Genomic DNA, 57,230 nt, shown 5'->3' on the forward strand with positions numbered 1-57,230 from the left:
GCGCTTGGCAGGCTAATAGCTGCTGTCGCCGATCACTTACGATTAACCCTATTACGGCAACTTTTAATTAAAGTAGAGACATGCCCGTTTACCGCATTAATTAAAATTACGATGGATCGTTGTGTGATCCACATTCGTGGCGTCTATGTTTTCGGAGGACCGATTAGCAAGGTTGCTGAAATCGGACGATGGGAAACTTGGCATTGCAAGGCACTGCATCATTATATCGTTTGGAGATATTGCCTCTAACGTCGCTGCGCTTTTTTGCGGCGGTCTATGTGGTCATTTTTCATTATTGGACGTCATATCATCTCAGTGACACCAGGCCGTTGATTGTCGAACTGGGGCATACCGGTGTTACGTTCTTCTTTCTTCTGTCGGGCTTCATTCTGTCTTACAGCTATAATGACGGTGGCCGCTTTCCGAAGGATGGGCACGTCAAATTCTATCTTGCGAGGTTTGCCCGCATATATCCGGTCTACATCGCCACTATTGTCGTGATGTTTCCGGCACTTTTTCTTCTGAGAAATAGTGGCGTCGCCGATCAGGTCTATCGGGAGATTTGGGCGGTTACCGCACCTTTCGCGCTGCATGCCTGGATTCCGGGCGCGGCTTGTTCATTGAATTGCCCCAATTGGTCCATCTCCACCGAAGCGTTTTTTTATCTTCTTTTCCCGCTGTTTTTCGAGCCCGTTTACAGACGGCCTGTTCTCGTGATTGTGCTGGCCTTTGCCATAATGGCGATAACATGGTTCACGCAGATCGAAAGCTGGCTTGACACAGGACGCTCGCTTGAAGCGATGAGGACAGTCACTTTTGCTTCCGATCCAGCCGGTGACTTACAGATGCAGCTATTCTCTTATTTTCCGCTAACGCGTTTTCCGGAATTCCTGATCGGCATAGGCCTTTATGGGCTTTGGAAGCAGGGCGCGGATCAAATCGCTGCACGACAGCTTTATCTTGTCGCCGGTGTCGGTGCGTTGCTTATATTGGCGACCGCACATTGGGTGCCGGAAAATGTTCTACGAACAGGCTGGAGTGTAATCTGCTTTGCTCCACTTGTTCTGGCCGCGGCCAACACGCGTTCTGGATTTCTGTCTAGGCCGGATATTGTCTGGCTCGGAAAGATCTCATTTGCACTCTATCTGGTGCATTCACCGGTCGATTCATATCTGCGAACGGTTGACCGTATGGCGCTGGGCTCGAGATTGTCAGAGATGCCATTCCTATTTTGCAGCATTGCGATCGTGATCGCGCTGATTTCAGCTGCGCTGCTGTTTCATTGTGTCGAGGAGCCTGCAAGAAGGATCATTCTTGCGTCGGTCAAACGCAGCAGAACAACTTGTTAGTAGCGGCGAAATGCCAAGGGCCTGTGATTTCCGAGGGGTTAGGAAAACGGTCCTCTCCTAGCGCGGGGCAACCACGCGAATATGGGTAAGCACCGGCCGAGGCGTTGCATCCCCGCGTCGCAAGCACGCGGCGGAAATGTTCGGCCAGTCCTGCTGGGCGCAATCGGCGCTCGCGAGCGTCAGTCTGTCGCCGCGTGTGAGGGCAGCCGGTTCGCTGGCTTCCACCTGCGGAGCGAAAGTCGGCAGCGAGATCAACACAACGCCGGCAAATGCGGCCAAGGCTGCTGCAGCACCCAGAATTTTCGGTGGATCGGCCAGTTTCGCGTCCAGCATCATGTCCCATCTCCCGCGCCCTCGGACGCTTCCGGAGAAGACGCGGCTGAGCCGGATTGGTTCGTGGCAATTGGGGGCGGGGCGCAGAAAAATAATCGGTAACCGTATGGGAACCGGCTCGCTTGCGGCCCTCCGCCGGGCGGGGTAGGAGGAAGAATGGCTCGTGTCGCACTTTATCCGGGGTCGTTCGATCCCGTCACCAATGGCCACGTCGACGTGGTGCGCCAGGCCTGCAGCCTGGTCGACCGGCTGATCGTGGCGATCGGCGTACATCCCGGCAAGGCGCCGTTGTTCTCCATCGAGGAGCGCCGCGCCATGATCGTGGAGGTGTTCGCCCCGCTCGCAGCCTCGACGGGCTGCGCCATCGAATGCGTGACCTTCGACAATTTGACCGTCACGGCGGCCCAGAAAGCCGGTGCTTCGATCCTGATCCGGGGGCTGCGCGACGGCACCGATCTGGATTACGAGATGCAGATTGCCGGCATGAACCAGACCCTGGTGCCGGACGTGCAGACGATTTTTATTCCGGCCTCCGCCACAGTTCGCCCGATCACCGCCACGCTTGTGCGCCAGATTGCGAGTATGGGCGGCGATGTATCGGCTTTCGTCCCGAAAGCGGTCGCGGCCCGTCTCAAGGCGAAATTCCCGTACTAACCTTCGCGTGGCGGCGCGCTTCCCGACCAGCGCAACCTGCTCGCGACCTGCATTAAACCTTTTCCCAACGCCAACGGAGTTTTCATGATCAGACTGCTTGCCGTCCTCGGTGCCCTGATGCTGGCGGCGCCGGCCTTTGCCCAGAAGCTGCCCGCGAACCTCGACAAGGCCAACGCCATCGTCATCGACACCACCAAGGGTCGCGTCGTGGTGCAACTGCGTACCGATCTTGCGCCGGGCCATGCCGAGCGCATCAAGCAGCTCGCCCGCGACGGCTACTACAACAACGTACCGTTCCATCGTGTCATTGAGGGCTTCATGGCGCAGACCGGCGACGGCAAGAACTTCAACGGCACCGGCGGCTCGAAATATCCGAACCTGAAGGCGGAATTCTCCAACGTGCCGTTTACGCGCGGCGTCGTCGGCATGGCACGCTCAAGCGATCCGAATTCGGCGAACTCGCAGTTCTTCATTATGTTCAACGACTACCCGTCGTTGAACGGCAAATACACCGTGATCGGTCAGGTCGTGTCGGGCATGGACGTCGTGGACAAGCTCAAGCGTGGCGAGCCGGTGCAGGACCCCGACAAGATGGTCAAGGTGCAGGTCGCCTCCGACATCAAGTAATCGCTGCACCGCCTTGCGGCATTTTCATTCGTTCAAGAAGGAAAGAAAAATCATGGCAGACAACGACAACACTCTCATTCTGGAAACCACGCAGGGCGAGGTGACCATCGAAATGCTTCCCGACCTTGCGCCCGGCCATGTCGCGCGCATCAAGGAACTGGTGCGTGAAGGTTTCTACGACGGCATCGTCTTTCACCGCGTGATCGATGGCTTTATGGCACAGACCGGCTGCCCGCACGGCACGGGCACCGGCGGCTCGGGCAAGAAGCTGAAGGCCGAATTCAATGCCGAGCCGCATGTGCGCGGTACGGTGTCGATGGCGCGCGCCGCCAACCCGGATTCCGGCGACAGCCAGTTCTTCATCTGTTTCGAGGACGCCCGCTTCCTAGACAACCAGTACACTGTCTGGGGCAAGGTGATCTCCGGCATGGAAAACGTCGACAAGATCAAGCGCGGTGAGCCGGTGCAGAACCCCGACAAGATCGTCAAGGCGCATATGGCAGCCGACGCCGCGTAACCGCCATCCAGCAGCTTTGCATTACTTCATGCCCGGCCTTGCGCCGGGCATGATTGTTTGGGTGACCCTCAACATAGAAGTTGCCCGGCCGGGGCTGGAGGGTCATAACGGGCCATCATGCGTACCGATTTGTTCGATTTTGATCTCCCTCCAGAGAGCATTGCCCTGCGTCCCGTCGAGCCCCGCGAGAGCGCCCGGCTTCTGGTGGTGCGGCCCCGCGTCGGCCTCGAGGATTATACGGTGCGCGACCTGCCGGATCTGTTGCGCGCCGGCGACCAGCTTGTCGTCAACGACACCAAGGTGATCGCAGCGCAATTGTCGGGACGCAGGATCGGCGGGGCGACCGAGCCGCGCATCGATGTAACGCTCATCAAACGCGTCGACGGCTCGCGCTGGCAGGCACTGGTGCGGCCCGCGCGCAAGCTTGCGGAGGGCGATGTCGTTCGCTTCGGCAATGAGGGACGGGTGTGTCTGCTTGGCACTCTCGATGCGACCGTGGAGGCCAAGGGCGAGGCTGGCGAAATCACGCTGGCGTTCGCGTTTCATGGCCCGGTGCTCGATCAGGCCATCGCCGATCTCGGCGCGCCGCCACTGCCGCCCTATATCGCCTCGCGCCGCGCGCCTGACGAAAAGGATGTCGGCGACTATCAGACAATGTTCGCCAAACACGAAGGCGCGGTTGCGGCCCCGACGGCCGGGCTGCATTTCACGCCCGCACTCGAGGCCGCGCTCGCATCGCGCGGCATTGGTGTGCAGCGTCTGACGTTGCATGTCGGGGCGGGCACGTTCCTGCCGGTGAAGGCCGATGATACCGAAGACCACAAGATGCATTCCGAGTGGGGCAGCATCTCGGCGGAAACGGCGGATGTTCTCAACAATGCGCGCGCCAAGGGCGGTCGCATCGTTGCGGTCGGCTCGACCGCAATGCGACTTCTGGAAAGTGCTGCAGATGAGAATGGCACCATCCAGCCTTTCACCGGTGAGACGGCGATCTTCATCACGCCGGGCTATCGGTTTCGTGCGGTCGATGTGATGATGACGAACTTCCATCTGCCGCGCTCAACCTTGTTCATGCTGGTTTCGGCCTTTTCGGGGCTGGAGACGATGCGCGCGTCCTATGCGCATGCCATCGAAAAAGGTTATCGATTCTATTCCTACGGTGATGCCTGCTTGCTGTTCGCCGACAAAGGCCACGCTGCATGAGCGTCGCTAATCACTTCAAGCTGCTTGGCCGCGACGGCGAAGCGCGCACCGGCGTGCTAACGACGCCGCACGGTGAGGTACGTACCCCAGCCTTCATGCCGGTCGGCACCGCGGGCGCGATGAAGGGCATCCACTGGCGCGACATCCGCGAGACCGGTGCCGACATCGTGCTCGGCAACACCTATCATCTGATGCTGCGCCCGACGGCGGAGCGCATCGCGGCGCTTGGCGGCTTGCAGACATTCACCGGCTGGAAAGGGCCGATGCTCACCGATTCCGGCGGCTTTCAGGTGATGTCGCTGTCGAAGCTACGCAAGGTTACGGAGCAGGGCGTCCGCTTCAAGTCGCACATCGACGGCGCGGTGCTCGATCTTACGCCGGAACGCGCCATCGAAGTGCAGCGTCTGTTCGGTTCGGATATCGCGATGCAGCTCGACGAGTGCGTGCGGTTGCCCGCGCCGCGTGGCGAGGTCGAGCGCGCGATGCAACTGTCGCTGCGCTGGGCGGAGCGCTGCAAGCGCGCTTTCGAGACTGCGCCGCCGGGCCACATGCTGTTCGGTATCGTGCAGGGCGGCGATGTTGCCGAACTACGGCGGCGGAGTGCGGCTGCGCTCGGCGAAATCGGTTTTCACGGTTATGCGGTAGGCGGACTCGCGGTTGGTGAGCCGCAAGAGGTGATGCTGGCGATGATCGAGGAGGCCGCGCCGCTGCTGCCGCAGGATCGCCCGCGCTACCTGATGGGTGTCGGTACGCCGGACGACATGATCGAAGCGGTCGCACGCGGCATCGACATGTTCGATTGCGTTCTGCCGACACGGAACGGTCGCCATGGCCACGCCTTCACGCGCCGCGGCGTCATCAACCTGCGCAACGCCCGCCATGCCGACGATCCGCGTCCGCTGGACGAGGAAAGCCCGTGGCTGCCCGCGCGCAGCTATTCGCGCGCCTATCTGCATCATCTGGTGAAAGCGGGCGAGGCGCTTGGTGCGATGCTGTTGTCCGAGATCAACATCGCCTATTTTCAGACACTGATGAGCGACATCCGCGATGCGATCGCAGCCGGTACCTTCGCGGATTTTCGTGCTGTAACGAAAGCGGGCTGGGCGGCGGGCGATCTGCCACCGCGTTAGAAATCAGCCTGCTTGGGGGCGTCCGGACAATCCTTCAGCGTATGCTTGGTCACGAAGCCGTGGCCGCAAGTATCGCAGGTCCACAGGTAGCTCACGACATTGTCGGAGAAGGCCGAGGCTTCGGCGGCGACCATCGTGTCGGCGCAGATCGCGCAGATCATACGCTCGGCTCCGCGCTGAAACGAGAACGGCGCGAGCGTCGGGCGGATTTCAGCAGTAGCCGTCATCGGGACCTCCCTCTGGTTAGCGTCGTTGATCGGCGGTACTACTAAAGCCTACACCCGTACTTTGAAGAAGGCGCAACACAAATGCGTTTGTTTTGCGATTTGTTCTATCGCAATGCACACATCCGCGTGTTCGGGTCTTTGCGTAACGGAGAAAAGACAGATTAAATGATTGCCTGTTTTTGAATTCCATTTCGCCAGGAGCGCGCCATGAATTCGTCGCCGGACAAGACCGTTTCCAAGTGCCATGTCGGGCGGGGCGGCATTTACGATAGCATCGTCGATGCAGCGGGTTGCACGCCGATCGTGCGGCTGCGGCGGTTGCCGGAACAGCAAGGTGTCTCCGCCACGATTTTAGCCAAACTTGAATATTTCAACCCAGCCGCCAGCGTGAAGGACCGCATTGGCGCTGCGATGGTAAAGGCCATGGAAGAGGCCGGAGCCATCAACAAGGACACGGTGCTGATCGAGCCGACCTCCGGCAACACCGGCATCGCGCTTGCTTTTGTCGCTGCCTCGCGCGGCTATCGCCTCAAACTCGTGATGCCGGATTCAATGTCGGTTGAGCGGCGCAAGATGCTCGCCTTCCTCGGTGCTGAGATCGTACTTACGCCGGCGGCGCAGGGGATGAAGGGGGCGATTGCGACCGCCGAGGAACTGGTGCGCACCACGCCGAACGCCGTAATGCCGCAGCAGTTCAAGAACCCGGCCAACCCGAGCGTGCACCGCCGCACGACGGCGGAGGAGATCTGGAACGACACCGCGGGCAACCTCGATATTTTCGTGGCGGGTGTCGGCACCGGCGGCACGATCACCGGCGTCGGTCAGGTGCTGAAGCCGAGGAAGCCGTCGCTGCAGATCGTCGCGGTCGAGCCGGAGGAAAGCCCGGTGCTGTCCGGTGGCAAGCATTCACCCCACAAAATTCAGGGGCTCGGCGCGGGCTTCGTGCCGGATATCCTCGACCGCTCGGTGATCGATGAGGTCGTGACGGTGAACAGCACTAAGGCGATCGAGATGTCGCGATCTCTCGCACGCATGGAGGGGATCGCGGGCGGCATCTCCTCAGGCGCTGCGGTCGCGGCAGCGCTCGAGCTCGGCAAGAGGCCGGAAAATGCCAGCAAGACGATTCTCACGGTGATTCCGTCTTTTGCCGAGCGTTATCTCTCGACGGTGCTGTTCGAGGATATCTGACGAGTAGCCCTTTGGGCGATATCACTGTGGTTCTGCTGGTTTGCGGTGTTTAAGCACCGCGAATTGGTCGGGGCGGGGCCTTTTGAGCGGTCGTCCCGTCGCTGGCATCAGCCATTGGGCTAAAATGCATGCGAAGTAGATGTTTACCGTTTTAGCCTAACATACACTTTCATCGCGCCTGAGATTCGGGCCGTGCGTTCTTGTGTCTTCGCATTTTCATCACCGTCGAATCTGTTGATGGGATCTGATCCGAGATGACAAATCCGCAGCCGCTTCATGCGCAAACCTTAGCCGCGCCGGAGCGCGCGCAGACATCGACCATCTCGGAAAGGCTGGTCGATGAACTTGGAAATGGTCTTGGCAATCTCGGCGTCGAACTCGCGGATGTGCTGGGCAACCTGCACGATGTCGCAAGCCGCGTCTCGCGGCAGTCCGAACAGTTTGGCCATTTGCAGCAGACCGCCGACACCATGGTCACGGCCAACCGCAACATCGACGGCGCGGCGCGCACGGTGCAATCGTTCACGGCCAACGCGGCTGCTGAAATCACGGAATCGCGCGAGGTCGTCACCTCAGCGGTTGAAAATATTACCGGGCTTGTCAGCGCCGTCAGCCGGATCGAAGGCAGGCTTGCGGCGATCAGTCAGGTTCTGTCGCAGGTCGGCAAGGTGTCGGGCACCATTGAGACCATCGCCAAGCAGACCAATCTTCTCGCGCTCAACGCCACGATCGAGGCGGCGCGTGCGGGTGATGCCGGACGGGGCTTTGCGGTCGTTGCCAGCGAAGTGAAGAACCTTGCTGAAGCGACGCGGCAGGCGACCTTGCAGATCGGCCAGACTGTGCACAACCTCGACGGCGAGGTCGGTCGCCTGATCGAGGACAGCGAGGTTGCGACCCGTTACGCCAAGGATGCGGGTGAGGGCGCCAATCATATTCAAGGTACGATCAATCGCGTCCATGAGGGATTTGCGACCGTCGAGCGCGACATCACAGCGATTGCGACGGCCGCCACCGCCAACATGCAGCACTGCGACGTAGTGCTCGCCGAACTGGGCGATCTTGCCAAGGGTGTGGACCTGTCGTCCAGCGACCTCAAGCATGCTGACGATCGTGTCGAAGGGTTGCTTGGCGCCTCCGAGACGCTCATCAAGGCGATCGCCGAGAGCGGCGTCGAGACTTCGGACACGCCTTTCATTGAGGCGGCAGTCGAGACGGCGGAGAAAGTCAGCCGGGCATTCGAGGCCGCGATCGCGTGCGGCGAGATTACCGAGCAACAATTTTTCGATCAGACCTATCGGGAAATCGAGGGTAGTAACCCCACGCAATATCTTTCCGCCTATGTAGAGCTGACGGACCGGATCCTGCCACCGATCCAGGATCCCGTTCAGAAAATGGATTCACGCGTGATGTTTAGCGTTTCATTCGCGCGCGATGGGTATCTGCCGACGCACAATCCGAATTACCGGCACCCGCAGGGCGATGACCCGGTCTGGAACGCTGCCAATTGCCGGAACCGGCGAATCTTCAAGGATCGCGCGGTCGAAAAGGCTGCCGCCAGCACGGCGCCGTTCCTGTTGCAGACCTATCGCCGCGACATGGGCAACGGCCAGTTCGCGCTGCTGAAGGACGTATCGGCCCCGATCCGCATCCGGGGCCACCATTGGGGAAGCTTCCGGATCGGCTTTCGTCAGGCGTGACCGTCCCATTTCGCTGCGCCAAGCCTAGAAGATTGAACTGACTGGCAAAAAAGCCGTTGAGGGAGGTCATCAAGGAGCCTGTTTTCGGCTCTCATGGCTTGACCCGTGGGAGTGAGACCCCTACACACCGCGACGAGTGAGCGCGTAGCTCAGGTGGTAGAGCACGTGACTTTTAATCATGGGGTCGAGGGTTCGAGTCCCTCCGCGCTCACCAATTCTATCATGATATCATAGTATTGCATGATAAGTGGCCGGATATTCTCGGCCATATTTTTTTGTGTCCGTCTCATGTCCGCAAATTGCTAGCCTGTGAATCCAATTCTGACCGAGAAACGACACGCGACGTTTTCCAGATGACAAGGATTGACCGCTCAAGACGTTCACGATACGTTCCAAATGTGCTGATGCCAGTAATCAGGGGATTTACTTCGCTGGCGTTTACCGAGAGGAGCACGCTCTAACCGAGCTAAATCCGCTACCTTCGGGAGAAGGTTGATCGTGCGATGGCACGATAGGACAGGTTCCTAGGCTGGACTCTTTGAGCGGCCGGAAAATGTGGATGGCGAAGTGAGCCGGTAAATCCTGTGGGATCTAGCAGGAACGCTCAGTGCGAGCGCCGGAGAGAGAACTGAACGCCCGAAAGGGCCCCATTCAGGTCTCGATCCGTTGCGCCTTAACCGTTGCGACGAGACCTCAAAAGGAGATCATCGCAATGGCTGCAGAAGTCAGCAATCACCCTGAATCAATACTCGACGGCTATGTGCTGGAAAGCGACTTTGCAAAGAGCGCAAAAGTCCATCCAAGAACCATCGCGCGGTATCGCACAAAGCCAGATGGGCTGCCCTACCTCGAATTTGGCGGACGAATCTACATTCCTATCATCGAGGCGCGGGCATGGCTCAGCGAGCAGGTGAAGCGCCCGAATCCGCGCCGTAGAGCAGCGTGACATGGCGACCATCCTTCCGTTTCCGCTCGCAAGTCGGCGGGTGATGATTGAGAAGCAGGCGCGATATGCCGCCGAACTCAATCCTGATGCTGCTGAACGGCATATCCAGCAGCAACTCAAGGTTCAAGCTGACAGCATGCGTCGTCGCGGCGTCGATGAGGACATCATCGCCCGCGAACTTCGCTGCATGGAAACAGCCATTCGGTCGGCTTTGTGCAGGGCATCGATGGGACTAGGAGGCCGCACTTGAGCGCGCTTCCATCACTGACAGAAACGCAAAGGGTCCGGCGACAACAACGTCGCTTCATCAAAGACGGATCGGTGCCGGAAAACGCACTGATATGGCGCGGCAACCGGGCCCGCGGGAAGGCGCTGCGACTTTGGCGTTCAAGCGTCAGCAGGGCATTTTCCGCTCGTCCTCGATGCCTGAGAGTTGCATGGATGCTCGAATGGTTATTCGGCAAGAAAGGCTACGCATTTCCCACAGACGCCTTTCTCGGGAACGAGCTCGGTATGAACCAGGACCATGTTCAAGAGGCATTGAAGGATCTCGAACGGGGAGGGGCGATCATCCGCGCGAGCGTTTTCGTCCGCGACAAGCCCGAACGCCGCATCTGGCCAAACGAGTCAATCTTACCCCCTGACACAAGGGGTAAGGTTACCCCCCGCCGGCGGGCCAATGACCCCCCTGACGCAAGGGGACAGACATCTCAAGAAGGAAGCAACTTCCCAAAAACGTTTCTATCGCGGACGGTTTTGGAGGCCCGAAGGGCCGCCCAAATCAACCAGCAACGAGAGCGTCGCACCGTCGAAAGCCCTGAGGACGCGGCGTGATACGGCGGTCAATTAGCAATGCTTCGCATGAGCCCGCCTTGGCGGGCGTATGGGGTCAAGGGGGCAAGCCCCCTTGCCTTACTCTTGCTAAAACTTTCACATGAAGGAGAACGCAGTGTCGCCCGGATCAAGTGCGGCAACGGGGTTTGGGTGTCGCTTGAGTCGAGTCTATCTAGGGTAAAAAATACTTTTCATTCAGCCGAGGTACTTCATGGAAAGAAGCGCGTGGCCAAAATTTGACGCGGGGAACGCAAACCATCTTCATGCCATCGGGGTAATAGCGGTGACCTACGTTCAGTTTGAGCGAAGCGTTGAAAGTATGTTTTTGCACCATCCTGCGAACAAGCTCATACCAAATGACCTTTTGACCCGCTACTTTCTCACCCTCAATGAGGAACAACGGATTAAGGCGATCCATCAATTTTACAGCGAAGCTGAAAAAGATCAGCAGGTAGTCTACGCAGCTCACAATGTCCTTAAATTTTTCGACTGGGCTCATGATACGCGCAACAAAGTCCTTCACTCCGAACGATATCCTGCTGGCGTCGGGGCAGATGCTGACAGGTTTTATGCGACCAAACGCGCAAGCAAGAGGGATCCATCCTCAAAGTATATTACTCTTGACCTCGATACGCTCAGGTCCATTGCTGACCGCATGCGGGAGGGCATCGTCGCGTCCGCAGAAATTAACATTCATGTGAGGTATCGCGACGAAAGCCATACGACAGAGAGTAAATGGATTTTGCCTTATCTGAACTCCAGCGGCCTTAAGCTTCTGCCGATTCCGGAGCGTATCAAGCTAGCCGATTATCCTTGGGGATGAAGCCATTTCGACTTTCGTCCGCTACGGCCTCTTAGGTCGTATCGTGCGCTGATTGTTAGGCGGTGCTTCGCGAGTGAGATTTTAGCAGCTTCATTGTGTCTGACATGCACCGACTGTTGCTGACACAAGATACTTAATCATGCGCGTCATCATGACAAAACACTGAAATTATTGACGAACTAATTCGTGCTGATATCTGTGTCCGTATCGCGTCCGCGTTGGACGAGGAAACGCAACGGATTTTCGCGCGATCGATGACGTCACGAATTACTAGAGCCCGCTGTTCAATTTGTTCACATTCCGACCGGGCGCGGATTGAGATGGCGCGCATCAGCGGTGCCAGCCTCGACTGCATCGCAGCGACCTTCAACGTTCACCGTGACGCGGTGTGGCGGCATTGCACGAAGCACGTCAGCGACGAGCAGCGCTCCATGTACCTGGCCGACGTCGATCTGACGGCTCTAGCGGCCCGCGCCAATGCCGAGAACATGAGCCTGATGGACTATCTCGCTATCGTGCGCGGGACGCTCATGGCGCAGATGCAGGTCGCTGCTGGCGTCAATGACCGGTCCAGTACCGCGGCTCTGGCTGGCAAGCTGAATGAAACCTTGAAGCTGATCGGGCAGTTCACCGGCGAACTGATGAGGATCAGCCCGGCCCACATCACGAACAACTCGATCGTATTCATGAGCAGCCCGCTCTATGCGGAGCTCGAACGGATGCTGATCACCACGCTTTCCGAGCATCCAGAAGCCCTCGCAAAGGTCGTGGATGGCCTTCGGGCATTGGAGGCAAAAGCACCCGCGCCGGACATGTCAGCGATTGCTGCTCCTTTGCTGGAGCACCAGCATGCAGCCTAACGCACAGATGTTTGGCAAGTTGGCGGATGCGCTTTCGACAAGTTGGCGCGTCTTGGCCCGGCCGTCGCAGTTGCCACCTGATGGCGATTGGAACGGATGGCTGGTGATGGCCGGCCGTGGCTTTGGCAAGACCAGAACCGGCGCCGAATGGGTCAAAGAACAGGTTGAGGCTGGTACTGCCAAGCGCATTGCGCTGATCGCACCGACGAGCGCCGATGCCAGAGACACGATGGTCGAAGGCGAGAGCGGAATTCTCTCCATCTCGTCGACATGGTGTCGCCCCGACTATGAGCCGTCCAAGCGTCGTCTGACGTGGCCGAATGGCGCGGTGGCATCCACCTTCAGTTCTGAGGAAGCGGATCGCCTGCGTGGTCCCCAGTTCGATCTAGCATGGGCTGACGAGTTGGCGGTCTGGAACGAGCCGCAAGCAACGTGGGATATGCTGATGTTCGGCCTTCGTCTGGGCAAGCATCCGCGCTGGCTGGCGACGACAACGCCGAAGCCGATCAAACTTCTCAAGGAACTGCTCACGCGCGAAGGAAAGGACGTCGTTGTCACGCGAGGATCGACGTTCGAGAACGAAGCCAACTTGGCCGCTCCCTTTCTGACAGCCATCAGGAAGCGCTACGAGGGCACAAGGCTGGGTAGACAGGAATTGAATGCCGAACTGCTGTCCGACACACCCGGCGCGTTGTGGCAGCTAGACCAACTCGACAAATGCAGGGTTAAGCGCGCCCCTGAGCTTAAACGGATCGTGGTGGCGATCGATCCTGCTGTTAGCAACAACGAAGGGTCCGACGAAACCGGAATCATCGTCGCCGGCATCGATCACAACGAACACGGATATCTGCTGGAGGATTGTTCGGGCCGATACGCCCCACACGAATGGGCGGCCAAAGCCACTGCAGCTTATCGGAGATGCAGCGCAGATCGGATCATCGCTGAGAAGAACCAGGGCGGCGATATGGTCGAGAACACGCTGCGGATGATTGATCGCAGCATCCCGTGTCATTCGGCCTGCAATATTGACCCCGTAAGCCGGGGGATCGGCGTCCAAAATTGACCCCCTACCATTAGCCTGTTGCGCTGCCTGCTTCGTAACAAAGCAGGTGGTCGGAGATGCTGATCGTGGAGACGATTGCGCGGATACGGCGTGAGCACTTCATCAAGGGCAAGACGATCAAGGAGATTGCCCGGGACCTGAAGGTGTCACGGAACACGGTGCGGAAGGTGCTGAGGTCGGGAGAGACCTCATTTGAGTACGAGCGTGTTGTCCAGCCGAGGCCCAAGCTCGGAAGATGGGCAACGGAGCTCGACGTGTTGCTGGCGGCAAATGCGACCAAGGCCGCTCGCGAGCGACTGACGCTGATCCGGATCTTCGAAGAGCTGCGCGGGCGTGGATACGACGGTGGCTACGATGCCGTGCGGCGTTACGCCAGACGATGGAGTACGGACCGTGGACAATCGACGGCTGCGGCCTATGTCCCGCTGAGCTTTGCGCCTGGGGAAGCTTATCAGTTCGACTGGAGCCACGAGGTAGTTCTGCTTAATGGCGTGACGGTGATGGTGAAGGCCGCCCACGTCCGGCTGTGCCATAGCCGTATGTTGTTTGTGCGGTGCTATCCGCGTGAGACGCAGGAGATGGTGTTCGACGCTCACGATCGGGCGTTCGCGCTGTTCAAAGGCACCTGCGGGCGCGGCATCTACGATAACATGAAGACCGCGGTCGAGACGATCTTCGTCGGCAAAGGTCGTCTCTACAACCGCCGCTTCATGCAGATGTGCAGCCATTACCTCGTCGACCCGGTGGCCTGCACGCCGGCATCAGGCTGGGAGAAGGGCCAGGTCGAGAACCAGGTCGGCCTTGTCCGCGAGCGCTTCTTCACACCGCGGCTTCGGTTCAAAACTCTCGACGAGTTGAACGCCTGGCTGCTGGACAAGTGCATCGCCTACACGAAGGCACACCGTCATCCGGAACTGACCGAGCAGACGATCTGGGAGGTGTTCGAAGCCGAACGCCCAAAGCTGGTTCCCTATGCGGGCCGGTTCGACGGATTCCATGCGGTTCCGGCATCGGTCTCGAAGACCTGCCTGGTCCGCTTCGACAACAACAAGTACTCGGTCGCGGCCAGCGCCGTCGGGCGGCCGGTCGAGGTTCATGCTTACGCTGACCGCATCGTTATCCGCCAGGACGGACGTATCGTTGCCGAGCATCCGCGCGCCTTCAGTCGTGGCGAGACGACCTATGATCCTTGGCATTACGTGCCGGTGCTGGCTCGCAAACCCGGCGCCTTGCGCAACGGCGCTCCCTTCAAGGACTGGGTGCTGCCGGCTGCGATCGAGCGCATACGGCGCAAGCTTGCCGGTGCCGATGATGGCAACCGGCAGATGGTCGACATCCTCAACGCAGTTCTGACCGACGGTCTGCCCGCTGTCGAGGTGGCCTGTGCCGAGGCGATCGTCCAAGGCGTCCATTCCGCCGATGTCGTGCTCAATATCCTGGCTCGGCAACGAGAGCCCACTCCACCCGCCAACATCATGACGCCGGCTGCGCTGACGTTGTGCCATGCCCCGATCGCCGACTGTGCCCGCTACGACAATCTGAGGAGAACCATCTGATGGAACGTACTCAACTCTTCGACCTCATGGGTGAGCTCAAGCTCTATGGCATGAAGGCCGCCTTCGACGAGATCATGACGACTGCGATCAAGCGTCAGCATGAACCCCAGCGCATTGTCGGCGACCTGCTCAATGCCGAGATCAACGAGAAGCAGGCCCGCTCGATCAAGTACCAACTCACCATCGCCAAACTTCCCCTTGCGAAGGACCTTGAGGACTTCCAGTTCACGGGCACTCCCATCAACCAGACGCTGGTCAATGACCTTGCCAGCGGCGGCTTCATCGCCCAGCAGCGCAATGCCGTCCTGATCGGCGGCACCGGCACCGGCAAAACTCATCTGGCCATCGCCATCGCCAGAAGCTGCATCCGATCCGGTGCCCGCGGGCGCTTCTATAATGTGGTCGACCTCGTGAACCGCCTGGAGATCGAGACCCGAAGCGGACGGCAGGGTCGGGTCGCCGAGCATTTGACCCGGATGGACTTCATCGTCCTCGACGAACTGGGCTACCTGCCGTTCGCACAATCCGGTGGCCAATTGCTGTTCCACCTCATCAGCCGGCTCTACGAGCGCACTTCCGTCGTCGTCACCACCAATCTGGCATTTGGCGAATGGCCCAGCGTGTTCGGCGACGCGAAGATGACGACCGCGTTGCTCGACCGTCTGACTCACCATTGCGACATCGTCGAGACCGGTAACGACAGCTGGCGCTTCAAAAGCCGCGACGACGATCAAGCCACTCGCGCTCGTCTCGTCTCCGCAACCCCGGCCGGCTCCGACGACACGAGCGCTACCGCCAAACCAGCCCGATCAAAGGGGTCAAAATTGGACGCCGATCCGGGGTCAAATTTGAACGCCGATTGACATTAAGATCTGTTTTCTACCCCGCACACCGACGTCGGTCTGGCGCTCCAACACTAATTCAACGCGGATGACGCAAGTCATAGAGTTACTTGCGTTTGCGCTACCGGGCAGATCCAAGGGAAATAACTTCGGCCGACGCGCCGCTTCCATCAACGATCAATCCGACACGCTCCGTAGCAGTTCGCAGCGGATCATCGAACAAGTGGGCATAGCGAGCCGTGGTGGCCGGCTGAGTGTGCCCGAGCAACTGTCCGATGATTGGAAGCGACATGCCTGAGCTTGCCAGAATGCTCGCGTAGCTATGGCGTAGATCATGTACGCGGACTGCCTTTGGACCGATTAGCTTTGCTGCCTTACAGATTTCATCCCAAGGGCCTTTGATGCCTTCGCGTGGTCCACCGTTCACGCGACCGACAAAAACCCATTTCGGTAGTTCAGTGCCAGCTTTCTTTGCCGCAGCCTTCGCCTCCGTATGCAGGGTCGAGAGTAACTGCCGGGCAGGCGCCGAAAGCGGCACACGATGCTCGGTCTTTTGCTTGGTGGTGTGGCCCGGCTTAGTCCAGACGCCTTCCTTGAGATCGAACTGATCCCAAGTCGCGTTCAAAACCTCGCCACGACGCGCTCCGGTGAGCAGCAGTAAGCGAATTATGTTCGCGGCCTGCTTGTCCTCATGCGCATTCACGGCTGCCAGTAGGGCTTTAATCTCGTCTGGCGATAGGTAGCGGTGCCGCTTAACCTCCTGGTTACGCTCGACGCCCTTGGCTGGATTATCGGTGCGCCATTGCCAACGGATTGCAAGGTTGAACATTTTGGACAGTACGGCGAGCGCGCGATTGGCAGCGTAGGGGCCTCCATCGCGGGTGATGCTGTGGTGCAGATCGTCGATGTCGCTGAACGTGACCTCGGAAACCTTGCGGTGTTTGAATTTGGGCAGAATCCATTTGTCGATCATACCCTCGTAAAGGGCAGTGGTGCTCTCACGGTTCTTGCGCTCGGAATGCTCCTCGAGAAACTTTTTGGTCATGTCAGCGACCGTCTTAGCGTCACGGTCAGCCTCTTTTTCGGCCATGGGGTCTTCGCCCCGGTCGATCCTGCGGCGCAGTTCTTCAGCCTCCTGACGGGCTGCCGTGGTCTTCCACGTCGGATACTGGCCAATGGTGAATCGCCGCTCGCGTCCGGTACGGGTGCGGTAGTTCAAAATGAAGGATCGGGCGCCAGCCGCAGTCACGCGAACGCCGAAACCTCGCACCGCTTTTTCCCCGCCGTCATAAGTGACGCGGTTGCCTTTATCCGGGGAAGGGAGGTCTTTCACGATGCTATCTGTCAGTTTCTTCGACATCTCGTGTCCGCCTTGTGTCCGCACAAAGAAAGGCATTCGGTGTCACTGACTGTCTAACCGATGTTATGATTTGTCAAACACGGTCCTTTTAGGATCAACGTGTTATGCGCGGACACAGCGCTTTTCCAATAATTTCATATGGATGGCTGAAACGCCAAAAACCGACTTTTAATCATGGGGTCGAGGGTTCGAGTCCCTCCGCGCTCACCATTGATTTGGTTTAACAAATTCCATTTTTAAGAGCTTAGATGTAGCTCAAAGTTTGCCGTGGGGTAACGTCCCGGGTAACAGAATCGCTTGTCGCGCTCGTGAAGTTCCGCGATGGCCTATAAATCTGCGAAAGAGTTGGCCGACAGCTTGGCCCGGTGCCGCAAGCGCGCCGCGGTGGACGATGGCTATGTCCGGGAGACCGTCACGCTGCCGCGCGAGGAGGCGAGGGCGAGAGCCCGCCTGTGGCTCGATCGCTGGCCGGCTGCGGCCTACATGTCCGAGGTCGAGTGGTGGCAAGAATTGCCCGGCGATCGGATCCAATTTCGGATGTGGAGATCGCATTCTGCCGATTGAGTACGCTGAGGAATACATCCTCGGATTCGACATCTCACATGAGAACGAAAATTATCTTCGCCATTGCGGCCATACCGCTTCTTTCATTCGTGCCGATGCATGAACGAGGCGTGCTTGGTGTCGCGCATGGTTGAATAGATCAGTAGCGAAAGGAAAATGACGCCGGAAAGATAGAAGTAAAACCAGCTCTCATGTCCAATGCTTTTGCACCAAAGGGCTATGGCCGGGGCGGTGCCGCCAAAAAGGGATACAGTAATCGCATAAGGAATGCCTACTCCGAGAGCGCGGACGTTCGTAGGAAATAGCTCGGCTTTGACGACCGCATTGATCGACGTATAGCCAGCAACGAATACCCATGCCGCGCAAATGAGAGCAAAGGCGGCGAACGGTGATTTTGTAGTTTGCAGCGTGAACAGCAGCGGGACAGTGAACAGTGTCCCGGCTATGCCGAAAAACATAAGCATCGGCTTCCTGCCTATGCGGTCGGAAATGGCCCCATAGATGGGCTGTAAGACTGAGGCGAACACGAGTGAACCAAAAATGACGATGGTGGTTTGTGTCGCATCGAGACCGACAGTCAACCGGACGAACGTTTGCATATAGGTCGTAAACGTATAGAACGCGGCCGTGCCTCCGGCGGTGAGTCCGGCGACCAAAAGCAGCTCGCGAGGAAATTTTAAGAGATCTCCAATCGTCCCGCGGCGAACGCCGGCCCTCTGAGCGGCAGCAAACGCGTCAGTTTCATGCATTTCACGGCGCATCACGGCAGTAAAAATCGCAAGCATGGCGCCGATGACAAACGGAATGCGCCAGCCCCAAGCCTTCAGTTCAGCTTCCGTCAGAAACACGTACTGAAGAAGCATCAGAACGATGATGGCGGTCAACTGCCCACCTATCAATGTTACGTATTGAAAGCTCGAGTAAAATCCGCGATGCTTTTCATCGGCTACTTCACTCAAATACGTTGCGCTCGTTCCGTATTCGCCACCGAGGCTCAACCCTTCGATAATGCGCGCGACCGCGAGCAGGGCCGGTGCCGCAAGTCCTATCGTTGCATAAGTCGGCGTTGCAGCGATGATCAGCGAACCGAAACACATACAAACAACTGAAAGTGTAAGGGAGAGCTTTCGGCCATATCGGTCAGCTAGATAGCCGAACAGCCAGCCACCTAACGGGCGCATCAGGAATGTTGCAGCAAACAACACTGCGGCGTTGAGTTGCTGAACAACGGGGTCGCTTTGGGGGAAGAAAGCTGGCGCAAAGTATAGCGCGAATGCTGTGTAGGCATAAAAGTCGTACCATTCGACGAGATTGCCGGCTGAGCCGATAAAGATCGCCTTGACCCTCTTTCGCACGTCAGTGAAATGCAGGTGATCGTCGCTGGTCGTTGAGGTCATAAGCTACATTCCAAAAAAATGCTGCGGGTGGTGGGTCAGAACTGTCGTGTGGCATAAAATCAAGCAGTAGAAGTAACGGCGCGTGTCGTTCGCTGTGTCGTAACAGCAGAAATAACAGGGACACGAAATCTGCACGTCTTACAGAACTATGAATTACGCTCGATGGCATGCAAGGTTCCACGCTGCGCTGCAAATTCGTGCACGAACGACATTCCGTCATGCTGGTTGCGCTCGCCTGTGCCATCGGACGAAGCGAATTACGGTCGGCAGATTGAGTATGCCGTAAGGCATCCGCAGATTCGAAAGACCATGAACATCAGATCATCCATCATCGCCGGGAGCATTCCTGCTCTTTGTTGCCCCAGCGTCCTGCCCAACCAATCGTCGGCCAAGCCTCTATCATCGATGGCGACACTATCGAGATCCATGGACATCGCATTCGACTGTGGAGAAACGACGTGCCGGAATCCTCCCGGCTTTGTCGAAACGCCAATAGCGATCTGTACCGATGCGGAGCCGATGCTGCCAACAAGCTGGCGAGCTTCACCTCAATTAAGACTGTTAGCTGCACGTCGGTTGATCGGGATCGCTATGTGCATCGTGGCGCAGTGCTCGGTCGGTGCGGTGGATATGGCGGGAGTGGCTGGTCCGGTCTAGCCTAGCGCTGGATTGGCTCCGGTAGTCACGTGGCTGTTACGGAGAGGCGCAGTAGAGCGCCAGCCGGGCCGGGAAGGGTATCTGGTCCGGAACGTGGGCGGTGCCATGGGAGTACCGGGCCTGCGTCAGCGGCGGTGGTCGCCCGGAAGTCTGCTCGGACGGGGAGAGGTAGGGCGGCGTACAGCAGTGTACGGCAGCTGAGGAGTGCGGATGGATATATCCGGTTCACGGTGCGGCCTTGAGAGCCTGCGACCGACGTCACCTATCGACGTCTACGATCGCACCGGTGCGCGCATCGACATCGACTTCCATATAGCTTCCGGCAACGTCATAGCCCTCGATCTGCCACTCGTTCCCCCATTTGTTCGTGTTGGACACGGAAACCAGCCCAATCCCGTTGGCGATATCGACAGCCGTTTGAAGCGGCAGCGGTCCAGCCTGGGTGTAAATCTCGGTCACTGGTTCCTGAACGTAACCGAGGTCGGCGGCCGACGCGGGAACGGTCAATCCGATCATGACCAAAGCGACGGCTGGAATCAGATTATTTCGCATGATCGTTCTCCAAAACGCGTTCAGACATTGTTGACACGCCTCAGCAAAACGCATGGTGGCGGAAGGCTGTTCCGCGTCGCCTCGTGACCATTTCCAGGCCATCAGATGGCGGGAAACTGTCACTTCTGTCAGCCTCGCAATTTTCGTTGCGGTATATCTGCAAGTTCAAAATACGTTTCTCACCTTAAACGGATGAGTGCCATGGCACACTGTAACAATGTTGCGCGTCGACATTGAGCCGGTCACGTGTTAGCGACACCCTCAGGTCGATCCGAAAGACGTCGCAGTGACTTCATCCTTTCATCTTCAACGCCTGCCGCTGCTGCGCCTTTCGCGCAGGTTCTTCTCGGCATTTGTGTTGATGATGTACCTTCTGGCGGGGGCGCTGCACGGATTCTGTGATCTGGATGTCGCCAATAATTCCGGCCCATCGATCATCACCTCGATGAAGAATGATTTTAGCCACGACGGAAAGGGCGCTATCGCCGAGCATCATTGCCATGGCTGCTTTTCGGTGGCGCTCCCCGAATTGGCTGCCACCTCACTTTTGATCGAGCCGACGCAGAAGCTGTTTGCCGCGAATAGCGTTCTTAGCCAAGGACTGTCGCCCGGAATCGATCCTCCCCCGCCAAAATTGCTTGCCTGAACGTTGCCGCTGGAGCGCTTCGCGTTCCTACTATGTCGTTCGTCAGGTAATTCCACATGTTATTCAAAACCGCCGCGCGCCTTGCGTGCGCGACGGCACTGCTGGTCAGCCCAGGGCTGATGGCGGTGTCGCATTCGCAGACTCTCACTTTGAGAGCCGCACTCCAACGCGCACTCGCCGCCAGCCCGCGCCTTACGGCGGCCGAGCGGGACGTCGGAATCGCGACCGGCCAGCATCTCCAGGCAGGTGCCCTCCCTAATCCCGAACTGTCCTATGAGCAGGACAATTCGTTTGGTTCAGGTGTCTATCGCGGAACGCGATCTGCCGAGACAACGTTGCAAGTAAGCCAGCTGTTCGAACTCTTCGGAAAGCGGGAGGCGCGTATTTCGGCTGGTTTGGCTGGTGTCGATGTTGCGACGATTCAACGTAAAGCTACGCGGCTGGAGATTCTTTCGGAGACTGCGATCGCCTTCGTCAATGTTCTCGGTCTTCAACAGCGAATCCAGATCCTCAACGAACAAGTTGCAGCTATCGACAGGATTGCGCCCCTTCTGCAACGGCGTGTAGAGGCGGGCGCATCTTCTGTCGCAGAAACAGGCCGGGCCGATGTTGCATCATCGCTGGTCAAGGCCGACCGCGAGCGTGCCAAGGCAGTGCTTGCAAGCGCGCGTCGAGAACTCGCGGTCCTGATGGGAGATACCGCGCCGAAATTCTCCGCCGTATCGGGGCGGTTGGATGTCACGGGCCGACCGCCAACCTTTCAGTCGGTCGTTACTGCAATCGACGCTAACCCACAACTTGTGCGTTGGACGGCTGTTTATGCGCAGCGTAACGCCGAATTGCTGCTTGCGAGACTTAAACCTTATCCCGACGTGCGGCTGTCTGCGGGATGGCGTCATTTCAACGACACCAGGGACGATGCGGTGAGGCTCACTCTATCGGTGCCGATCCCGCTGTTCGATCAGAACCAGGGAAATATCCTCTCTGCGCAGGAGAACCTTGCCAAAGTTCGGGCTGAACGGGAAGCCAACCGCAATACGCTCATCGTCGTGGCGGGACGAGCATATGACTCACTCCAAGGGTCGCTACGCGAGCTCGCTGTGTTGCGAGAGACGGCTATTCCAAAGGCGCGGCAAGCCTCGGACGCCATATCCGACGGTTACGGGCAAGGGCGGTTCTCACTGCTTGAGGTGCTCGACGCGCAATCCAGCCTGACTCAAGCCCGCCTGCGCGAGCAGGAAGCGTTGCAAAACTTCCACGTCGCCGTGGCCACGATTGAAGGCCTTGTGGGTAATCCATTTGCTCTTGCGCGGGGGAGCGCTCGATGAAGACGTCTACAACCATTGTCATCGCCATTCTCGCCGCCGTTGCAGGTGCGGCAAGCTATCGAGCGTTAATGCCGAGCGCGCCAGAGCAACATAGCGAGCGAGACACGAAGCAAGAAAAATCAGGTAACGAGCATATCGCGCATGACGAGCATGGCGGTGATCGCATCCGCATTGGCGATGTAAAGCTCGCGGCAGCCGGTGCGACCTTCGCCGAGGCCGGTCCTGCAACCCTGAGCGAGACATTGAGTTTTAACGGAATATTGCGAGCCAACCAGGAAACGGTCGTTCAAGTTACCCCGAGGTTTCCTGGAATTGCGCGCGCCATTCGCAAGCGAATAGGTGATGCCGTTGCAAAGGACGACCTGCTGGCTTCGGTGGAGAGCAATCAAAGCTTAACTGTCTACGACTTGAAGGCTCCGATCGCTGGAACGGTCATCGACAGGCAAATTTCTCTTGGCGAATATGCATCCGAGCAAAAGCCATCTTTCGTTATCGCCGATCTGTCGACGATCTGGGTTGATCTGTCGATATATCGACAGGACCTTCGGCGCGTTCGGATCGGCGATGAAGTGTTGATCGATCCGGAAGATGGAGCCGGTGAGATAAAGGGCACGATATCTTACCTCGCGCCGGTCGGGGCGAGCGACACGCAAACAGCGCTCGCGCGCGTCGTGCTCCAGAATCCTGATGGTCGTCTCCGCCCAGGCCTTTTCGTGACGGCGCGCCTGGTTCTTGCGGAGCGGCGTGTGCCCGTAGCGGTGCATGCCGGTGCGATACAGACCTTGGAAAGCAAGACCGTCGTCTTCGTGCGCGAGGAGGAGGACAAGCTTGAAGCGCGTCCCGTCCAACTCGGAGAATCGGATGGAAAATTCATCGAGGTTCGTGCGGGCATCGCGGCTGGAGAAAAATATGTCGCTGTGAACTCCTTTGTCGTGAAAGCGGAAATGGGGAAGGGAGAAGCCGCACATGATTGAAGCCATTCTCCGTTTCTCAATACGTCAGCGATGGCTCGTCATGCTGTTCGCCTTGGGGCTGACGGCCTTCGGCGCCTGGAATTTTACTCGGCTTCCGATTGATGCCGTTCCCGATATCACCAACGTTCAAGTACAGATCAACGTAAAGGCACCCGGCTATTCGCCGCTTGAGACCGAGCAGCGCATCACTTTTCCGGTTGAGACTGCCATGGCTGGTCTACCAAAGCTTGATTACACACGGTCGCTGTCCCGCTACGGATTAAGCCAGGTAACCGTTGTTTTCCTTGACGGCACTGACATCTATTTCGCGCGGCAACTGATCAACGAGCGCATTCAGCAGGTCAAGGATCAGCTTCCTGCGGGCGTCGAAGTCGCAATGGGGCCGGTGGCAACCGGCCTTGGCGAAATATTCATGTACACAGTCGAAGCCAAAGATGGCGCAAAGGCCCCGAGCGGTAACGACTATACGCCAAGCGAACTTCGTACGATCCAGGACTGGATCATCAAGCCGCAGTTGCGGAATGTCCCCGGCGTTGTCGAAGTCAACACCATCGGCGGATTCGAGCGTCAGTTTCACGTCTTGCCAAATCCAGACAAGTTGATGGCGTATAAGATCAGCTTCCGCGATGTCATGACGGCGTTGGCGACTAACAATGCCAATGTTGGGGCAGGTTATATTGAGCGTAACGGCGAGCAGTATCTGGTTCGAACTCCCGGACAGGTCGCCAACATCGCCGAAATTCAGGATATCGTCATCGGCTCCCGAAATGGCGTACCAGTCCGAGTGAAGGATGTGGCGCAGGTTATCGAGGGCAAAGACCTTCGGACTGGCGCTGCGACGTTGAGCGGTCATGAAACCGTTCTTGGTACAGCTCTGCTGCTGATAGGGGAAAACAGTCGCGCAGTCGCGCAGCGCGTGGCGGCAAAGCTGAGTGAGATCGCCAAATCTCTTCCGGATGGTGTCGTTGCCCGCGCTGTTTACGACCGAACGCACCTCGTCGATGCCACGGTCAGGACAGTCCAAAAAAATCTGATCGAGGGCGCGGTTCTCGTCGTCGTGGTGCTGTTCTTGATTCTCGGCAATATCCGGGCTGCTCTTGTAACGGCCTGCGTGATCCCGCTCTCGATGACGATGACGATCACTGGCATGGTCGAAAATAAGGTGAGTGCCAATCTGATGAGCCTGGGAGCCATCGATTTTGGCATTATCGTCGATGGCGCGGTCATTATCGTGGAGAACTGCCTGCGTCTTCTTGCGGAAGCTCAGCACCAACGCGGCCGCTTACTGAATATTCGGGAGCGGATGGATACCATCCTTCGTGGCTCAGCCGAAGTTATCAAACCAAGCTTATTCGGGACGCTCATCATCGCCGTCGTGTATCTGCCGGTCCTTACGTTGACAGGTGTGGAAGGCAAGATGTTCACGCCCATGGCGCTCACGGTGCTAATGGCCCTCGCAGCGGCTGCTCTTTTTTCGATTACGTTTGTCCCCGCGGCGGTTGCCATCTTTGTAACGGGCAAAGTGTCGGAGACAGAAAACGTCTTTATGCGCGTAGCCAAGCGGGTATACGAGCCGTTGCTCGATCGTGCCATCACGTTTCGTAGAGGCGTTATCGTTGTAGCGGTAGCGATCGTTGCGATCAGCGGATTCGCAGCAACGCGAATGGGAGGCGAGTTCATCCCAAGCCTTGATGAAGGTGATGTTGCTTTGGCAGCCATCCGGATTCCGGGGACGAGTCTGTCTCAATCGCTGGATTTGCAGAAGGCGATCGAGAAACGGATCGAGCAACTGCCGGAAGTAAAAGAGTTCTTCACGCGAACCGGCACCGCGGAAGTCGCAACCGATCCGATGGCGCCTTCTATGTCGGACGGTTACATCATGTTGAAGCCGCGAGACGAATGGCCAAATCCAGCCAAGCCGAAGACGCAACTGATCGACGAAATCGAAGAGGCCGCCAATGACATGCCGGGCAGCAATTACGAAGTCAGTCAGCCTATCCAATTGCGCGTTAACGAGCTGATCTCGGGTGTTCGAAGCGACGTCGGTATCAAGATTTTTGGCGACGATCTCGACATTCTTCAAGGAGAGGCGGCGCAAGTGGAGGCTGTCGTTAAAAGCATCCGCGGTGCGACGGACGTCAAGATCGAGCAGGTTGCCGGTCTTCCGATTCTGACAGTCAAGCTGGATCGGCAGGCGTTGTCGCGTTACGGCTTAAGCGTGAGTGAAGTTCAAGATGTCGTCGAAATTGCCGTAGGCGGCAAGAGCGTCGGAAAGCTTTTCGAGGGCGACCGGCGTTTTGATATTGTTGTTCGTCTGCCGGAGCGATTAAGAGAGAATATCGAAGCAATTCGAGCAATTCCGATACCATTGCCCGCGGGGGAATCGGGAGCGTCTTCGGTTCTGCGTACAGCTTTGTCGAGCGCGACGGCGGGGCAGCCTCGCTATGTACCGCTATCCTCAGTCGCGACTGTCGAAACTGCCCCGGGCCCGAACCAGATTAGCCGTGAGAACGGTAAGAGGCGGATTGTGGTGACTGCCAATGTCCGAGAGCGCGACTTGGGATCGTTCGTCGCAGATGCACAGGAAGCTGTCAGCCAGAAAGTGAAGCTTCCCGCCGGTTATTGGATCGGGTGGGGTGGGCAATTTGAGCAACTCGTGTCGGCCACAAAGCGGCTGACGATCGTTGTGCCGGTCGCCCTCGCGCTCGTTCTGTTGCTCTTGTTCATGAGCTTCGGCTCAGTATCGGACGCGCTATTGGTTTTCAGCGGGGTGCCGTTGGCGCTAACGGGCGGTATCGCGGCGCTACTGTTGCGGGGAATTCCGCTTTCAATCAGTGCCGGTGTCGGATTCATCGCTCTTTCAGGCGTCGCTGTGTTGAACGGCCTCGTTATTATTGCCTTCATTGAACGCCTTCGACGAGAAGGACAATCGGTGCTGGATGCAGTGCGTGAAGGTGCGATTACGAGGCTGCGCCCGGTCTTGATGACGGCGCTTGTAGCCTCGCTAGGTTTCGTGCCCATGGCGATCGCTACTGGAGCTGGTGCGGAGGTTCAGCGGCCGCTGGCGACGGTAGTCATCGGAGGCATCATATCTTCAACCATTCTGACGTTGCTTGTACTTCCTGCTCTGTATGTTCTTTTCCGAAAGGACACCGAAGAGACATTCGAGCCGGTTGAAAAGGTGTGATGAGCGGCTACCGGCGAGACCTCAAAGTTGAGGTCTAACGTGACGCAACGGAGGAATTGCGCCTCAAAGCGAGCGAATGAGAGCGGCCTGCACGAGTTGGCCGGAAATGGTTAAGCCGCCTTGGCAACGATATCGTTGTACATTTGGTGCAACTGCAGGCCGGCGTTTTCCAGGGTTAGATACTTGCGGGTCGCGCGATAAACCTCGTCAGGGCCATCCGAGGCGCTACGTTCGAGTTGCAATTCGAGCCACCGTCCGGCGGACGCCTGATGAATGAACTGGTAGGGCAGCAGGCGCGAAGGCAGAGCGAAGTTAAGAGCGACGCATTGCCAGAAATTATTAGCCGAGACCGCTGGCCCAATAACACCTTGATCCCAGAGGATGACGCGGCAGCCGCTTGCAAGCGCCTCCACAGCTGACCGACCCACCGCCAGCACGACCTCATATCGCGGCAGTATGTCTTCCGGACGTTCGACTTCCCCTTTCAGGCCTGCAAAATCGAGAGGTAGGCCGGCCGCTGCGAGGGAATCTCTTAATGTTGCGATCTGACGAGGCGTGGCCCGTCGGGAGAATAACAGCGCCCGGAGCTGGCGCTTCTCGCGGTGTTCGCCGAGATAGCGTCGCTCGTCAAAAAAATTCGGCAGTACCGGCACGGATTGCCACGGCGAATCCGTCATCAGACACACCATCGTTTTGATCGCCAGCGAGACGGCGCAATAGTTCTGAGCATCTGGTTGCGGCAACTCCAGGCGGGGCAAAAGGCCGTGGCACATGTTGACGACTTTTGTCGGCGAGGGTCTCAACGCGTCCACAAGCGGTTTAACGGCAGAAAAATGCTGAACGTGAAGAATATCTGGAGAAAAATCCTGAACGTCGGCGATGGACGATGTAACAGGCGCACCTGTCGTAGCAGTTATGCTCTTCGCGACATCTTGAAGCACGGGCGCATAAACGATGATCTCGGCACCATGCCGAACGAGAAAATCCGCGATATCCGCCGTCCACAACTCCGATCCGCCGCGATTTTGGAGTCCGTGGTTTGACAGCGCAATCCTGAGGGGGGGACTTGTTCTCGTTGGTGCTTGGCCGACGGTGGATCGAAGGCGTTGCCTTACAATGGCAACCTCATCGGCGTATTTGCCGACCATCTCATCGTGAAGAAACTGCGACTGGGGAGACAGGAGATAGGTCTTGGTGTCCCGATCGCAAATGCCGTCAGTGAACCATATCCGCGTTGATTCCTGTGCTTTCCATCTCAGTATAAAAGGGAATCCGCGATTGATCACCTTGCGGATGAATCGCTTGCCGGAAGCAAACGCCATAAGAAAAATTCCGTTTGTTGTTGTCTCCAAAAACGGGCGTGATCAATTTGATGATTGTCTGATTGACCATGACGAATCTATCGTCAATCATTCGACGGCGGCAAGAAAAAATCTTGCGATGCATATGACGTAAAATTGAGAGTAATGAGTCTTATCGATTTCTTCGGACGTGCTGAAACGGGTGATTGCTCGGACTAAGCCAAATTCATATTTCAGCGCGATAAGTCTTCGAAATCAGGCAAGCTTATAAAGGCGATGACCGGATTTTTTTGCTTTTCTCAAGAGTCTCCGAGAACGGCAAGTTCTGCGCCCGATAACGATGCCAAGCGCAAAAGCCTTCTCGTCGTCTTTCAATTTATGGGAAAGTTCCGACGCAAGTCTTGTCTGCATCTCGACGTCGTTCAATTGCCCGAGCTTGTCCTGAAGCGAACTCAGTTCGCTCACGAAATCCCGCTTTATTTCCTTTATTGTTTTCGTCGTGATGAGGTGTTCAAAAAAGCCGTACGTGTAACGCATTTTCTTTGTCGCGATGCGCAGCTTGTGGCGCCTCAATGGCGTTAGTTTATGGACCTGTCGCGCCGCCCTGGAAACTGAGCGTGCGCGTTTTCGCAATTCGTGCCTGGCAAATCGCTTCAATGGCATTTCCCGAATAGAGGTGGCGTGCCTGCCCTTGTCACGCAGCCAGGAGCCATCCAGGAGCCATAAGGCTATTTCGACGACGAACTCGCGAAAGCGATCGTTGCCGACGATTTGCTTCACCGTACTCAGGCAGAGATCGAGTTCAGCCCTGACGTCCGCTTTCAAGAACTCGAATTCGGAGCGGGAGGCGTGCGGTTGATCAAAAGTATCAGTCAAGAAAACCTGATAGTCCCGCGCGGGTGCGAGTTGATCCGCCAACCATTTGATTTTGTTTTTGATCGCTGTAGCATCACGCCTTCGCAGCATATGCTTGAATATCGACAGCGCCACGCGTAGCCGTCGCAGACCGATGCGCATCTGGTGAATGCCCTCGCTTTCTCCTTGCGTTACTGCGGCCTGATTGGACGCGATATGGCGGAGACATTCGAGCCCGATCGATATGAACGCCTGTGCCGTCGGCATATCCGGATCGAGCAGGAGAGTTCTCGATTCCGAGGGAATACCGCCGCTTCCTGCAATGGATATCCGGCTTTGTTCGGGCTTGGCCGATAGCTGCAGATCGGTCTCTCGTATCATGGCTGCTGCACCCGCATTTGGCCGATCGTGGCAAAACGCTACATTGCCTTCCGCTTCCGATTTGAAACATGAAATATATCGTCTCGTTTGATCTGGCTCATGTTGTTTCGGTTCCCGATGAGCATTGTAAACTTGTTGGGCACAGGAAGATCATCATGAATTACAAATCGATCGGTATACATATGGTGCTGGGTACCTCGAACAGAGCATGCCTGACGGTCGCCGCTGAGCTTGCCGAACGTTTTAATGCGCGCGTGATCGGATTGGCGTCGACGATATTGCGGCCGCCACTTTATTTTACCGACGGTCTATATGGTGCCGAAATGCTGGATCGGGAGGAGGCGGATCTCCAAGTGGGTCTGGACAATGCGGAGAAAGAGTTCCGTAACGTACTGGATGGCCGCATCAAGGATGTGGAATGGCGCACCAGTCTTAAGATCGCGAAGGATTTTGTTCCGGCGCAAGCCCGCAGCGTTGATCTTGTTGTGGTTGCGGCTCAGCGGGATACCGAGGGCGATCCCTATGCGAGCGCCAGCCCGTCGGATCTCGTGATGGAGACGGGTCGTCCAATTCTGGTCGTCCCGCCTTCGACGACTTGGCTGGATATGCGCCGAATTCTGGTCGCATGGAAAGATACGCGGGAGTCTCGGCGCGCAGTTGCGGACGCGCTGCCGCTTCTGCAGAAGGCGAAAGAAGTTACGATCGCGGAGGTTTGCAAGGCCGTTGACGAGCCACAAGCGCAGGAGCGCGTCAACGACGTCGCAGCCTGGCTGCTTCGATACGGCGTAGCGGCTTCGGCGATCACGGCGGAAGACACAGATACTCCTGAGAATCTGGATTTGATCGCATCGAACATGGGCGCTGGCCTGATCGTTGCCGGTGCTTACGGCCATTCCCGCCTGCGGCAATGGGTTCTCGGTGGTGTGACGCAGCGTTTTGTCACGCAGCCATCGCGTTGCGTGCTGCTGTCACGCTAAAGCGATGCAGGCCAAGGCTCGGCGGGTCGACCGACGGTTATCGGCCTTGCCAACTAGCTTTGATCGAGATCGTTGAAGAAGACGGTGTAGACGGCACCGATGCAGACCGCCACCGCACAGGCTTCGATCGCCAGCACCCAGATGAACAGCGCAGGGTGAGCGTGGTATGAGATCCAGCCGGTCGGTGTCAGGCGGCCGCCATATAGAACCTGCCTGCTGCGAAACGCGCTGACGAAATTGATCAGTGCGCTGATGCTGACGACCAATCCCAGAAACGCGACGGTCAGCCGGCTCTTCATCGAGCGTCTGGATATATCGTGATGATGCTTATCGATTGGCTGATGCATAAGGTTCTGCCCACCCAGCGTGAAAGTAACAGGCTACCATGGCTTTCAAAAGCTACAAGCGTCCATGAGCCTGTCCGTCACCGGAGGCAGGGGATTTTTCTGCGGCCGTCGAGCTCAAAAAAGAAGCCGGGTGCTTGCACCCGGCTTCAAGGTTAGTCCCTTGGGGGAAATTATGCGCCGGCGTTTTGGACCGAGAGCGGCGTTGAGGTGTTGACGCCGTTGGCGGCCATCTCATTGCTACGCTCGATATGGGCGCGACGCATCGGCTTGATCACGAACACCGCAAGCAGGGCCGCGATCGAGTTGAATGCAACCGACACCATGAACACCGACTGCCAGCCATAGTTTTTGGCGAGCAGGCTGCCGAACGGCACCAGCAATGCGGCGGTGCCCTTGGCGGTGTAGAGCATGCCGTTGTTGGTGGTGGCATACTTTGCACCGAAGGTGTCGCCGGCCGTCGCCGGGAACAGGCTGTAGATTTCGCCGAAGACGCCGAAATACACCGCGGTCGCGAGAACGAACACGATCGGCGAATGCCCGTAGAGCGACAGAGCCAGCAGCATCAACGCACCGGTTCCGAATGCGATGAACATCGTGTATTCGCGGCCGATGGTGTCCGACACGAAGCCGAAGATCGGGCGCCCGAAGCCGTCGAAAATGCGGTCCAGCGAGATTGCCATCGTGAGGGCCGCCATCTGGAAGCCGAACAGGCTGACCGGCTCGCCGGCGATCTTGTAGTCGTGTGCGATTGGTGCGATCTGCGCTGCCGCCATCAGGCCTCCTGAAGCGACCAGCACGAAGGTCACATAGAGCACCCAGAAAATGGGGCTGCGCAGCGTCTCCATCGGCCGGAAGCCATAAGTGGTCTGCGGCAGGTTGAGCTTCTTTTTCACGATCGGAATGTCGAAGGTCGGCTTACGGATGAAAAAGCCGAGGATCAGCACAACCAGGCCCTGGCCCAGACCGAAATCGAAGAAAGCTGTCTGGTAGCCGCTGTCGGCGATCATGTGGGCGATCGGCACCACGGTGAGGGCTGCGCCTGCTCCGAAACCGGCCGCGGTTGCACCGGCGGCGACGCCGCGATGGTCGGGGAACCACTTCAGCGCATTACCGACGCAGGTGCCGTAGACGGAGCCTGCGCCGATGCCGCCTAGGATGGCAGCTGCGTACAGCATCTCGACCGAACTGGCATAGGAGTTAACGACCCACGCCAGGGCAGCCATGCAGCCACCGAACATGATGACGATCCGCGGGCCGAAGCGATCGACGAACCAGGCCTCCACCGGAACGAGCCAGGTTTCGGTCACAACGAAGAAGGTGAAGGCGAGCTGGATAGCTGCGCGGCCCCAATGATACTTGTGATCGATGGGGTCGACGAAAAGCGTCCATCCATATTGAAGATTGGCCACCATGGCCATGCAGCCGATGCCCATCGCAAGCTGCACCCAACGATAGATGCCTTGCGCTTCAGCCTCGGACTGAGCTTTCACCGAATTCGTTGTCATGTTTCCTCCTGCCGTGAACTGTTGTTGAGCCGAAAGCTCCGTTCGCAGAAGAAAACTCTGGTATATAATATTCCAATTCTCAATAGTGCGCCGCAACATTATGTCAACGGACGCGATTGAAATATGGAATTAAAATTCCTATTTATATCAATAATATAACTATTGTTTTTTTGACGACGTCGCATTTCCTGGAAATGTGACAAAAAAATAAAATTCAGGAAAATTCAAAAAGTCGCGACGACAGAGTGTCGCATGTTGCGTGTCGTATCGTCGCACTGAGTGTCGAGGCCTTCGAATCAGGCCTTCGGCGCAATGTCCGAGCGGACGGAGGAGGGCGCGCCAACCATCGGCATGGCCTCGCGGCGCAGCCCTATGAGTTCAGCGGCGCGGATAGCCGATTGCTTCCAGAAGCCGAACTGGTTGGCCCTCGAGTTCTCCAGGATGGCGATGCCGACTGCCGAGAGGAATGGCAGGCTCTGCAGCACCAGCACTCCCGCGAAGATGTAAATTTCGCGAACTTGCTTCACGTTGAAGACGACGAGCACCACCGCACCTACCAGCAGCAGGGCGCCGATCACCGCTTCCCAGAAGGCCTGGAATTCCACCGACATCCGCGACAGGCCGCCCTTCGACGTGCGTGCGAAAGGCAAGTGTTCGGTGATGAGGCCGTTGGCGACGGCGCGCGAGACGGTCCATTGCACCGACATCGCCGCGATCATGGCGCCGAGCAACTGGCCGAGTTTCACTTTGACACGCAGCCGGTAGAGCGAAACGAAGTGTGCCAGCGAGACCACGAAGCTGGCGATGATCGGCAACGTCAGGATCTTGTCGGGAATGGCGATATCGGCGAACGACACCACCGGCACCCAGATCAGGTTGAGGATCGCAACGACGACTCCGAGGCTTTCCGCACCGAGCCAGTTCAGCCAACCGAGCGTGAATTCGCGCCGCTGACCGGGCGTGAGGCGACTCGCGCCGGGCAGGAAACGTCGCCAGTGTTTCTTGACGATCTGGAATCCACCATAGGCCCAGCGGTGGCGTTGTTTGCGGAACGCCTCATAGGTGTCGGGCAGGAGGCCGAAACCGTAGCGCGTGTTGGTGTAGTGGGTGATCCAGCCATGCTCGATGATGGCAAGGCCGAGGTCTGTGTCCTCGCAGATGGTATCGCCGGCCCAGCCGCCTGCCATCTCCATCGCTGCGCGACGGATCAGACACATCGTGCCGTGCACGATAATGGCGTTGGATTCGTTACGCTGGACCATGCCGATGTCGAAGAAGCCGGCATATTCGCCGTTCATCGCGTAATGCATCAGCGACTGGTTGCCGTCGCGGTGATCCTGCGGCGCCTGCACGAGGCCCACGCGCGGGTCGGCGAAGGCGGGCACGAGATCTTTAAGCCAGTTCGGGGTCACAACGTAATCGGCGTCGATGATGCCGATAATCTCGGCGTCAGCGGCGGTGCGTTCCATGGCGATGCGCAGCGCGCCGGCCTTGAAGCCGATTACCTTTTCCGCGTTGATAAAGATGAAGCGCTCGCCAAGCGTGCGGCAATGGTCCTGGATCGGCTGCCAGAAGGCGGGGTCGGGCGTGTTGTTGATGATGACCACGCACTCAAAGTTCGGATAATCGAGCCGGGCGACGGCATCGAGCGTCTGCTTGAGCATTTCCGGCGGTTCGAAATAGGCTGGAATGTGGATCGACACTTTCGGGAATTTGCCGTCGGCGGGCTGCGGCACGGGCTTGTCGATCAGCCGCCGCGGACGACGGCCGAAGGCAACGGTGGCAATCTCTTCGATGCGGGCCATCGCGATCAGGATGAGCGGCACCAGCAGGATCATGCCGAGTGTCAGCGCGAAGGCCGAGCCGAACACGAAGTAATGCGAGTTCCAGTAGGAGAACACGGTAGCCACCCATGCTCCGACGCCGTTGGCGGCCACGGTCAAGACGAAGACCTGAGGAATGGTCGGCAGCACGAGGCGGAAGATCGGCAGCGACATCAGGATGCCGACCAGCACCGCGATCGTCGCGACCTTCCAGTAATCCGGATCGACGATCGGGCCGGTCCAGGCGAATTTCGGTTCACGCGATGCGTTCAGAATACCCCAGTAAGGGCCGACGCCGCCTTCGAAAAACTTCCACGGCTGGTCGATGGCTTCGACGATGTTGTAGTCGAGCCCGATCGACTCGGCGCGGGTGACGAAATTGCGCAGGATCGAGGCCTGTTCGAACGGGCCGGGATCGGCGCTCTGCAGATTATAGCCCTGGCTCGGCCAGCCGAATTCCGCGATTACCACCCGCTTGCCGGGGAAGCTGTCCCGCAGCAGTTTGGAAATCGTCATGGCGTAATCGACGGCCGCGTTGGCGGGAATATTGTTCCAGTAGGGCAGGACGTGCGCGGCAATGAAGTCCACGGACGACGACAGTTTCGGCTCGTCGCGCCACATGCTCCAGATTTCACCCGTGGTGACGGGAACACTGACCTGGCGCTTCACGCGCTGGATGTACTCGATCAGTTCGTCGACCTTCAAATCGGCGCGATAGAGCGTTTCGTTTCCGACCACGACGCCAATGACGTTGGGATTGTGCTTGGCGAGGTCGACGGCGGCTGCGATTTCACGCTCGTTGCGGTCGAGATTCTTGTCGAGCCAGGCGCCAACCGTGACCTTCAGCCCGAATTCGTTCGCGATCGGCGGCACCAGTTCGACGCCACCAGTGGATGAATAGAGGCGGATGGCCTTGGTGATCTTGGAGAGCTTGCGAAGGTCGTCGCGGATTTTCTCGACGCTCGGGATATTGTCGACGTCGGGATGGGCGCTGCCCTCGAACGGCGCGTAGGACAGGCTCGGCAGGATGCCGTTGAAGTCAGGTGCGGCTTCCTTCTTTTCGAACAGACCCCAGAGGGCGGCATGAGCCGCGGCCACACAAATCAGAACGGCGATTACCGCGCGCATCGCAAACCCTTGAACCGACATGACAAGACACCGGATCGGTCCCGAGGTCCGGCCGTGACGAAGACAGACGCCTAAACAGTCACGCTTTTACATGACGCACTTTAACATCTGGTATGGCGTCGTGGCGTTTTTATGGGCGCAGGCCGATATGAGATGATTCCCCGTCGCGATGCAGCAGCGGATTATTTGGCCGGTGCGGGGGGCTTCGCAGGAGCCGCCGCTGCAGGCGGAGCGGGCGGGGCAGGCTGAGCCGGCGGCGGGAAGTTGCTGTTCTGCGGTTGGGCCGACGGGTTGATCCAGCATGCCTGAATGCGGGTATTCAGCGTATCGGGAATCTTGTTGTCGATGGTTGCGCCGAAACGGACGAGGCAGCGGAACGTCGCCTGTACATGGCCGCCGGGGCAGCCGAAGCGGTCGTAAAGGTCGAGGTGGCGGAAAGCGGTATCGAGATCGTCGCGCCACATCAGGTTGACCACGCGGCGGCCGAGCCAGACGCACTCGGGATTGCCTGCGGGGCCGTTGATGGCCTTGGCCGCTTCAGCGAATTCATCGGTGCGCTTCTGTGCGTCGCGATTGTCCTGGGCCGTGGCTGCGGGGGGCGCTTTGTTCTGATCCTGAGGCTTCTCGTTGGTCTGGGCATTGGCGGCGCTGAGGTGTGCGACACCAAGGCTTGCAGCAAGCAGCAATGCCGACATGGTTGCGCCACGAAGCGGCATAATCTTCAGGAGAGCAAAGTGATGACCCATGATTTCCCCGATCAGAACCCGTTCGTGCGGGCCTTTGTGTTGAAGGGAGCCTTCGCGACGGAGGCAAGCTCCCTGTTGACCGGCAAATGAGCCCCCAATGCGGCGATCATTTCCAGCACCGGATTCCCATGAAACACAATCGCGATTTTGTCCAGCGCGTCGCGTGGGGGCCCCGGTAAGGCTGGAATACCATCAAAGTTGGTGGGCAAGGGGCGGCGGGTCTTGGCAGCGCAGGTCCGAGCGGCTAATCGACAGCTTCGGAGGGTGAACTCATTACGTTGCGAACGCCGTTAGCGCTCCTGGTCCTCTCGCTTTGCGTGATCGCCGGGACATGGATCTGGCTCGGAGAGCCGGTGCCGCAGGCGCGCGCGCCGCTGGACCCCTCGCAGAAGCTGGAATGCGTGTCCTATACACCGTTCCGCGGCGCACAAAGCCCGCTCGATCCTGAGCTTCATGTGCCGGTGCAGCAGATCGCGCAGGATCTCGCCCAGCTTGCCAAGGTCACCAACTGCATCCGCACTTATTCGGTCGACAGTGGCCTCGATCAGGTGCCGGGCGAGGCGGCGAAGGTCGGGTTGAAGGTCATTCAGGGCATCTGGCTCGGCAGCAACCGCTTCAAGAACAGCCTGCAGATCGATACCGCGGTGGCACTCGCGAAGCGCTATCCCGGTACGATCGAAGCGTTGGTGGTCGGCAACGAGGTGCTGCTGCGCGGCGAGATGACCGCGACCGATCTGGTCGCGACGATTCGCTACGTCAAATCCCGCGTCGAGACCACGCCGGTGACCTATGCGGATGTGTGGGAATTCTGGCTGCGCAACCGCGAGATTTATAACGCCGTCGATTTCGTCACCATCCACATCCTGCCGTATTGGGAGGACTTCCCGGTACGGGCGAAGTACGCTGCGGGCCATGTCGACCAGATCCGCAAGCGCGTCGCGGTAGCGTTTCCGAACAAGGAAATCCTGATCGGCGAGACCGGCTGGCCGAGCGCGGGCCGCATGCGTGACGGTGCGCTTCCTTCGCTTTCGAATCAGGCGATGGTGGTGTCGGAGATTCTCGCTCTGGCGAAGCTGGAGAAATTCCGTGTCAATCTGATCGAAGCCTATGACCAGCCCTGGAAGCGCCAGCTCGAGGGCACTGTCGGCGGCTATTGGGGCTTGTTCACCAATGAGACCCGGCAGCCGAAATATTTGCCGGGCCAGCCGATCACCAATCATCCGATGTGGAAGTACCAGATGGGCGGCGGGCTCGCCTTCTGCATCCTGATGTATGTGGTTGCGTTCGCCGCGCTGCGACGCAGGCCGTGGTCGCCGCGCCTGTCCTCGTGGCTGTTCGTGGCGATCAGTGCCACCGTCGGCGGCGTCCTTGCGGGTTGGGGCGTCGAAAAAATCCAGATCGAGAGCTTCGGACTTGGCGGCTGGGTGGCCAATAGCGCGTTGCTCGCCGCAGCTCTTACGACGGCCATTCTCTCCGCCATGGCGATGGTGACGGGCCGTTGCCTGCCGACCTTCATCGACCTGATCGGGCCGCGGGAGGACCGCACCGATTCCAAGACGCTGCGTGTGCTCGGCCTTGCGCTGGTGGTGGTGGTGGTGCTCGCGACGCAGACGGCGCTGGGCTTCGTATTCGATCCGCGTTATCGCGACTTCCCGTTCGTCGCGCTGACGATTGCGACAGTTCCGGCGCTGCTGCTGATGCTCCTGAACGGCCCGTCGCTCAGCAGCGGACGACGGCCGATCGCAGAGACGACTTTCGCCGTGCTGCTGGCGCTGAGCGTCGTCTACATCGGCTTCAACGAGGGATCGGCGAACTGGCAGTCGCTGTGGACCTGCGGCGCCTACGCGCTTCTGGCGTTTACGCTGTCGCTGGCGCGGGTCGCGCGAACCCCAAAATCATCAACGCGATAGCGACGCCTGATAAACCGATATTGTAAAGCACGATACCGAACCCCGCGGCGACGATGCCGACGGTCAGGGTGACGATCGAGGGCCTGATGAGATGCAGGACCGCGATGACGAGGGCTGCGATCCCGAACACGTCGTTCTTGAACAGAGAGGTAACCAGCGCGCGGGTCTTGCAGAGCATGGTCGGCAGGCCGCCGTCGCAGGCGAGCGCCACCTGTGAGAACTCGATGGCGAAATAGCGCAGGTACAGCGCATAGCCGACGCTGAGGAAGCCGACGACCAGCAGCCACTGGACCTGTACGGGGCTCGGGCGGAACGGGCGCTTCTTTTCGATCTCGCGAAGCTGGGTCGGATCGCCGGGCGGAAGAGGATCGGCCATGAAGTCTCTCAGGTTCGGGGCTGACGGACTCGCGGGCAGGGCCCACAAACCGGATCAGTGATTGAAGATCGCGGAGAAACCGCGGCTCTGTGCCGGCTCGGGGACCGGCTGAGGCTGCGCTTGCTGCTGCGGTGGCGGTTCTTCTACCCGTTTTTCGGCCTGGGGGCGAGCTTGGCTGCGGACAGGCCGGCGGGTTCTTTCCCGCGGAACCCGCGCGCCTAGCGGCGATTCCAGTGCAAGCCGCTGGCCATCGAACAAGGCGGTTTCGCAGCGGTGATGGCTGGCGATCAGGCCGGCGCAGAGTTTCGCGGCGGCGGCCGCGTCGTTCAAGGGACCCGCGACCAGATGAAGGCGCATGCCGAGCCCGTTCTGGCCTTCGCGGACGACGATCAGCGGCTGAAGTGAGCCGACAAGGTCGGGCACCTTTTTCAGGGCTCCCCGCCAGACCGCCCGCAATCCTTCGACAGAATTGGCCGATCCCAGGTCGATGCCGAATTCGACCGGGCGCACGATCTTTTCCGCGGTTGCGGTCTCCGTGGCTTCGGGCGTGGGCGGCGCGAGCGATGCGACCGCAAGTGGACCAAACTGGGCTTCTTCGTGTGGCTGCGGATGGGGAGACTCGGAGGTAGCTGCCTTTGCTTCCGGTTCGGGCGCTGGCTCGATCTTGGCCGCCGGGAGAGGCGGCAGTTGCGCGGCCGTCGTCATCGGCGGTTTTGGCACGGGCGGCGCAGACGTGGCGGTGGGGGACGGCGTGGCGCTCTCGACGATCGCGGGTGTGCCAACGATGGGAGCCGCACCCGATTTCGGCCACGAGGTGGATGAGGGTCTAGCCAGCGCGCCGGTAACGGAATCGAGGCTCTGTTCGACCACCGTCACGCGCGCGAACAGGCGGTCGCGGTCGCTGTTGAGGGTGTCGATAGCGGCTGCGAGACGCCGGTTTTCGGTTTTCGTCTCGTGCTCGATCGCCTGCAGTTGTTGGCTCTGGCGGGAGATTTCTGCCATGCGATCGCGTTCGCGGCTGCCAGCGTAATGCACCACCGTCGTCGCTGCAGCCACGGCGCAGACGGAGGCCACGCCCCATGATGCGAGACGCCACAATGCGCGGCGGTCGAACTCGTCCTCTTCGGCGAAAAGGCGAGACATCCAGCCGCCGGAATCGGCGTCGTCGACGATCTGATCGAGCTTGGCGCGATCATTCCGCATGGTCAGGTAATAGCCCCCGCGATTCCCCCACGAATCAGCCTTGCGATTTTAACAGGAACCTTCGATGGATGCGCCGCCGCTCCTTGATTCAGCCCGATTTGTACCCCGTCGGTGGATTCCATCCCGCCCTGAAAGGCTCTATGACAACCGCACCCGAACCGTTCCGAATCCGGAGCGGCACCCCTATCGCAATCCCAGGACGCCCATGACCGACCGATCGAGCCTCACCCTTGTTCTCGCCGCCGGCGAAGGCACGCGGATGCGTTCCTCTCTGCCCAAGGTGCTGCACGAGGTCGCGGGACGCTCGCTGCTCGCCAATGTGCTGCTGGCCGCGCCCGCAGGCAAGCATGATCGCCTCGCGGTCGTGGTCGGTCCCGATCATCAGGCGGTGGCCGACGAAGTGCGCAAGCTGCGGCCGCAGGCGCAGGTGTTCGTTCAGAGCGAGCGCAAGGGCACGGCACATGCAGTGCTGGCGGCGCGCGCGGCGATTGCTGAGGGGGCCGACGATCTTCTCGTCGTATTCGGGGATACGCCGCTCGTGACGGCAGAGACGTTTGCCCGTCTGCGCACGGCGTTGGCAGGCGACGTCGCGATGGTGGTGCTCGGCTTCCGTGCCAAGGACCCGACCGGCTATGGCCGCCTGCTGGTGGAAGGCGATCAGCTTGTCGCTATCCGTGAGCAGGCCGACGCGAACGAGGCCGAACGCAAGGTCGATCTCTGCAACGCCGGGATGATGGCGTTCATGGGCAAGACCGCACTGCAGATTCTTGAGCGGATCGGTAATGCAAACAGCAAGGGTGAGTATTATCTGACAGACGCGGTCGGCATCGCGCGCGATATGGGACTGCGCGCCACCGTGATCGAAACCCATGAGGATGAAGTGCGCGGCATCAACACCAAGACCCAACTGGCGGAAGCCGAAAGCGTGATGCAGCAGCGACTGCGGCGCGATGCCATGGATGCAGGCGTGACGCTGGTTGCGCCGGAGACCGTGTTTTTGTCAGCCGACACAACCTTCGGCCGCGACGTCGTGATCGAGCCGTTCGTGGTGATCGGTCCCGGCGTCAGCATCGCCGACGGCGCGGTGATCCATTCGTTTTCGCATGTGACGCAGTCCTCCATCGGCAAGAAGGCCTCGATTGGACCTTATGCGCGTATCCGTCCCGGCACCTCGCTCGGCGAAGGCGTGCGGATCGGCAATTTCGTCGAGACGAAAGCTGCGGTGCTGGAGAGTGGCGTCAAGGTCAACCATCTGTCGTATATCGGCGATGCCCATGTCGGTACCAACGCCAACATCGGTGCGGGCACTATCATGTGCAACTACGATGGCTTCGACAAACACCGCACCGAAGTGGGAGCGGGCGCGTTCGTGGGCTCGAACTCCTCGCTGGTCGCGCCTGTGAAGATCGGTGCGGGCTCCTATATCGGTTCGGGCTCCGTCATCACCCGCGAAGTGCCGGAGGATGCGCTGGTGGTCGAGCGCAGCGAGCAGGTCACGCGACCCGGTTGGGCCAAGCGCTATCGCGAGCGGAAGGCGGAAGCGAAGAAGCCCAAGACGTAATGGTTTTTCGTTAAACGCCGCTAGCGGACGTTAATCATGAATGCGATGTGCGAATTCGCAACAATTCTTGAGCCACGGTTCGTGCGATACTTGGCTATGAGATTTCCTCTTTTCGATTGTCGAGGGGCTTAAAACCGCATGTGCGGCATTGTCGGAATTCTGGGCCGCCAGCCCGTGGCGGACCTTCTGGTGGATTCGCTCAAGCGGCTTGAATATCGCGGCTACGACTCCGCGGGCGTAGCCACGCTGGAGGGCGCGCATATCGAGCGCCGCCGCGCCGAGGGCAAGCTGAAGAATCTGGAAGCGCGGTTGAAGGCCTCACCGCTGCTCGGCCGGGCCGGTATCGGCCACACCCGCTGGGCAACGCACGGCAAGCCGACCGAGAACAACGCCCATCCGCACGCCAGCGGCAAGGTAGCCGTGGTTCATAATGGCATCATCGAGAATTTCCGCGAACTGCGCGCCGAACTGGAAAAGCAGGGCGCGACGTTCGACAGCGAGACCGATACCGAGGTCGTCGCCCATCTCGTCAATTCCTATCTCGCCAAGGGCTTCAAACCGCAGGACGCGGTGAAGGAGGCGCTGCCGAAGCTGCGCGGCGCGTTCGCGCTCGCCTTCGTGTTCGAGGGCGAAGACGACCTGATGATCGGCGCGCGGAAGGGCTCGCCGTTGGCAATCGGTTATGGCGACGGTGAGATGTATCTCGGCTCCGACGCCATCGCGCTCGCACCTTTTACTGACGATATCAGCTATCTCGAGGATGGCGATTGGGCTGTGCTGACCCGCGAGGGCGCGAGCGTTTTCGACGAGAGCAATACACCCGTAAAGCGCGACGTGCTCAAATCCGGTGCGTCGACCTTCATGGTGGACAAGGCCAACTATCGTCACTTTATGGCCAAGGAAATCCACGAGCAGCCGGAAGTCGTGGGTCATACGCTGGCGCGTTATGTTGACATGGCGACGGATCAGGTGGTGCTTCCCGTCAAACTGCCATTCGACTTCTCCAAGATCGGCCGCGTTTCGGTCACTGCGTGCGGCACCGCGAGCTACGCAGGCTTCGTCGCCAAATACTGGTTCGAGCGGTTCGCGCGGTTGCCGGTCGAACTCGATGTCGCGTCGGAATTTCGCTACCGCGAAGCGCCGCTGCGCAAGGGCGACCTTGCGATTTTCATCTCGCAGTCAGGCGAGACAGCCGACACGCTCGCGGCGTTGCGTTACGCCAAGGCGCAGGGCCTGCACACGATCTCTGTCGTCAACGTGACGACATCCACAATCGCGCGCGAAAGCGAAACGGTGCTGCCGACGCTCGCAGGCCCCGAAATCGGTGTCGCCTCCACCAAGGCGTTCACCTGTCAGTTGATGGTGCTGGCGGCACTTGCAGTCGCGGCGGGCAAGGCACGCGGAGAATTGTCCGCGGAGGATGAAACCAGGCTCGTTCGTGCGCTGGTCGAGGTGCCGCGTCTGATGAGTGCCGCGCTCGCGCTGGAACCGCAGATCGAGAAGCTCGCCCGCGACATCGCCAAGGCGCAGGACGTACTCTATCTCGGTCGCGGCACGAGCTATCCGTTGGCGCTGGAAGGCGCGCTGAAACTCAAGGAAATCTCCTACATCCACGCTGAAGGCTATGCCGCGGGTGAACTGAAGCATGGCCCCATCGCGCTGATCGACGAGAAGATGCCGGTGGTGGTGATTGCGCCTCATGACCGCGTGTTCGAGAAGACCGTCTCCAATATGCAGGAGGTCGCGGCACGTGGCGGCCGCATCATACTGATGACGGACGCGCAGGGCGCGCGCGAGGCAACCGTAGAGTCGACGGAGACCATCGTACTGCCGGACATGCCCGCAACCGTGACCCCGCTCGTCTATGCGGTCCCGGTGCAACTGCTGGCCTATCATACGGCCGTCATCATGGGCACCGATGTCGATCAGCCACGGAACCTTGCAAAATCCGTCACCGTCGAATGACAAACTGACGCAGGAAGAGCAGGAAAAGGGCCTTTGCGACCATGGTCGCGCTCGCTTCCTCCCTGCGGGCTCTTGCATGCGGCGGCGCTGGGGCGATACGGATAGGTCATGACAGAGAACAAGAACAAGCCGAAGATTCCCGACGAGCTGGCAGGTGCCCCCGATGTTCCGCGAGGCTTGATGGCGCGTCTGCGCAATTACTTCCTGACGGGCCTGATCGTCGCCGGTCCGATTGCGATCACGTTCTATCTGACGTGGTGGTTCGTCACCTGGGTGGACAACATGGTCCGCCCGTTCGTGCCGGTCGATTATCGCCCGGAGACCTATCTGCCGTGGGGCATTCCCGGTTCTGGTTTGATCGTCGCGGTATTCGCGCTGACGCTGCTCGGTTTCTTCGCCGCGAACCTGATCGGTCGTCAGCTTGTCGCCCTCGGCGAAACCATTCTCGGCCACATGCCGGTGGTGCGCGCGATCTATCGTGGCCTCAAGCAGGTGTTCGAGACGATCTTTTCCAGCAACGGTTCTGGCCTGCGCAAGGTTGGCCTCGTCGAGTTTCCGTCGCCCGGGATGTGGTCCGTGGTGCTGATCTCGCATGCGCCGAACGAGCAGATGTCGGCCGCGTTGCCTGGTGAGGAGGAACACGTCGCGGTGTTCCTGCCGTGCGCGCCGAACCCGACCACCGGCTTTTTCTTCTACGTGCCGAAAAGCCGGATTATCGAGGTCGACATCAGCGCCGAAGACGCGGCCACGCTCATCATGTCGGCGGGCGTCGTCCAGCCGGGCGGCAATGGCAATGATACACAGAAGAAAATTGCAGCGCTCGGTGAAGTCATGAAAGCGGCGAACGTCGCGAATGCGACGCCGGTCTCCAATCCCGCGAAGGTCGATTAGTTGTCTCGCAGGAACAAACAGGCGGCCGTTGGTCGTAACGAACAGCCGAAGCCGAGGACCGTCGCCAAAACCCCGCAGCTTATCTGGGCGATTATTCTCATCAGCATCGTTGTGACGATCGTGACCGAATTACGGATCGCGGGCCGTGGCGATGCGTGGCTGTCAGTCGTCGTGGCTTACACCGCGTTCGTTCTCAACATTGCCTGTTCGGCGTTGGGACTTCAGACCCCCCAGCGATTCTGGTGGGCTGGCAATCTCTTCGTGGGCGTTCTCACTATGACATTCATCGGCGCGCCGACGGTTCCGAGTGCGCTCTGGACGGCGGGACGGGTCTTGCTCTCGCGCTTCTCGACCTGAGAAGCGGCTAACCGGCGCCGATCAGCGGGATCGCCTCGTCGCGTTCGAACAGATAGAGCAGGCAGCGCAGCGCCTCGCCGCGTTCGCCTTCGAGCTTTGAATTGTCCTGCATGATCCGTAGCGCCTCGTCCCGCGCCTGCGCGACAAGGCCGCTGTGGATTTCCGGCCGCGCGATCCGGAAGCTGGGCAGGCCGCTCTGGCGGGTGCCGAGAACGTCGCCTTCGCCACGCAGTTTCAGGTCTTCCTCTGCGATCCGGAAACCGTCCGTGGTTTCACGGATGACGCGCAGCCGCGCGGTGGCGATTTCTCCCGCAGGCTCGTGATAAAGCAGGATGCAGGTCGATGCTTCGTGACCGCGGCCGATGCGTCCGCGCAACTGGTGCAGTTGCGACAGGCCGAAGCGTTCGGCGTTCTCGATCACCATGATGGTGGCCTCAGGCACGTCGACGCCGACTTCCACCACGGTGGTGGCGACAAGCAGTTGCGTTTCGCCTGAAGCAAAGCGCGCCATCGCGGCATCCTTGTCCTTGGGCTTCATCTTGCCGTGGACGAGGCCGACGGCATCCCCGAATTTCTTCTGCAGGCTCTCGAACCGCTGGGTGGCATCGACAAGGGACAGAGCCGTGTCGGCGTCGGATTCCTCAACTAGTGGACAGATCCAATAGATGCGCTTGCCCGAATCGAGCGCACGCGCGAGCGCATCGATGATTTCGCCGAGACGGCTGTTGGGCACCACGCGGGTGTCGATCGGCTGGCGTCCGGCGGGTTTCTCGCGCAACTCGGAAATGTCCATGTCGCCGAAATAGGTCATCACCAACGTGCGCGGGATCGGCGTCGCGCTCAGCACCAGCATGTCGACTGCTTCGCCCTTGCCGGTGAGCAGCAACCGTTCGCGCACGCCGAAGCGATGCTGCTCGTCGACAATCGCGAGCGCGAGTGATTTGAAGATCACCTCGTCCTGGATCAGCGCATGGGTGCCGACGAGCAGATCGATCTCGCCCTTCGCCAGTCGCTCCAATATGTCGCGGCGCTCCTTGCCCTTGTCGCGGCCGGTGAGGATGGCGACACGCAGGCCCGCGCGCTCCGCGAGCGGCGCGATGGTCGCAATATGCTGGCGTGCGAGGATTTCCGTCGGTGCCATCAAGGCCGACTGACGGCCTTCTTCTGTAACGGCGGCGGCCGCGAGAAGTGCCACCACCGTCTTGCCCGAGCCGACATCGCCTTGCAGGAGACGCAGCATGCGGAGCGGTTTGCCGAGATCTTCGGCAATGGCCCGCGCCGCCTCTTGCTGTGATGTCGTGAGCGCGTAGGGCAGCGCATCGATGATTTTTGCGCGCAAATGTCCGTCGCCGGCATGGCGGGTGCCCGCTGGCCGCCGCAGCTGCGCGCGCACCAGTGCCAGCGCGAGTTGGTTCGCGAGCAACTCGTCGTACGCAAGGCGGGGCCAGAACCGACCGCCCGGCAGAATGTCGGTAATTTCTTCCGGCTGGTGCAAATGGTGAAGCGACGTCGCAAAATCGGGAAAGGAGCAGCGTCGGATCACTTCCGGGCTGATCCACTCCGGCAGTCGCGGCAGCTTGGTGAGCGCCTGCGCCATCGCCCGCCGCATCGAGCCGATCGCAAGCCCTTCGGTGAGCGGATAGACCGGATCGATGCCGGAGAGTTTCGCAAAGCCTTCCTCATTGACCACGCGGTCGGGATGCACCATCTGCAAGGTGCCGTCGAACATCTGCACGGTTCCGGAGACGTAACGCACCTCGCCGACCGGCAACAGTTTGTCGAGATAGCTGCCCTGTGGGCGGAAGTAGGTCAGCATCACTGTGCCGGTGTCGTCGCTGGCGAACACCGTATAGGGCGCGCGGGAGCGGCCGGGCGGCGGCGCACGATGCCGGTCCACCGTCACTTTCAGCGTGACGACCGTGCCGGGCACAGCATCGCGGATGTCCGGCTGCGCGCGGCGGTCGATCACGTTCGAGGGCAGATGCAGCAACAGATCGACGATGCGGGGCGTCTCGCTGCGGTCAAGCAGGTAGCGGAACAACTTGTCCTGCTTCGGCCCGACGCCGCCAAGGCTCGTCACCGGCGCGAACAGGGGGTTGAGGATGGGAGGGCGCATGGCAGACGAATCTATGGCTGTTTGATCCGTCATGCCCGGCTTTATTGCCGGGCATCCACGTCTTTTTGGCGTGACGCCATGACGTTCGGGTATGACAGCAACCTCCGCGAAGTTACTGACAACGCCGCCTCCGCTCGCTATATCAACCTCGCCCGGCACGTCCGGGCTTTTGGCGTTCACGAAAGGCAGAAAATGTCCGCTTCCACCCGTTCCAGCGATGGCCTTGACGATCGGCGCAAGCGACTTCTGTTCCGCTGCTGGCACCGGGGTACCAAGGAGATGGATTACATCTTCGGACGTTTTGCCGACGCCCATATCGCCGGTCTCAGCGAGGATGAGGTTGCAGATTTCGAGCGGCTGATCGATCTGCCAGATCCCGACCTCTACAACGCCTTCAACGACAAGACGCCGCTCGACCCGGCCTATGCCGAGGGCATTTTCTGCCGCATCAAGGCCTTCACCGACGCCGGGTCGCCCGCATGAAGTCGCCCGTCCGCTCGCCGGCCGCGCTGCTTGCGCCCGGCCGCGCTCTGACTCTTGCCAATACTGCCGAGGGTGCGGAGGGACTGATCGTCTCCGATCTCGCGCGGGCGGTGGCCGCACGTAAGGAGCCGCCTGCCGTCAGCCTCGCAGTGCTGTGTCGAGACGGCGCGCGAATGGCGCAACTCGCCCGCGCGCTCGAATTCTTCGCGCCTGATGTCGCGGTGATGCAATTTCCGGGTTGGGACTGTCAGCCTTACGACCGTGTGTCGCCACATGGCGGTATTCTCGCGCAGCGTTTGACCACTCTGGCGCGCTTGTCGCGTTTGGCAGGAGGCGGCGACAAGCCGCTCGTCGTTCTCACCAGCGTCAACGCCGTCGTGCAGCGTGTGCCGTCGCGGGAGGCTATGGCGGCGCAGGCGCTGTCCGTCGCGCCGGGACACCGTGTGCCGATGGATTCCATCACGGCATGGCTCGAACACAACGGCTACAGCCGCACCTCGACGGTGCGCGAGCCGGGCGAATACGCCGTGCGTGGCGGCATCCTCGATCTGTTTCCGGCGGGTCTCGACCAGCCGGTGCGGTTCGACTTCTTCGGCGACACGCTGGAATCGATCCGCACGTTCGACGCCGAGACGCAGCGCACGCTGCTCGACATGCGCGCGCTCGACCTCGTGCCGGTATCGGAATTCCAGCTCACGACCGAGACCATTCGCCGCTTCCGCATGGGCTACGTCGCGCAGTTCGGCGCGCCGGACCGCGACGATCAGCTTTACGAGGCGGTGAGCGAAGGTCGCCGCCATCCCGGCATGGAGCACTGGCAGCCGTTGTTCGTCGAGAAGATGGATACGCTGTTTGATTATCTCGACGGTACGCCGTTCGCGATCGAGGCGCAGGCCGAGGACGCAGTGCGCGAACGCTACAAGCAGATCGGCGACTATTACGAGGCGCGGCGCGAAGCGATGGAGCAACCTGGAGGCGGTGCGGTCTACAAGCCTCTGCCGCCGGAAAAGCTCTATCTTGCTGAGAGCGAATGGACCGAGAAGCTTACCGCGCAGTCGCTGGCGCGGATGACGCCGTTCGCGATGCCGGAAGGCGAGGGCGTGATCGACATCGGTGCGCGGCAGGGTCGCGATTTTGCGCCGGAACGTGCCGACGCATCCGTCAATGTATTCGAAGCCGTGGTAGCTCACGTCAACAGTCTACACGCCGAGCGCAAAAAGGTCGTCGTCGCGCTATGGAGCGAAGGCTCCCGCGAGCGCATGGCGAGCATGCTCAAGGATCACAAGCTCATCGCGCTGACCAACGTCAACACCTGGCGGATGGTGCAGGCAACCCCGCGCAACGAGACCATGCTTGCGGTGGTCGGTCTCGAGTCCGGTTTCGAGACCGAGAGCCTCGCGCTCATCACCGAGCAGGACATTCTCGGCGACCGCCTCGTGCGTGCACGCAAGTCGAGCCGCAAGGTCGAGAATTTCATCTCCGAGGTCACGTCGCTTGCGACCGGCGATCTCGTGGTCCATGTCGAGCACGGCATTGGCCGCTATATCGGCCTGCAGACGCTGGAAGTCTCCGGCGCGCCGCACGACTGCCTCGAGCTTCACTATGCCAACAATGCCAAACTCTATCTGCCGGTGGAGAACATCGAACTGCTGTCGCGCTACGGCTCGGAGCAGGCGGGCGTCGAGCTCGATAGGCTGGGCGGCGGCGGATGGCAGGCCCGCAAGGCGAAGCTGAAGAACCGCATTCGCGAGATCGCGGGTGACCTGATTAAGATCGCGGCCGAGCGGCAATTGCATGAGGCGCCGAAATTTCCGGTGCATCAGGGGCTCTACGACGAATTCTGCGCACGCTTCCCGCACGACGAGACCGAAGACCAGTTGGGCGCGATCACCGCTTCGCTCGACGATCTCAATGCAGGCAAGCCGATGGATCGTCTCGTTTGTGGCGATGTCGGTTTTGGCAAGACCGAAGTGGCGCTGCGAGCGGCCTTTGCGGTGGCGCTCGAGGGCAAACAAGTTGCCGTCGTGGTGCCGACCACGCTGCTGGCTCGCCAGCATGCGAAGAACTTCACCGAGCGCTTCCGTGGTTTCCCCGTCACCGTCGCGCAGGCTTCACGTCTTGTGAGCGCCAAGGAATTGCGCGAGACCAAGAAGGGGATGGCGGAGGGTAGCGTTGACATCGTTGTGGGCACCCACGCGCTGCTCGGCAAGACCATCAAGTTCAAGAACCTCGGCCTCATCATCGTGGACGAGGAGCAACATTTCGGCGTCTCACACAAGGAGCGGCTGAAGCAACTGCGCGCCGAGGTGCATGTGCTGACGCTGTCGGCGACGCCGATCCCACGCACGCTACAGTTGGCTCTGACCGGCGTGCGCGATCTGTCGATCATCGCTTCGCCGCCGGTCGATCGCCTTGCGGTGCGCACGTTCGTCGCGCCGTTTGATCCGCTGATGATCCGCGAGGCATTGCTGCGCGAGCGCTATCGCGGTGGACAGGCATTCTATGTCTGTCCGCGTATCGACGATCTCGCGGAAGCCAAGGATTTCCTCGACAAGAACGTGCCGGAGATGAAGGTCGCGGTTGCGCACGGCCAGATGCCGCCGAGCGTGATCGAGGACATCATGTCGGCGTTCTACGACGGTAAGTTCGACATCCTGCTCTCCACCACGATCGTCGAATCCGGCCTCGACATTCCGAACGCAAACACCTTGATTGTTCATCGCGCTGATATGTTCGGCCTCGCGCAGCTTTATCAGTTGCGCGGTCGCGTCGGACGCTCGAAGCTGCGTGCTTACGCGCTGTTTACGTTGCCTGCGCAGCGCTCGATCACAGCGCAGGCCGAGCGTCGCCTGAAGGTGCTGCAGTCGCTCGAAAATCTTGGCGCTGGTTTCCAGTTGGCTTCCCACGATCTCGACATTCGCGGCTCGGGCAATCTGCTCGGTGAGGAACAGTCGGGTCACATCAAGGAGGTCGGATTCGAGCTTTATCAGCAGATGCTGGAGGAGGAGATTCTCAACCTCAAGGCCGGTATTTCCGCGCCCGTCGAGGATCGCTGGTCGCCGCAGATCACGCTCGGCATGCCGGTGCTCATTCCGGAGGATTATGTCGCAGACCTCGCCGTGCGGCTGTCGCTCTATCGCCGTCTGGCGGATTTCCAGAGCGACGACGAGATTGCCGATTTCGGTGCGGAAATGCGCGATCGTTTCGGTCCACTGCCGGACGAGGTGCGTTTCCTGTTCAAGCTCGCGTCGATCAAGAACTACTGCCGTCGCGCCAATATCGAGAAGCTCGATGCTGGTCCGAAGGGCGCATCAATCAGCTTCCGCAACAATAGCTTTGCGGAGCCCGAGCGGCTGGTCTATTTCATCCGGCAATATGGGCAGGCCGCGAAGGTGCGGCCCGATATGAAGGTGGTGTTCCTGCAGGAGTGGGCGACGCCCGAAGATCGCATGGAAGGTGTCACCGACATCCTTCGTCAATTGGCCAATCTCGCTGAAGGCCGCAAAGCTGCGTAACGCAAGTCGAAACGGCTACCTTGCGACAGCCGCTTCGACTTCGATAGGCCGGTTTAGCCGGTGGTGGGATACTTGAATTCAGGCGCTGCCTTGAGCGCTTCCTTCGTTGTGTTCATCGTCGCCTTCCACTTCTTGCTGGATTGGTCGTACATCACGTGCACCGAGGAAGGTGCAACGGCGACATAGTGTTCGCCCATGCCGAGGAAACCACCGACCGACAGGATCAGCGCCTGCACCTGATTGTCCTTGGTAATGGCGATGTCGGAAATCTCGCCGATCGATTCATTGTTCTGATTGTAGACGTTCAGGCCTTTCAGCTTGGATGTGAACATCTCGTCGCTGGAGACGCGCGCGAAGGTCGGCGCCGCGGATGGCGCGCTGCCGATTGTTGCTGCAGGCGCCGGCGATGTGGTCGCCGGGCTCATTGTGGATTGGGCGAATGCCGGTGTGGCGATCAATGCGGCAGTGAGACCAAGCAATACGGTTTTCTTCATGGACAACCTCCTCAATTGGATTGATGGAGGCCCAATGCTGAAGAGTTGTGTTCGTTCCGCGCGGAAATCCGTGCTGCTATGACGCGGCTTGTGCCTCGGACAAATGCAGACGCGCGAGCAGCGACGATTCGGAATCATTCGGCAGAAGTGAAGTCACGGCGACGTCGGATGTCAGCTTGCCGTTCGGCTTCGGTCCGACAACGGTTTGCTTGAGGACGCTGGCGAGACGGCGCGCGATGGAACGGCCATCGATGCTGCTGGTTCCTGCAAACACGACGACAATGGTTCCGTCACTTTGCAGTGTTCCGAAATCCATACGCCGCATCAATTGGCCGATGATGCGGGCAGCATCGAACCGCGAACGGTCGTTGTTCGTGGAGAGCGTGAAGCTCGCGACCGAGAGGCCTGCGCCCTGTGCGTGAGAGTCCGCGATCAGGCGCGACAGGTCGCGACTGAAGGCCGTTTCGGTGAGAAGTCCAGTGCGCGGATCGAGCAGGCCGCCGGCCTCGATCGAACGCGAGGCTCGTTCGAGCCGCGCCTCGAATGCCTTCTGCCGGATTAGCGGAGCTGCAATCGCGACAGTGCCCGCGGCGTCCGTCGCGCCTGCCTCGAGATTGGGCAGATCGTAGGGATGGAGCGACAATGGCACGCCTGAGACGATCACCGGCAGATTGCGATGACGCGAATCCTCCGACAGCACCTGCAGAAAAGCTTCTACCACGCGCTGCGTGAAACCGCCGCCGATCACGATGCCGTCGAGCGTGCGTGCGTTGAGATGTTTGGCGGCCTGTTCGATGCTGAGCGCGCCGACGATGCCCATCCGCTCGCCGAGCGCAACGGAAAGCGCGGGAAACGAGCCGCCGCGTCCGGCGAGCAGTACGGTCGCATCCTGCAGCGGATCGTCGGTCGGCATCTGCAATTCGGTGAGCCTCGTATCGCGCGCCCGTCGCAGCACGGTTGCGTGCAAAGCACGCAGCCGCAGCGCGGCGTTCAGGCGCACGGCGAGTCGCCGCGCGCCGCGGCCGCCAATCTCGGTCAGCGGGAGCGCGTTGTGAGGCAGAGGCGTGCTCCCCGGATCGATCGCGATCAGCGGCACATAGGGACTTAGGGTTTCGACGCGGCGGCCGATGTCCTCGAGCGCAGCGGGCTCGTACGGCCCTGCGACGATCACCGCGCACGGTTTCACCCGTGTAATCGCAGCTGCAGCCTCCCGCCAGGTGCTGTCGACGGCGGGAAAGATCTTCGCCTCCAATAGCGCCTTGTGGAGCGGCGCATATGTTTCGTTGGAGACGACGACGATGGGGCCGGACTGGGACATCTTTGACTCAAGGTTACAAACGCAACCGCATCCTACCGGATGCGGCCTTAATGCGCCGTCAACGTCGGTCACTATGAATTCCAAAAGCGTAATGAATTCTTACGCTTGTCGCTCACGCTGGCGGAAAGCTTCCGTCATCAGCGGGTTAAGCCCCAGTTCCGCCAGAGCGCCACGGGCGCGTGCGTTCTCGCTGGAGCGTCCGGCGAGGCGGAAGCCGTTCATCGGATCGGGCAAGGCCATCATCACCGTTCCGGGGGCTAGCCTGCGCGCCCATTGCTCGAGATCGTCCTCTCGGAAGCGATAGCCTCCGACATTGGCGATGCCTGCTGGCGTTCCGGTCAGCGTAATCTGACCGTTCTGGCCTTCGCGCTTGGCGGGATAGCCGGTGTCGACATAATCGACGCTGGGTTCGGCCGTCATCAAGGACGCATCGGCCTTTGGCAGTGGACGATAGGCCGCGAGCGTCACCATCGGTCCGCGCAGGCCGAGCGTGCCTTTCGGCGTAAGCAGTAGTTCGCCAGCGCGGGCGGCGTCATGATGGGTGAGCGTCACCGGAGCGGCTGCGCCGTCGTTCTGACGGTTGAGCGCGAACAGCCCCATTTCCGCGAACAGATAGACATCCGTAAGCGCTGCCGATTTGGCTTTCCAGTCCGGACTTGCCGCGACGCGCTCCGGCGTCCGCCAGAGTCCGATGACATGACGCAGCGACGGCTGCGCGTCGATGGCGGAGGATTCCGACATCCGCAATGCGAGTTCGGCGGGCGCGATCAGCGTATCGCAATTACCCGCGCGGATCTGGTCAGCCAGCACCTGCGGATCGAAAGGATGGTGCAGGTGCAGCGACCCGCCGCTCAACAGCCACAGCACGATGGAGGACGTGAGCCCGGCAAACGAGGAGAGCAGCGCCGTCGAGACGATCTGCGCTGCGGATGGCAAGGCGCTTTCCATGTAGATGGCAAGCCCGCCCGCGATCAGGTTCACGTGGCTGCGCGGCACCGCGATCATGCCGCTCCGGGTGATGTCAAACGACGCGATGGCGGCCTTGCGCGCGTTGATCGACAGATTGGGCGCGAAGGATTCACGTTGTCGCCAGTCGAGCGGTGTCATGCCGTCGGGCAGCGTTTCGCCGAAACCCATCACGTGCCGGATCGAAAACGCCTCGGCGGCGGCGTTCATCGCAAGGTCGGCATGGTCAATCAGTTCGATGCGTCCCGAAGTGATGATGGCGCGCGCGCCAACGCGATTCAGAGCCTCGGCAAGCTCCGCCTGCCGCCAGAGTTGCGGCAGCAGCGCCACTACGAGGCCCGCCCGCCATGCAGCAAGCAGCGTCAGCGGAAATTCGACGGTATTCGGCAGTTGCACCGCGACGATGGAGCCGGCCGGAAGGCCCGCACGGATGAACTGAGAGGATAGCGAGGCGACGGCGACTTCGGCTTGCGCGTAAGTCAGTTCGACCGGGTCTTCTCCGGTGATACGGCGCTTGTTCGGCGGATCGCACAGCGCGAGTGCATCCGGCGTGCGTTCAGCCGTGCGCGAGAACAGGTCGTACAGCGTCGGGGACCTGTCCGGCATCGATACGCTGCTGTCGGGAGTGTCCGTCGCGTCGGTCACGGAGTCTGTTTCTGCGAGTTGAACCACCACGTCTCCGGAAGATAGCCGGAAAGCGCAGCACGGGGAGGGGATTTTATACGATTCCAGCGCGCGATCCATTGCGCCGGCGCGTTGTACAACGGAATCGCATAGGCCCCGGACATTAGGACGCGGTCGAGCGCGCGGACCGCATAGACGAAATCGGGACGATCCCGGGCCTCCAGCATGGCGTTGATGGTTGCGTCGATCGCCGGGTCGCGAGCGCCCATGTAATTTCGGGTGCCGGGGGTATCGGCGGCCTGCGAGCCCCAATAGAAGGCCTGCTCGTTGCCGGGCGACAGCGATTGGTCCCAGCGGTTCTGGATCATGTCGAAATCGTAGGCGAGGCGGCGCTGGTCAAATTGCACGGCATCGACCACCCGGACAGACACTTCTATGCCGGCGCGTTTGAGGTCGCGGGCGTAGGCGAGCGCGATCCGCTCCTGATCGCGGGTGCTGACCAGGATTTCGAACGTCAGCGGTTCGCCGGTTTTGCGGTCACGCAGGTGCGTGCCCTTGAACTCATAACCGGCCTGCTCCAGCAGCGTGATCGCGGCGCGCAGCGTCGTGCGGTCGCGCCCGGAGCCGTCGCTCACCGGCAGATGGTAGCGGCCGTCCATGATATCGGGCGGGATGCTTGCGGCGTAGGGCGCGAGCAATTGCTTTTCGCGGGCGGAAGCGGGACGGCTTTCCGCCGACAATTCCGAACCCGCGAAATAGCTCGGCGAGCGGCTGTACAGGCCAAAGAAGTAATTGCGGTTGATCCATTCGAAATCGAACAGCAGCGTCAGCGCCTGCCGGACCCGAATGTCGGCGAATACTGCACGGCGTGTGTTGAACACCAGAAATTCCGACGGACGCGGCGTGCCGGTCCTGATCGTGTCGCGGATCACCTCACCAGCGCGGGCGGCCGGGAAGTCGTAACCCTCGTGCCAGCGCAGCGGCTCGGTCTCGACGCGGAAATCGTACAGCCCGCGCTTGAAGGCTTCGAAAGCGCCGTTGGCCTCGCGGTAGAAGTCGAGCCGCACCTCGTCGAAATTCCACAGGCCCCGGTTCACCGGCAGGTCGCGGCCCCAATAGTCCGGGTTGCGGGTCAGGGTGACACTCGCGCCGGGCCGGACATCGGTGACGCGGTAGGGACCGGAGCCGAGCGGGGCACTCATCGAGGTGTCCTCGAAGGTGTCCACATTGACGGCCTTTTGCGAGAACACCGGCATCAGGCCGAGGATCAGGGGCAGCTCGCGGTCGGCCTCACCGCCGAAATCGAAACGGACGGTCTGCGCGTTGAGCGCCCGCGCATCCTTCACCTTGGAATAGTAGAGCCGGTGGTTGGGGCGGCCGTGATCGCGCATCAATTGCCAGGAGAACAGCACATCCTGCGCAGTAACCTGGGTGCCGTTCGAGAACCGCGCGGCCGGGTTGATGTGGAAGGCGACATAGCTGCGGGCGTCATCGGTATCGATGCGGTCGGCGAGCAAGCCGTAGAGCGAGAACGGCTCGTCGTTGTTGCGCGCCATCAGGCTTTCGACCACGTAGCCGCGGATTTGCTGCACCGCGATGCCCCTGACGATGAACGGGTTCAAGCTATCGAAGGTCCCGAGCAGCCCCCAGGTCAGGCGACCGCCTTTCGGAGCATTTGGATTGGCATAGGCAAGGTTCTTAAAGTCGTTTGGCAGCGCCGGCTTGCCGTGCATCGCAATCGAGGGCGATGGTTCAGCGCGCCCGGCCGTGCCCGCGAGCACCGCTCCAAGAGCGACGGCAAGCGCCAACATCAGGCGTTGAAGCGCGAGGGCTTTCATTCCAGTCCCGGTTCCTTGCGATTCGCGGGCAACGTAAGACGCTACCATGAGGCATCCGGACGGTTTCCGGCATCGGGACAAAAACCCAAAAAATCATTGTCGGCATTGATCTTTCCGCCTGCCGTTGTATGAAGGCGGGCGATTCCGATCAGTCGCGTGTGTTGTCACGCATCCGCCTCAATTGGCTCCGAGACAGCGCCTTCAGGCGAGGCTCTCGAACAGAGTGGCAGCGCTTAGTCAGAAAGGGTTTTCACTATGAATTTCCGGAACTTGGCCGCGCAGGCCGCGCCGCGCGGACGGAGGTTCGCCGCAGCATTTTTGGCCGCCGCGGCCATGATCGCCCTGCCGGTGGCCGATGCAAGTGCTCAGGCCCAGCAGCCGCCCGCAAAGGGCAAGGCCGCGCCGAAAGCAGCTCCGAAGGCCGCCCCCGCCCAGCCGCAGCAGCCTGCGCAAGGTCAGCAGCAGGCGCCCGAGCAGCAGGTGCAGCTCATTTACGGTCAGTGGACTAAGTTCTGTCTCAAGGGTCAGGATGCCAACGCCAAGCAGGTGTGTTTCACCGGCAAGGACGGCCGCATCGAATCCGGCCAGCCTGTGATCGCCGCGGTCATTATCGAGCCGGAAGGTGAGCCTAAGAAGATCCTGCGCGTGACGCTGCCGCTTGGCATGCAGCTCGCCTACGGCACCCGCATCGTCGTCGACAGCAACCCGCCGCTGCAGAGCCCCTACGTGATCTGCTTTGCCAACGGCTGTATGTCCGATTACGAGGTCACCCCCGATCTTCTGAACCACATGAAGAAGGGCCAGAACCTCGTCGTGCAGGCGATCAACTCCAACGGTGCGCCGCTGACGCTGCCGCTTCCGCTGGCCGAATTCGCCAAGGCCTATGACGGTCCTCCGACCGACCCGAAGGTGTTCGAGGAGAACCAGAAGAAGCTGCAGGACGAGTTGCAGAAGCGCGCGGCGGAAGCCCGCCAGCGCCTCGAGAGCCAGACCAACACGACCCCGCCGGCCAACAAGTAAACGGCGCGGGACACTCCGAAACGAAAAAGCGCGCAGAAATGCGCGCTTTTTTAATTGGCTGGATGGACGAGGCGGGGTGCGCCTAGTTCAGCGACAGATTGCGCTGGCGATATCCGCCGGCCTTGTCCTTGATGAAGATTTCCGACACCTGCGAATGACGGACCGGGTCGCCGGTCTCGTCCGGCAGCAGGTTCTGCTCCGAAACATAGGCGATGTATTCGGAGTCCGAGTTCTCTGCCAGCAGATGATAGAATGGCTGGTCCTTGTGCGGACGCATCTCCTCGGGGATAGACATCCACCACTCTTCGGTGTTGTTGAATTCGGCATCGATGTCGAAGATCACGCCCCGGAACGAAAGGGAGCGGTGACGGACGACCTGGCCGATCTGGAATTTTGCGGTTCGCGCTTTCATCGTGAGTCTGCGGTAAATCAGGATTGTGGCTGTTGCTTGGAGAAATGCCACAAATCGTGGCGTTCAAGGAATCAGGCCGAACGCCTCCACCAGGGGGCGAGTCCTTCGCGCATGGCGAAACGGCGCAGCGGATCGGCGACATTGAGAAGATGAAGGCCGGCAGCGCGCATCATCTGCACGGGCAGAAAGTCGCTGAGGAGCGAGCGGTTGGCAAAATCGATCACGGCGCTGCGGCTCGCGATATCGGCGCGGCGAGCCCGTGAATATTGCGCCATCACGTGAGCCGAACCGAGGTCTTCGCCCGCCTGATGCGCGGTCGTGATGATCCGTACGAAATCGGCGGCGTCGCGCAATCCGAGATTAAGTCCTTGCGCACCAATCGGCGGAAAGACGTGAGCAGCTTCGCCAAGCAGTGCGATGCGGTGCGCGGCGAGCGCTGCCGGACTTTGCACCGTCAGCGGGAAAACGTGACGCTCTCCCTCCGCGCGCATCTTGCCGAGGATCGAATGCGCCTGACGCTCGGCGCGCAGGCCAAGTTCGCCGTCGGACAGCGATTGCAGGCTTGCAGCCTCGTCCGGCGTCGTTACCCAGACAACGCTCGACC

The 57,230-nt window shown here is 59.9% G+C and carries 49 protein-coding genes, 1 tRNA gene and 1 pseudogene (1 of these 51 running past the window's edge); 31 read left to right on the forward strand and 20 right to left on the reverse strand.

Going from position 1 to position 57,230, the window contains the following annotated elements; genetic code table 11:
• The first annotated feature begins 197 nt into the window (after positions 1-197).
• The gene (locus HMPREF9697_RS03365) at positions 198-1,349 is read left to right on the forward strand and encodes an acyltransferase family protein (protein ID WP_157223239.1); all 1,152 of its coding nucleotides are present in this window, start codon (positions 198-200) and stop codon (positions 1,347-1,349) included.
• Between the two features lie 57 nt (positions 1,350-1,406).
• On the opposite strand, the gene HMPREF9697_RS03370 is transcribed toward HMPREF9697_RS03365, so the two are convergent.
• Positions 1,407-1,685 carry a hypothetical protein gene (locus HMPREF9697_RS03370; RefSeq protein ID WP_002715746.1) on the reverse strand — a complete coding sequence of 93 codons (279 nt, stop codon included), beginning with the start codon at positions 1,683-1,685 and terminating at the stop codon, positions 1,407-1,409.
• Positions 1,686-1,838: 153 nt separating this feature from the next.
• Between HMPREF9697_RS03370 and coaD the strand changes: the two genes are divergently transcribed.
• The 5 genes from coaD (at position 1,839) to tgt (ending at position 5,813) form a co-directional block, all read left to right on the forward strand.
• The gene (gene coaD, locus HMPREF9697_RS03375; RefSeq protein WP_002715747.1) at positions 1,839-2,336 is read left to right on the forward strand and encodes a pantetheine-phosphate adenylyltransferase; all 498 of its coding nucleotides are present in this window, start codon (positions 1,839-1,841) and stop codon (positions 2,334-2,336) included.
• 84 nt (positions 2,337-2,420) lie between these two features.
• Entirely contained in the window at positions 2,421-2,963 is a 543-nt protein-coding gene (locus tag HMPREF9697_RS03380) for a peptidylprolyl isomerase (protein WP_002715748.1), read from the forward strand.
• Positions 2,964-3,015: 52 nt separating this feature from the next.
• Positions 3,016-3,480, forward strand: a complete 465-nt coding sequence (locus HMPREF9697_RS03385) for a peptidylprolyl isomerase (RefSeq protein WP_002715749.1) — start codon at positions 3,016-3,018, stop codon at positions 3,478-3,480.
• Between the two features lie 117 nt (positions 3,481-3,597).
• Positions 3,598-4,683 (forward strand): tRNA preQ1(34) S-adenosylmethionine ribosyltransferase-isomerase QueA, encoded by a 1,086-nt coding sequence (queA, locus tag HMPREF9697_RS03390; protein ID WP_002715750.1) that lies wholly within the window; start codon positions 3,598-3,600, stop codon positions 4,681-4,683.
• Positions 4,680-5,813, forward strand: coding sequence for a tRNA guanosine(34) transglycosylase Tgt (gene tgt / locus HMPREF9697_RS03395; protein WP_002715751.1), 1,134 nt, complete (start codon positions 4,680-4,682; stop codon positions 5,811-5,813). Before queA ends, tgt begins: the two co-directional genes overlap by 4 nt.
• On the opposite strand, the gene HMPREF9697_RS03400 is transcribed toward tgt, so the two are convergent.
• Positions 5,810-6,040: a hypothetical protein gene (locus HMPREF9697_RS03400; protein WP_002715752.1), complete on the reverse strand. Its 231-nt coding sequence runs from the start codon at positions 6,038-6,040 to the stop codon at positions 5,810-5,812. The genes tgt and HMPREF9697_RS03400 overlap by 4 nt on opposite strands.
• Positions 6,041-6,247: 207 nt before the next feature.
• Here HMPREF9697_RS03400 and cysK point away from each other — a divergent pair, with 207 nt between their 5' ends.
• The 11 genes and pseudogenes from cysK to istB all read left to right on the forward strand — a co-directional run bounded on the left by cysK (position 6,248) and on the right by istB (position 15,870).
• Complete coding sequence (gene cysK / locus HMPREF9697_RS03405; protein WP_002715753.1) at positions 6,248-7,228, forward strand: cysteine synthase A; 981 nt, start codon at positions 6,248-6,250, stop codon at positions 7,226-7,228.
• 254 nt (positions 7,229-7,482) lie between these two features.
• The gene (locus HMPREF9697_RS03410; RefSeq protein WP_002715754.1) at positions 7,483-8,925 is read left to right on the forward strand and encodes a methyl-accepting chemotaxis protein; all 1,443 of its coding nucleotides are present in this window, start codon (positions 7,483-7,485) and stop codon (positions 8,923-8,925) included.
• Positions 8,926-9,063: 138 nt separating this feature from the next.
• Positions 9,064-9,139: transfer RNA gene (locus HMPREF9697_RS03415), tRNA-Lys, on the forward strand.
• Positions 9,140-9,637: 498 nt separating this feature from the next.
• The gene (locus HMPREF9697_RS03420) at positions 9,638-9,871 is read left to right on the forward strand and encodes a hypothetical protein (RefSeq protein WP_002715755.1); all 234 of its coding nucleotides are present in this window, start codon (positions 9,638-9,640) and stop codon (positions 9,869-9,871) included.
• 1 nt (position 9,872) lies between these two features.
• Complete coding sequence (locus tag HMPREF9697_RS03425) at positions 9,873-10,121, forward strand: DUF6074 family protein (protein WP_002715756.1); 249 nt, start codon at positions 9,873-9,875, stop codon at positions 10,119-10,121.
• Positions 10,118-10,705, forward strand: a complete 588-nt coding sequence (locus HMPREF9697_RS03430; protein ID WP_002715757.1) for a hypothetical protein — start codon at positions 10,118-10,120, stop codon at positions 10,703-10,705. The genes HMPREF9697_RS03425 and HMPREF9697_RS03430 overlap by 4 nt, the downstream gene beginning before the upstream one ends.
• Positions 10,706-10,916: 211 nt before the next feature.
• Positions 10,917-11,528, forward strand: coding sequence for a hypothetical protein (locus tag HMPREF9697_RS03435; RefSeq protein ID WP_002715758.1), 612 nt, complete (start codon positions 10,917-10,919; stop codon positions 11,526-11,528).
• A gap of 320 nt (positions 11,529-11,848) precedes the next feature.
• Entirely contained in the window at positions 11,849-12,388 is a 540-nt protein-coding gene (locus tag HMPREF9697_RS03440; protein WP_002715759.1) for a hypothetical protein, read from the forward strand.
• Positions 12,378-13,451, forward strand: a complete 1,074-nt coding sequence (locus HMPREF9697_RS03445; protein WP_002715760.1) for a DNA-packaging protein — start codon at positions 12,378-12,380, stop codon at positions 13,449-13,451. The genes HMPREF9697_RS03440 and HMPREF9697_RS03445 overlap by 11 nt, the downstream gene beginning before the upstream one ends.
• A gap of 56 nt (positions 13,452-13,507) precedes the next feature.
• A pseudogene (istA, locus tag HMPREF9697_RS03450) lies at positions 13,508-15,041 on the forward strand (IS21 family transposase).
• The gene (gene istB / locus HMPREF9697_RS03455; RefSeq protein ID WP_002715762.1) at positions 15,007-15,870 is read left to right on the forward strand and encodes an IS21-like element helper ATPase IstB; all 864 of its coding nucleotides are present in this window, start codon (positions 15,007-15,009) and stop codon (positions 15,868-15,870) included. Before istA ends, istB begins: the two are co-directional and overlap by 35 nt.
• Before the next feature lie 100 nt (positions 15,871-15,970).
• Here the strand turns inward: istB and HMPREF9697_RS03460 are convergent, their stop codons facing one another.
• Positions 15,971-17,209, reverse strand: coding sequence for a tyrosine-type recombinase/integrase (locus tag HMPREF9697_RS03460; RefSeq protein ID WP_002715763.1), 1,239 nt, complete (start codon positions 17,207-17,209; stop codon positions 15,971-15,973).
• Positions 17,210-17,530: 321 nt separating this feature from the next.
• Between HMPREF9697_RS03460 and HMPREF9697_RS03465 the strand changes: the two genes are divergently transcribed.
• Positions 17,531-17,773, forward strand: coding sequence for a hypothetical protein (locus HMPREF9697_RS03465; protein ID WP_040307789.1), 243 nt, complete (start codon positions 17,531-17,533; stop codon positions 17,771-17,773).
• A gap of 83 nt (positions 17,774-17,856) precedes the next feature.
• On the opposite strand, the gene HMPREF9697_RS03470 is transcribed toward HMPREF9697_RS03465, so the two are convergent.
• A complete protein-coding gene (locus tag HMPREF9697_RS03470; protein WP_002715764.1) occupies positions 17,857-19,170 on the reverse strand; it encodes an MFS transporter in 1,314 nt (437 codons plus the stop codon).
• A 915-nt stretch (positions 19,171-20,085) separates the two neighbouring features.
• Entirely contained in the window at positions 20,086-20,379 is a 294-nt protein-coding gene (locus tag HMPREF9697_RS03475; RefSeq protein WP_002715765.1) for a PepSY domain-containing protein, read from the reverse strand.
• A 286-nt stretch (positions 20,380-20,665) separates the two neighbouring features.
• Here HMPREF9697_RS03475 and HMPREF9697_RS03480 point away from each other — a divergent pair, with 286 nt between their 5' ends.
• Genes HMPREF9697_RS03480 through HMPREF9697_RS03495 form a run of 4 tightly spaced genes read left to right on the forward strand, consistent with a single transcriptional unit; the run spans position 20,666 to position 26,514 of the window.
• Entirely contained in the window at positions 20,666-21,025 is a 360-nt protein-coding gene (locus HMPREF9697_RS03480) for a hypothetical protein (RefSeq protein WP_040307790.1), read from the forward strand.
• Between the two features lie 56 nt (positions 21,026-21,081).
• The gene (ihpA, locus tag HMPREF9697_RS03485) at positions 21,082-22,353 is read left to right on the forward strand and encodes a divalent metal ion exporter subunit IhpA (protein ID WP_002715767.1); all 1,272 of its coding nucleotides are present in this window, start codon (positions 21,082-21,084) and stop codon (positions 22,351-22,353) included.
• A complete protein-coding gene (gene ihpB, locus HMPREF9697_RS03490; protein WP_002715768.1) occupies positions 22,350-23,327 on the forward strand; it encodes a divalent metal ion exporter adaptor subunit IhpB in 978 nt (325 codons plus the stop codon). The genes ihpA and ihpB overlap by 4 nt, the downstream gene beginning before the upstream one ends.
• Positions 23,320-26,514: an efflux RND transporter permease subunit gene (locus HMPREF9697_RS03495; RefSeq protein WP_002715769.1), complete on the forward strand. Its 3,195-nt coding sequence runs from the start codon at positions 23,320-23,322 to the stop codon at positions 26,512-26,514. Before ihpB ends, HMPREF9697_RS03495 begins: the two co-directional genes overlap by 8 nt.
• A gap of 110 nt (positions 26,515-26,624) precedes the next feature.
• Here HMPREF9697_RS03495 and HMPREF9697_RS03500 read toward each other — a convergent pair whose 3' ends face one another.
• Together HMPREF9697_RS03500 and HMPREF9697_RS03510 are read right to left on the reverse strand one after the other, a co-directional pair.
• Complete coding sequence (locus HMPREF9697_RS03500; protein WP_002715770.1) at positions 26,625-27,836, reverse strand: glycosyltransferase family protein; 1,212 nt, start codon at positions 27,834-27,836, stop codon at positions 26,625-26,627.
• Between the two features lie 234 nt (positions 27,837-28,070).
• Positions 28,071-29,051: a CHAD domain-containing protein gene (locus tag HMPREF9697_RS03510; protein WP_002715771.1), complete on the reverse strand. Its 981-nt coding sequence runs from the start codon at positions 29,049-29,051 to the stop codon at positions 28,071-28,073.
• Between the two features lie 155 nt (positions 29,052-29,206).
• Here HMPREF9697_RS03510 and HMPREF9697_RS03515 point away from each other — a divergent pair, with 155 nt between their 5' ends.
• A complete protein-coding gene (locus HMPREF9697_RS03515) occupies positions 29,207-30,028 on the forward strand; it encodes a universal stress protein (RefSeq protein ID WP_002715772.1) in 822 nt (273 codons plus the stop codon).
• A 53-nt stretch (positions 30,029-30,081) separates the two neighbouring features.
• Here HMPREF9697_RS03515 and HMPREF9697_RS03520 read toward each other — a convergent pair whose 3' ends face one another.
• From HMPREF9697_RS03520 to HMPREF9697_RS03535, 4 genes are all read right to left on the reverse strand, one after another.
• Positions 30,082-30,327, reverse strand: a complete 246-nt coding sequence (locus tag HMPREF9697_RS03520) for a hypothetical protein (RefSeq protein WP_244597862.1) — start codon at positions 30,325-30,327, stop codon at positions 30,082-30,084.
• Between the two features lie 218 nt (positions 30,328-30,545).
• Complete coding sequence (oxlT, locus tag HMPREF9697_RS03525) at positions 30,546-31,880, reverse strand: oxalate/formate MFS antiporter (RefSeq protein ID WP_002715774.1); 1,335 nt, start codon at positions 31,878-31,880, stop codon at positions 30,546-30,548.
• Between the two features lie 296 nt (positions 31,881-32,176).
• Complete coding sequence (locus HMPREF9697_RS03530; protein WP_002715775.1) at positions 32,177-34,831, reverse strand: glycosyltransferase; 2,655 nt, start codon at positions 34,829-34,831, stop codon at positions 32,177-32,179.
• A 182-nt stretch (positions 34,832-35,013) separates the two neighbouring features.
• Positions 35,014-35,577, reverse strand: coding sequence for a hypothetical protein (locus tag HMPREF9697_RS03535; RefSeq protein ID WP_002715776.1), 564 nt, complete (start codon positions 35,575-35,577; stop codon positions 35,014-35,016).
• 278 nt (positions 35,578-35,855) lie between these two features.
• On the opposite strand from HMPREF9697_RS03535, the gene HMPREF9697_RS03540 reads away from it, so the two are divergent.
• Complete coding sequence (locus tag HMPREF9697_RS03540) at positions 35,856-37,487, forward strand: glycoside hydrolase family 17 protein (protein WP_040307793.1); 1,632 nt, start codon at positions 35,856-35,858, stop codon at positions 37,485-37,487.
• Here the strand turns inward: HMPREF9697_RS03540 and HMPREF9697_RS03545 are convergent.
• Both HMPREF9697_RS03545 and HMPREF9697_RS03550 read right to left on the reverse strand, forming a co-directional pair.
• Complete coding sequence (locus tag HMPREF9697_RS03545) at positions 37,435-37,863, reverse strand: hypothetical protein (protein ID WP_002715778.1); 429 nt, start codon at positions 37,861-37,863, stop codon at positions 37,435-37,437. The two genes, HMPREF9697_RS03540 and HMPREF9697_RS03545, sit on opposite strands and share 53 nt — an antisense overlap.
• A 54-nt stretch (positions 37,864-37,917) precedes the next feature.
• A complete protein-coding gene (locus HMPREF9697_RS03550; protein ID WP_002715779.1) occupies positions 37,918-39,066 on the reverse strand; it encodes a hypothetical protein in 1,149 nt (382 codons plus the stop codon).
• Positions 39,067-39,271: 205 nt separating this feature from the next.
• On the opposite strand from HMPREF9697_RS03550, the gene glmU reads away from it, so the two are divergent.
• The 4 genes from glmU to HMPREF9697_RS03570 all read left to right on the forward strand — a co-directional run bounded on the left by glmU (position 39,272) and on the right by HMPREF9697_RS03570 (position 43,840).
• Positions 39,272-40,627 (forward strand): bifunctional UDP-N-acetylglucosamine diphosphorylase/glucosamine-1-phosphate N-acetyltransferase GlmU, encoded by a 1,356-nt coding sequence (gene glmU, locus HMPREF9697_RS03555; RefSeq protein ID WP_002715780.1) that lies wholly within the window; start codon positions 39,272-39,274, stop codon positions 40,625-40,627.
• A gap of 138 nt (positions 40,628-40,765) precedes the next feature.
• Positions 40,766-42,592 carry a glutamine--fructose-6-phosphate transaminase (isomerizing) gene (glmS, locus tag HMPREF9697_RS03560; RefSeq protein WP_002715781.1) on the forward strand — a complete coding sequence of 609 codons (1,827 nt, stop codon included), beginning with the start codon at positions 40,766-40,768 and terminating at the stop codon, positions 42,590-42,592.
• A 108-nt stretch (positions 42,593-42,700) separates the two neighbouring features.
• Positions 42,701-43,483 carry a DUF502 domain-containing protein gene (locus HMPREF9697_RS03565; protein WP_002715782.1) on the forward strand — a complete coding sequence of 261 codons (783 nt, stop codon included), beginning with the start codon at positions 42,701-42,703 and terminating at the stop codon, positions 43,481-43,483.
• Positions 43,484-43,840 carry a hypothetical protein gene (locus tag HMPREF9697_RS03570; RefSeq protein ID WP_002715783.1) on the forward strand — a complete coding sequence of 119 codons (357 nt, stop codon included), beginning with the start codon at positions 43,484-43,486 and terminating at the stop codon, positions 43,838-43,840. It abuts the gene before it with no gap.
• A 7-nt stretch (positions 43,841-43,847) separates the two neighbouring features.
• Here the strand turns inward: HMPREF9697_RS03570 and recG are convergent, their stop codons facing one another.
• Positions 43,848-45,956 carry an ATP-dependent DNA helicase RecG gene (gene recG, locus HMPREF9697_RS03575; RefSeq protein ID WP_002715784.1) on the reverse strand — a complete coding sequence of 703 codons (2,109 nt, stop codon included), beginning with the start codon at positions 45,954-45,956 and terminating at the stop codon, positions 43,848-43,850.
• Between the two features lie 192 nt (positions 45,957-46,148).
• On the opposite strand from recG, the gene HMPREF9697_RS03580 reads away from it, so the two are divergent.
• Complete coding sequence (locus HMPREF9697_RS03580; protein ID WP_040308100.1) at positions 46,149-46,439, forward strand: FAD assembly factor SdhE; 291 nt, start codon at positions 46,149-46,151, stop codon at positions 46,437-46,439.
• On the forward strand, positions 46,436-49,954 hold the full coding sequence (gene mfd / locus HMPREF9697_RS03585; protein WP_002715786.1) for a transcription-repair coupling factor: 3,519 nt from the start codon (positions 46,436-46,438) through the stop codon (positions 49,952-49,954). The genes HMPREF9697_RS03580 and mfd overlap by 4 nt, the downstream gene beginning before the upstream one ends.
• 53 nt (positions 49,955-50,007) lie before the next feature.
• Here the strand turns inward: mfd and HMPREF9697_RS03590 are convergent, their stop codons facing one another.
• The 4 genes from HMPREF9697_RS03590 to HMPREF9697_RS03605 all read right to left on the reverse strand — a co-directional run bounded on the left by HMPREF9697_RS03590 (position 50,008) and on the right by HMPREF9697_RS03605 (position 55,194).
• Entirely contained in the window at positions 50,008-50,448 is a 441-nt protein-coding gene (locus HMPREF9697_RS03590) for a PRC-barrel domain-containing protein (protein ID WP_002715787.1), read from the reverse strand.
• Between the two features lie 76 nt (positions 50,449-50,524).
• Positions 50,525-51,766 carry a GGDEF domain-containing protein gene (locus HMPREF9697_RS03595; protein ID WP_002715788.1) on the reverse strand — a complete coding sequence of 414 codons (1,242 nt, stop codon included), beginning with the start codon at positions 51,764-51,766 and terminating at the stop codon, positions 50,525-50,527.
• A 99-nt stretch (positions 51,767-51,865) separates the two neighbouring features.
• Positions 51,866-53,338, reverse strand: a complete 1,473-nt coding sequence (locus HMPREF9697_RS03600; RefSeq protein ID WP_244597999.1) for a class I adenylate-forming enzyme family protein — start codon at positions 53,336-53,338, stop codon at positions 51,866-51,868.
• A gap of 35 nt (positions 53,339-53,373) precedes the next feature.
• Entirely contained in the window at positions 53,374-55,194 is a 1,821-nt protein-coding gene (locus HMPREF9697_RS03605; RefSeq protein WP_002715790.1) for an extracellular solute-binding protein, read from the reverse strand.
• 255 nt (positions 55,195-55,449) lie between these two features.
• Here HMPREF9697_RS03605 and HMPREF9697_RS03610 point away from each other — a divergent pair, with 255 nt between their 5' ends.
• Entirely contained in the window at positions 55,450-56,214 is a 765-nt protein-coding gene (locus tag HMPREF9697_RS03610; protein WP_002715791.1) for an invasion associated locus B family protein, read from the forward strand.
• A gap of 82 nt (positions 56,215-56,296) precedes the next feature.
• Here HMPREF9697_RS03610 and hspQ read toward each other — a convergent pair whose 3' ends face one another.
• Positions 56,297-56,626, reverse strand: a complete 330-nt coding sequence (hspQ, locus tag HMPREF9697_RS03615) for a heat shock protein HspQ (protein ID WP_002715792.1) — start codon at positions 56,624-56,626, stop codon at positions 56,297-56,299.
• Between the two features lie 71 nt (positions 56,627-56,697).
• Positions 56,698-57,230 carry the end of a UbiH/UbiF family hydroxylase gene (locus HMPREF9697_RS03620; protein ID WP_002715793.1) on the reverse strand. Its footprint extends 661 nt past the window's final position, so 533 of the gene's 1,194 nt are visible here — the last part of the coding sequence; the start codon falls outside the window, past its right edge; its stop codon occupies positions 56,698-56,700.

The sequence above is a fragment of the Afipia felis ATCC 53690 genome, from assembly GCF_000314735.2.
GTDB classification, from domain to species: domain Bacteria; phylum Pseudomonadota; class Alphaproteobacteria; order Rhizobiales; family Xanthobacteraceae; genus Afipia; species Afipia felis.

Excerpts from the sequence above, each read along its gene's own strand:
- HMPREF9697_RS03370 (WP_002715746.1), bottom strand. The coding sequence starts at position 1,685 with ATGATGCTGGACGCGAAACTGGCCGATCCACCGAAAATTCTGGGTGCT.
- coaD (WP_002715747.1), top strand. The coding sequence starts at position 1,839 with ATGGCTCGTGTCGCACTTTATCCGGGGTCGTTCGATCCCGTCACCAAT.
- HMPREF9697_RS03380 (WP_002715748.1), top strand. The coding sequence starts at position 2,421 with ATGATCAGACTGCTTGCCGTCCTCGGTGCCCTGATGCTGGCGGCGCCG.
- HMPREF9697_RS03385 (WP_002715749.1), top strand. The coding sequence starts at position 3,016 with ATGGCAGACAACGACAACACTCTCATTCTGGAAACCACGCAGGGCGAG.
- queA (WP_002715750.1), top strand. The coding sequence starts at position 3,598 with ATGCGTACCGATTTGTTCGATTTTGATCTCCCTCCAGAGAGCATTGCC.
- tgt (WP_002715751.1), top strand. The coding sequence starts at position 4,680 with ATGAGCGTCGCTAATCACTTCAAGCTGCTTGGCCGCGACGGCGAAGCG.
- HMPREF9697_RS03400 (WP_002715752.1), bottom strand. The coding sequence starts at position 6,040 with ATGACGGCTACTGCTGAAATCCGCCCGACGCTCGCGCCGTTCTCGTTT.
- cysK (WP_002715753.1), top strand. The coding sequence starts at position 6,248 with ATGAATTCGTCGCCGGACAAGACCGTTTCCAAGTGCCATGTCGGGCGG.
- HMPREF9697_RS03410 (WP_002715754.1), top strand. The coding sequence starts at position 7,483 with ATGACAAATCCGCAGCCGCTTCATGCGCAAACCTTAGCCGCGCCGGAG.
- HMPREF9697_RS03420 (WP_002715755.1), top strand. The coding sequence starts at position 9,638 with ATGGCTGCAGAAGTCAGCAATCACCCTGAATCAATACTCGACGGCTAT.
- HMPREF9697_RS03425 (WP_002715756.1), top strand. The coding sequence starts at position 9,873 with ATGGCGACCATCCTTCCGTTTCCGCTCGCAAGTCGGCGGGTGATGATT.
- HMPREF9697_RS03435 (WP_002715758.1), top strand. The coding sequence starts at position 10,917 with ATGGAAAGAAGCGCGTGGCCAAAATTTGACGCGGGGAACGCAAACCAT.
- HMPREF9697_RS03440 (WP_002715759.1), top strand. The coding sequence starts at position 11,849 with ATGGCGCGCATCAGCGGTGCCAGCCTCGACTGCATCGCAGCGACCTTC.
- HMPREF9697_RS03445 (WP_002715760.1), top strand. The coding sequence starts at position 12,378 with ATGCAGCCTAACGCACAGATGTTTGGCAAGTTGGCGGATGCGCTTTCG.
- istB (WP_002715762.1), top strand. The coding sequence starts at position 15,007 with ATGGAACGTACTCAACTCTTCGACCTCATGGGTGAGCTCAAGCTCTAT.
- HMPREF9697_RS03460 (WP_002715763.1), bottom strand. The coding sequence starts at position 17,209 with ATGTCGAAGAAACTGACAGATAGCATCGTGAAAGACCTCCCTTCCCCG.
- HMPREF9697_RS03465 (WP_040307789.1), top strand. The coding sequence starts at position 17,531 with ATGGCCTATAAATCTGCGAAAGAGTTGGCCGACAGCTTGGCCCGGTGC.
- HMPREF9697_RS03470 (WP_002715764.1), bottom strand. The coding sequence starts at position 19,170 with ATGACCTCAACGACCAGCGACGATCACCTGCATTTCACTGACGTGCGA.
- HMPREF9697_RS03475 (WP_002715765.1), bottom strand. The coding sequence starts at position 20,379 with ATGCGAAATAATCTGATTCCAGCCGTCGCTTTGGTCATGATCGGATTG.
- ihpA (WP_002715767.1), top strand. The coding sequence starts at position 21,082 with ATGTTATTCAAAACCGCCGCGCGCCTTGCGTGCGCGACGGCACTGCTG.
- ihpB (WP_002715768.1), top strand. The coding sequence starts at position 22,350 with ATGAAGACGTCTACAACCATTGTCATCGCCATTCTCGCCGCCGTTGCA.
- HMPREF9697_RS03495 (WP_002715769.1), top strand. The coding sequence starts at position 23,320 with ATGATTGAAGCCATTCTCCGTTTCTCAATACGTCAGCGATGGCTCGTC.
- HMPREF9697_RS03500 (WP_002715770.1), bottom strand. The coding sequence starts at position 27,836 with ATGGCGTTTGCTTCCGGCAAGCGATTCATCCGCAAGGTGATCAATCGC.
- HMPREF9697_RS03510 (WP_002715771.1), bottom strand. The coding sequence starts at position 29,051 with ATGATACGAGAGACCGATCTGCAGCTATCGGCCAAGCCCGAACAAAGC.
- HMPREF9697_RS03515 (WP_002715772.1), top strand. The coding sequence starts at position 29,207 with ATGAATTACAAATCGATCGGTATACATATGGTGCTGGGTACCTCGAAC.
- HMPREF9697_RS03520 (WP_244597862.1), bottom strand. The coding sequence starts at position 30,327 with ATGAAGAGCCGGCTGACCGTCGCGTTTCTGGGATTGGTCGTCAGCATC.
- oxlT (WP_002715774.1), bottom strand. The coding sequence starts at position 31,880 with ATGACAACGAATTCGGTGAAAGCTCAGTCCGAGGCTGAAGCGCAAGGC.
- HMPREF9697_RS03530 (WP_002715775.1), bottom strand. The coding sequence starts at position 34,831 with ATGCGCGCGGTAATCGCCGTTCTGATTTGTGTGGCCGCGGCTCATGCC.
- HMPREF9697_RS03535 (WP_002715776.1), bottom strand. The coding sequence starts at position 35,577 with ATGGGTCATCACTTTGCTCTCCTGAAGATTATGCCGCTTCGTGGCGCA.
- HMPREF9697_RS03545 (WP_002715778.1), bottom strand. The coding sequence starts at position 37,863 with ATGGCCGATCCTCTTCCGCCCGGCGATCCGACCCAGCTTCGCGAGATC.
- HMPREF9697_RS03550 (WP_002715779.1), bottom strand. The coding sequence starts at position 39,066 with ATGCGGAATGATCGCGCCAAGCTCGATCAGATCGTCGACGACGCCGAT.
- glmU (WP_002715780.1), top strand. The coding sequence starts at position 39,272 with ATGACCGACCGATCGAGCCTCACCCTTGTTCTCGCCGCCGGCGAAGGC.
- glmS (WP_002715781.1), top strand. The coding sequence starts at position 40,766 with ATGTGCGGCATTGTCGGAATTCTGGGCCGCCAGCCCGTGGCGGACCTT.
- HMPREF9697_RS03565 (WP_002715782.1), top strand. The coding sequence starts at position 42,701 with ATGACAGAGAACAAGAACAAGCCGAAGATTCCCGACGAGCTGGCAGGT.
- recG (WP_002715784.1), bottom strand. The coding sequence starts at position 45,956 with ATGCGCCCTCCCATCCTCAACCCCCTGTTCGCGCCGGTGACGAGCCTT.
- HMPREF9697_RS03580 (WP_040308100.1), top strand. The coding sequence starts at position 46,149 with ATGTCCGCTTCCACCCGTTCCAGCGATGGCCTTGACGATCGGCGCAAG.
- mfd (WP_002715786.1), top strand. The coding sequence starts at position 46,436 with ATGAAGTCGCCCGTCCGCTCGCCGGCCGCGCTGCTTGCGCCCGGCCGC.
- HMPREF9697_RS03590 (WP_002715787.1), bottom strand. The coding sequence starts at position 50,448 with ATGAAGAAAACCGTATTGCTTGGTCTCACTGCCGCATTGATCGCCACA.
- HMPREF9697_RS03595 (WP_002715788.1), bottom strand. The coding sequence starts at position 51,766 with ATGTCCCAGTCCGGCCCCATCGTCGTCGTCTCCAACGAAACATATGCG.
- HMPREF9697_RS03600 (WP_244597999.1), bottom strand. The coding sequence starts at position 53,338 with ATGCCGGACAGGTCCCCGACGCTGTACGACCTGTTCTCGCGCACGGCT.
- HMPREF9697_RS03605 (WP_002715790.1), bottom strand. The coding sequence starts at position 55,194 with ATGAAAGCCCTCGCGCTTCAACGCCTGATGTTGGCGCTTGCCGTCGCT.
- HMPREF9697_RS03610 (WP_002715791.1), top strand. The coding sequence starts at position 55,450 with ATGAATTTCCGGAACTTGGCCGCGCAGGCCGCGCCGCGCGGACGGAGG.
- hspQ (WP_002715792.1), bottom strand. The coding sequence starts at position 56,626 with ATGAAAGCGCGAACCGCAAAATTCCAGATCGGCCAGGTCGTCCGTCAC.